General features: G+C 74.0%; 41 protein-coding genes. 23 read left to right on the top strand and 18 right to left on the bottom strand.

Going from position 1 to position 48,216, the window contains the following annotated elements:
- The first annotated feature begins 428 nt into the window (after window positions 1-428).
- Window positions 429-2,219, top strand: a complete 1,791-nt coding sequence (locus ACIOFR_RS36025; protein ID WP_401004061.1) for an IS1634 family transposase — start codon at window positions 429-431, stop codon at window positions 2,217-2,219.
- Window positions 2,220-2,250: 31 nt separating this feature from the next.
- Window positions 2,251-2,835, top strand: coding sequence for a DUF6368 family protein (locus ACIOFR_RS36020; RefSeq protein ID WP_401004059.1), 585 nt, complete (start codon window positions 2,251-2,253; stop codon window positions 2,833-2,835).
- Between the two features lie 200 nt (window positions 2,836-3,035).
- On the opposite strand, the gene ACIOFR_RS36015 is transcribed toward ACIOFR_RS36020, so the two are convergent.
- Window positions 3,036-3,887, bottom strand: coding sequence for a LysR family transcriptional regulator (locus ACIOFR_RS36015; protein WP_401004057.1), 852 nt, complete (start codon window positions 3,885-3,887; stop codon window positions 3,036-3,038).
- A 95-nt stretch (window positions 3,888-3,982) separates the two neighbouring features.
- On the opposite strand from ACIOFR_RS36015, the gene ACIOFR_RS36010 reads away from it, so the two are divergent.
- Window positions 3,983-4,714 (top strand): SDR family NAD(P)-dependent oxidoreductase, encoded by a 732-nt coding sequence (locus tag ACIOFR_RS36010; protein ID WP_401004055.1) that lies wholly within the window; start codon window positions 3,983-3,985, stop codon window positions 4,712-4,714.
- Between the two features lie 288 nt (window positions 4,715-5,002).
- Here ACIOFR_RS36010 and ACIOFR_RS36005 read toward each other — a convergent pair whose 3' ends face one another.
- Window positions 5,003-5,248, bottom strand: a complete 246-nt coding sequence (locus ACIOFR_RS36005; protein ID WP_401004053.1) for a DDE-type integrase/transposase/recombinase — start codon at window positions 5,246-5,248, stop codon at window positions 5,003-5,005.
- A 397-nt stretch (window positions 5,249-5,645) separates the two neighbouring features.
- On the opposite strand from ACIOFR_RS36005, the gene ACIOFR_RS36000 reads away from it, so the two are divergent.
- The 5 genes from ACIOFR_RS36000 (at window position 5,646) to cutA (ending at window position 8,802) form a co-directional block, all read left to right on the top strand.
- Entirely contained in the window at window positions 5,646-6,377 is a 732-nt protein-coding gene (locus tag ACIOFR_RS36000; protein ID WP_401004051.1) for a hypothetical protein, read from the top strand.
- Between the two features lie 238 nt (window positions 6,378-6,615).
- Window positions 6,616-7,140 (top strand): AAA family ATPase, encoded by a 525-nt coding sequence (locus ACIOFR_RS35995; protein WP_401004049.1) that lies wholly within the window; start codon window positions 6,616-6,618, stop codon window positions 7,138-7,140.
- Between the two features lie 102 nt (window positions 7,141-7,242).
- Window positions 7,243-7,782 carry a GNAT family N-acetyltransferase gene (locus ACIOFR_RS35990; RefSeq protein WP_401004047.1) on the top strand — a complete coding sequence of 180 codons (540 nt, stop codon included), beginning with the start codon at window positions 7,243-7,245 and terminating at the stop codon, window positions 7,780-7,782.
- Window positions 7,783-7,845: 63 nt separating this feature from the next.
- Window positions 7,846-8,367: a hypothetical protein gene (locus ACIOFR_RS35985; RefSeq protein ID WP_401004046.1), complete on the top strand. Its 522-nt coding sequence runs from the start codon at window positions 7,846-7,848 to the stop codon at window positions 8,365-8,367.
- An 84-nt stretch (window positions 8,368-8,451) separates the two neighbouring features.
- On the top strand, window positions 8,452-8,802 hold the full coding sequence (gene cutA / locus ACIOFR_RS35980; protein ID WP_401004044.1) for a divalent-cation tolerance protein CutA: 351 nt from the start codon (window positions 8,452-8,454) through the stop codon (window positions 8,800-8,802).
- A gap of 32 nt (window positions 8,803-8,834) precedes the next feature.
- On the opposite strand, the gene map is transcribed toward cutA, so the two are convergent.
- A complete protein-coding gene (map, locus tag ACIOFR_RS35975; RefSeq protein WP_401004042.1) occupies window positions 8,835-9,602 on the bottom strand; it encodes a type I methionyl aminopeptidase in 768 nt (255 codons plus the stop codon).
- 65 nt (window positions 9,603-9,667) lie between these two features.
- Here map and ACIOFR_RS35970 point away from each other — a divergent pair, with 65 nt between their 5' ends.
- Together ACIOFR_RS35970 and ACIOFR_RS35965 are read left to right on the top strand one after the other, a co-directional pair.
- Window positions 9,668-9,952, top strand: coding sequence for a helix-turn-helix domain-containing protein (locus ACIOFR_RS35970; protein ID WP_401004040.1), 285 nt, complete (start codon window positions 9,668-9,670; stop codon window positions 9,950-9,952).
- A 147-nt stretch (window positions 9,953-10,099) separates the two neighbouring features.
- The gene (locus ACIOFR_RS35965; RefSeq protein WP_401004038.1) at window positions 10,100-10,519 is read left to right on the top strand and encodes a PPOX class F420-dependent oxidoreductase; all 420 of its coding nucleotides are present in this window, start codon (window positions 10,100-10,102) and stop codon (window positions 10,517-10,519) included.
- 70 nt (window positions 10,520-10,589) lie between these two features.
- Here the strand turns inward: ACIOFR_RS35965 and ACIOFR_RS35960 are convergent, their stop codons facing one another.
- Entirely contained in the window at window positions 10,590-11,591 is a 1,002-nt protein-coding gene (locus ACIOFR_RS35960) for an Lrp/AsnC family transcriptional regulator (protein ID WP_401004036.1), read from the bottom strand.
- Window positions 11,592-11,749: 158 nt separating this feature from the next.
- Between ACIOFR_RS35960 and ACIOFR_RS35955 the strand changes: the two genes are divergently transcribed.
- Together ACIOFR_RS35955 and ACIOFR_RS35950 are read left to right on the top strand one after the other, a co-directional pair.
- Window positions 11,750-13,300, top strand: a complete 1,551-nt coding sequence (locus ACIOFR_RS35955; RefSeq protein WP_401004034.1) for a DHA2 family efflux MFS transporter permease subunit — start codon at window positions 11,750-11,752, stop codon at window positions 13,298-13,300.
- A gap of 137 nt (window positions 13,301-13,437) precedes the next feature.
- A complete protein-coding gene (locus tag ACIOFR_RS35950; protein WP_401004032.1) occupies window positions 13,438-14,529 on the top strand; it encodes a PP2C family protein-serine/threonine phosphatase in 1,092 nt (363 codons plus the stop codon).
- 55 nt (window positions 14,530-14,584) lie between these two features.
- Here the strand turns inward: ACIOFR_RS35950 and ACIOFR_RS35945 are convergent, their stop codons facing one another.
- Both ACIOFR_RS35945 and ACIOFR_RS35940 read right to left on the bottom strand, forming a co-directional pair.
- A complete protein-coding gene (locus ACIOFR_RS35945) occupies window positions 14,585-15,673 on the bottom strand; it encodes a phosphatase PAP2 family protein (protein ID WP_401004031.1) in 1,089 nt (362 codons plus the stop codon).
- A gap of 330 nt (window positions 15,674-16,003) precedes the next feature.
- The gene (locus tag ACIOFR_RS35940; RefSeq protein ID WP_401004063.1) at window positions 16,004-16,897 is read right to left on the bottom strand and encodes a Gfo/Idh/MocA family protein; all 894 of its coding nucleotides are present in this window, start codon (window positions 16,895-16,897) and stop codon (window positions 16,004-16,006) included.
- A gap of 199 nt (window positions 16,898-17,096) precedes the next feature.
- On the opposite strand from ACIOFR_RS35940, the gene ACIOFR_RS35935 reads away from it, so the two are divergent.
- Window positions 17,097-17,384, top strand: coding sequence for a DUF427 domain-containing protein (locus ACIOFR_RS35935; RefSeq protein WP_401004029.1), 288 nt, complete (start codon window positions 17,097-17,099; stop codon window positions 17,382-17,384).
- Window positions 17,385-17,395: 11 nt separating this feature from the next.
- Here ACIOFR_RS35935 and ACIOFR_RS35930 read toward each other — a convergent pair whose 3' ends face one another.
- The 7 genes from ACIOFR_RS35930 to ACIOFR_RS35900 all read right to left on the bottom strand — a co-directional run bounded on the left by ACIOFR_RS35930 (window position 17,396) and on the right by ACIOFR_RS35900 (window position 25,102).
- Window positions 17,396-18,313 (bottom strand): LysR family transcriptional regulator, encoded by a 918-nt coding sequence (locus ACIOFR_RS35930; RefSeq protein ID WP_401004027.1) that lies wholly within the window; start codon window positions 18,311-18,313, stop codon window positions 17,396-17,398.
- 28 nt (window positions 18,314-18,341) lie between these two features.
- Entirely contained in the window at window positions 18,342-18,791 is a 450-nt protein-coding gene (locus ACIOFR_RS35925) for a hypothetical protein (protein ID WP_401004025.1), read from the bottom strand.
- A gap of 131 nt (window positions 18,792-18,922) precedes the next feature.
- Window positions 18,923-20,539, bottom strand: coding sequence for an alpha/beta hydrolase (locus ACIOFR_RS35920; protein WP_401004023.1), 1,617 nt, complete (start codon window positions 20,537-20,539; stop codon window positions 18,923-18,925).
- Window positions 20,536-20,841: a hypothetical protein gene (locus ACIOFR_RS35915; RefSeq protein ID WP_401004021.1), complete on the bottom strand. Its 306-nt coding sequence runs from the start codon at window positions 20,839-20,841 to the stop codon at window positions 20,536-20,538. The genes ACIOFR_RS35920 and ACIOFR_RS35915 overlap by 4 nt, the downstream gene beginning before the upstream one ends.
- A gap of 169 nt (window positions 20,842-21,010) precedes the next feature.
- Entirely contained in the window at window positions 21,011-22,198 is a 1,188-nt protein-coding gene (locus ACIOFR_RS35910) for a glycine C-acetyltransferase (protein WP_401004019.1), read from the bottom strand.
- 104 nt (window positions 22,199-22,302) lie between these two features.
- Window positions 22,303-23,331, bottom strand: a complete 1,029-nt coding sequence (gene tdh, locus ACIOFR_RS35905) for an L-threonine 3-dehydrogenase (RefSeq protein ID WP_401004017.1) — start codon at window positions 23,329-23,331, stop codon at window positions 22,303-22,305.
- Window positions 23,332-23,575: 244 nt separating this feature from the next.
- A complete protein-coding gene (locus ACIOFR_RS35900; protein WP_401004016.1) occupies window positions 23,576-25,102 on the bottom strand; it encodes a PLP-dependent aminotransferase family protein in 1,527 nt (508 codons plus the stop codon).
- Window positions 25,103-25,189: 87 nt separating this feature from the next.
- Between ACIOFR_RS35900 and ACIOFR_RS35895 the strand changes: the two genes are divergently transcribed.
- The 6 genes from ACIOFR_RS35895 to ACIOFR_RS35870 all read left to right on the top strand — a co-directional run bounded on the left by ACIOFR_RS35895 (window position 25,190) and on the right by ACIOFR_RS35870 (window position 34,228).
- Window positions 25,190-26,113 carry a metallophosphoesterase gene (locus ACIOFR_RS35895; protein ID WP_401004014.1) on the top strand — a complete coding sequence of 308 codons (924 nt, stop codon included), beginning with the start codon at window positions 25,190-25,192 and terminating at the stop codon, window positions 26,111-26,113.
- Window positions 26,114-26,284: 171 nt separating this feature from the next.
- Window positions 26,285-27,325, top strand: coding sequence for a LacI family DNA-binding transcriptional regulator (locus ACIOFR_RS35890; protein ID WP_401004012.1), 1,041 nt, complete (start codon window positions 26,285-26,287; stop codon window positions 27,323-27,325).
- Between the two features lie 107 nt (window positions 27,326-27,432).
- A complete protein-coding gene (locus tag ACIOFR_RS35885) occupies window positions 27,433-28,677 on the top strand; it encodes a glycosyl hydrolase (protein WP_401004010.1) in 1,245 nt (414 codons plus the stop codon).
- Window positions 28,678-28,745: 68 nt separating this feature from the next.
- Window positions 28,746-32,936 carry an NEW3 domain-containing protein gene (locus ACIOFR_RS35880; RefSeq protein ID WP_401004008.1) on the top strand — a complete coding sequence of 1,397 codons (4,191 nt, stop codon included), beginning with the start codon at window positions 28,746-28,748 and terminating at the stop codon, window positions 32,934-32,936.
- Complete coding sequence (locus ACIOFR_RS35875) at window positions 32,933-33,670, top strand: hypothetical protein (protein WP_401004006.1); 738 nt, start codon at window positions 32,933-32,935, stop codon at window positions 33,668-33,670. Before ACIOFR_RS35880 ends, ACIOFR_RS35875 begins: the two co-directional genes overlap by 4 nt.
- A 195-nt stretch (window positions 33,671-33,865) precedes the next feature.
- Window positions 33,866-34,228, top strand: a complete 363-nt coding sequence (locus ACIOFR_RS35870; protein ID WP_401004004.1) for a DUF805 domain-containing protein — start codon at window positions 33,866-33,868, stop codon at window positions 34,226-34,228.
- A 74-nt stretch (window positions 34,229-34,302) separates the two neighbouring features.
- On the opposite strand, the gene ACIOFR_RS35865 is transcribed toward ACIOFR_RS35870, so the two are convergent.
- On the bottom strand, window positions 34,303-35,598 hold the full coding sequence (locus ACIOFR_RS35865) for an FAD-dependent monooxygenase (protein WP_401004002.1): 1,296 nt from the start codon (window positions 35,596-35,598) through the stop codon (window positions 34,303-34,305).
- Between the two features lie 190 nt (window positions 35,599-35,788).
- Here ACIOFR_RS35865 and ACIOFR_RS35860 point away from each other — a divergent pair, with 190 nt between their 5' ends.
- Entirely contained in the window at window positions 35,789-36,718 is a 930-nt protein-coding gene (locus ACIOFR_RS35860) for a TetR/AcrR family transcriptional regulator C-terminal domain-containing protein (protein ID WP_401004000.1), read from the top strand.
- A gap of 74 nt (window positions 36,719-36,792) precedes the next feature.
- Window positions 36,793-37,014 carry a hypothetical protein gene (locus ACIOFR_RS35855; RefSeq protein WP_401003998.1) on the top strand — a complete coding sequence of 74 codons (222 nt, stop codon included), beginning with the start codon at window positions 36,793-36,795 and terminating at the stop codon, window positions 37,012-37,014.
- Window positions 37,015-37,039: 25 nt separating this feature from the next.
- Here ACIOFR_RS35855 and ACIOFR_RS35850 read toward each other — a convergent pair whose 3' ends face one another.
- Window positions 37,040-38,107, bottom strand: coding sequence for an ATP-dependent DNA ligase (locus tag ACIOFR_RS35850; protein WP_401003996.1), 1,068 nt, complete (start codon window positions 38,105-38,107; stop codon window positions 37,040-37,042).
- Window positions 38,108-38,262: 155 nt separating this feature from the next.
- On the opposite strand from ACIOFR_RS35850, the gene ligD reads away from it, so the two are divergent.
- The gene (gene ligD / locus ACIOFR_RS35845; protein ID WP_401003994.1) at window positions 38,263-39,261 is read left to right on the top strand and encodes a non-homologous end-joining DNA ligase; all 999 of its coding nucleotides are present in this window, start codon (window positions 38,263-38,265) and stop codon (window positions 39,259-39,261) included.
- Window positions 39,262-39,348: 87 nt separating this feature from the next.
- Here the strand turns inward: ligD and ACIOFR_RS35840 are convergent, their stop codons facing one another.
- Complete coding sequence (locus ACIOFR_RS35840) at window positions 39,349-39,498, bottom strand: hypothetical protein (RefSeq protein WP_401003992.1); 150 nt, start codon at window positions 39,496-39,498, stop codon at window positions 39,349-39,351.
- A 221-nt stretch (window positions 39,499-39,719) separates the two neighbouring features.
- Between ACIOFR_RS35840 and ACIOFR_RS35835 the strand changes: the two genes are divergently transcribed.
- Entirely contained in the window at window positions 39,720-40,559 is an 840-nt protein-coding gene (locus ACIOFR_RS35835; protein ID WP_401003990.1) for an aminoglycoside phosphotransferase family protein, read from the top strand.
- Window positions 40,560-40,904: 345 nt separating this feature from the next.
- Here ACIOFR_RS35835 and ACIOFR_RS35830 read toward each other — a convergent pair whose 3' ends face one another.
- Window positions 40,905-44,390 (bottom strand): type I polyketide synthase, encoded by a 3,486-nt coding sequence (locus tag ACIOFR_RS35830; protein ID WP_401003988.1) that lies wholly within the window; start codon window positions 44,388-44,390, stop codon window positions 40,905-40,907.
- Between the two features lie 85 nt (window positions 44,391-44,475).
- A partial coding sequence (locus tag ACIOFR_RS35825) for an SDR family NAD(P)-dependent oxidoreductase (protein ID WP_401003986.1) occupies window positions 44,476-48,216 on the bottom strand: 3,741 nt, incomplete at its 5' end.

Genomic DNA, 48,216 nt, shown 5'->3' with positions numbered 1-48,216 from the left:
CGGGTCGACCACCCCACCGCGTCACTGACCGGACCGCCGCACCTGCTGGCCGCGACCCTGCTCGGCGACCTCGATCTGAGCGCCGCAGTACAGCAGGGCCTGCGGCTCAGCGGCGAACACGAGGCAGTACTGCGCATCCTGCCCCGCTGATCGACCGGCCGCTCGCGGGCCTGCGACCTCAAGCTCTACCGAGTCTGCGCCGGTCTCAAAACGGTCCATTCTGAGAAGATCCGGCTAGCGGTCCGAAGTCGCCGATCCGGACCGGATTCGTTCTCAAAACCCGTTCTCACGCAAACGTGTCGCTCCGAGGTTCTGAGAAATGTTTGTGCGAGCATCCCCCGGGTTCGACAGTCTGCGGGCACACGACCGGGTCTGATCGATTGTCTTCGCTGGTCAGCATGATCTGAGTGGTCTAGAGCAGATCTGGGGTGCGGACATGCGGGTTTGCTGATTCAGCTGCCGTGAGCTGGGGTTTTGTCGCATCCTGCGGGCATGTACGTGCGGAAGACCCAGCGCCGGAACCGGGACGGCAGTGTGGTGCGCTATGTGCAGTTGGCGACGAACCGGCGCGTCGGCGGCACGACACAGGCCGATGTGCTGCTCAACCTGGGCCGGGAGGACACGCTCGACCTGGACTCCCTGCGGCGGCTGGTCGACTCTCTCAACCGCTATCTCGGCGACGGGGACGCGGATGTGGCCGCGCCGCTGGGTCTGGAAGGCGGACCGCTGGCGGTGGAGTCCTCCCGGCCGATCGGGACGGTGTGGCTGCTGGATGGCCTGTGGAAGCTGCTGGGCGTCGACCAGGCGCTCGCAAAGGTGCTGGACGCGCGGCAGTTCCGACCGATGTGGAACGCGCCCTGTTCGCACTGGTCGCCAACCGAGCCGTCGCCCCGAGTTCCAAGCGGGCCGCCGCCGAGTGGGCCGGCAAGGACGCGGTGGTGCCCGGCATTGAGGAACTCGCCGAACAGCACGCCTACCGGGCCATGGACCTGCTGGTCGACGAACACACCCAAGCCGCGGTGCAGGAAGCGGTGTTCTTCGCCGCCGCGAACCTCCTCGACCTCGAAGTCGACCTGATCTTCCTCGACACCACCAGCACCTACTTCGAACGGGACGAGGCCGACGACACCGACGATGCCCTTCGCCGTTACGGGCACTCCAAGGACCACCGCAAGGACCTCCCGCAGATCGTGATCGGACTGGCCGTCACCCGCGAGGGCATCCCGGTGCGGATCTGGACCTGGCCCGGCAACACCAACGACCAGACGGTCATCACCCAGGTCAAGGCCGACCTGCGGGCCTGGCGGCTGGGACGGGTCGTGACTGTCACCGACCCCGGCTTCTCCGGCGAGTCCAACCTCGCCTGCCTCAAGAAGGCCGGCGGCCACTACATCACCGGCGTCAAGATGCGCGAGGGATCCACGAAGGCCACCGAAGCCCTCGCTCGGCAGGGCCGCTACCAGCAGGTCCGCGACAACCTGCGGGTCAAGGAGGTCCGCCTGGACTCCGCCCCGGGCCGGCGCTGGATCATCTGCCACAACCCCGCCGAAGCCGAACGCGACGCCCAGCGCCGCGAGGAGCAACTCGCCGCGATCACCGAAGAGCTGGCACGCATTGCCACCGCCCGGGCCCAGGACGCGAAGAAGACGAAGGACAAGGCCGCCAAGGCCGGTCTCAAGCGCGCCGTCCCACCGCCGGACACCGTGCACCGCAAGGCCGAGTGCGCGCTTCGCGACCACCCCTCGCTCGGCCGGTGGCTCAAGCAGTCCCCGACCGGCCGGCTCTCCATCGACCGCGCCAAGGTCAAGACCGAGGCGAACCTCGACGGCAAGTACCTCCTGGCCACCTCCGACCCGGACCTGACCGCCGAGGACGTCGCGCTCGGCTACAAGAACCTCCTGGAAGCCGAACGAGCCTTCCGCACCATGAAATCGACCTTGTATCTGCGACCGGTCTACCACCGCCTGGACGACCGGATCCGCGCTCACGTGCTGCTGTGCTGGCTGGCCCTGCTGCTGATCCGCGTGGCCGAACGCCGCACCGACACCACCTGGCGGACCATCAGAACAGAACTCCAGCGACTCCACCAGGTCACCCTCGCCGGGCCCGCCGGACGCCTCCAGCAGACCACCGACACCACCGAGGCCCAGGTCCGAATCTTCCGGGACTGCGGCGTCCCGATGCCACCAAAGATGAGCGGCCTCACACCCGCCGAATAGCCCCTGAACTGGGCAAACATCCGCCGGAGCCGTGGACACACGACCCCGGCGGGCCGTCACGCCCGAACCCGCAGGTCACCCCCGAAATCCGGCCCGGTTATGTGCCCACACACTGTCGAACTCGGGCGACCCGGTGGAGACCAAAGCCAGCGGCGACGTGGACCTCTGGGTGCGAGACGGTTCGGCCCTGGGCCTGCGGGCCTTCAATCCAAATGGCGTCGGCGTGTTTTTCCTGTCAGAGGACGAGGAGATGCCTGCCGAGGACGAGGACTACTCAGCTTTCGCCCGTCCACCGGTACAGGGGTTGGTAGTCGGCGCCGGCTGCTCGGGCTCGGTGAACCACGTGCTGCTCGGTCACCTGGCGCTCGCTCTCGCCCGCCGTCTCGATGCGCTGGTCGACTTCGACGGTCTCCTGAGTAGCCACCCTGCCGCGGGAGACGACGTGGGAAGCGAGGCGGTGCTGGCCCGGGCGAGGGTACTGGCATCAGCCTTTCCGGGAAAGCTCGCGGAGGTGTCCTATGACACCGGAGGCGGAGGGCGGCGGCTTCGGCATGTCGGCGACGTGGAATTCCTGCAGGCATGGCTGCAGCACCCCGACTTCCACTTGATCAAGTAGCGCCTCGACTCGGAGCTGCCGACAGCTTGCTTGCTGAACGATCATCAGCCGTCGGATACCTTGCCGATCTACCGACAGTTGCCGTGCTGACCTGTCGAGAGAGTCGCACGTCCAGTAGCACTGCCAGCGACAAGTAGCACACTGGGTCACACGGCTTGAGCCGGGACACGACAGGTGGAACCTGGCCGGGCGGATGGGAACTACCGGAGACGGGTCGCGGTCCGGACGAGGTCGGCGACGGCTCTGGACCGACTGTGCGGCGGCCAGGCGATCACGGTGGTGACCTTCGGCGCGTCCAGCACGGGCACGGCGGCGAGGTCACCGTGCAGTTGAGCCCGGCACGACTCCGGTGAGACCGCGCAAGCACGGCCGAGCGCGACGAGCTGCAACAACTGCGCGTGGTCGCGAACCTGCGGGCCGGGGCCGGGCGGGTAGGCGCCGTCGGGGTCGGGCCAGCGCGGCAGGGGCAGGCCGGGCAGCCCGGTGATGTCGGCCATGTGCACATGGGCCCGGACGGTGAGCGGATGCCCGGCCGGCAGGACCACCACCTGCCCCTCCGTGCTGAGCTCCTCGGTGTGGAGCCCGGCCGTCGAGTCGAACGGCCGGTGCAGCAGCGCCACGTCGGCCCGGCCCTCACGCAGGAGTCGTCCCTGCTCGGCCGGGCCGCACAGAATGACGTCGACGGGGACGGCGTCGGGTTCGGCGGCGTACGCGTCGAGCAGTCTCGCCAGCAGCTCGCTGGACGCGCTGGCCTTCGTGACCAGGACCAGGCCGGGACGGCCGGTCGCGGAAAGGGCCGCACGGCGGGTCCGGCGCTCGGCGGCGTCGACCGCGTCGAGGGCCGCCCGGCCCTCGGACAGCAGCACCGAACCCGCCTCGGTCAGCGTGACGCTGCGGCTGGTCCGATCCAGCAGCGCCGCCCCGAGCCGGCGTTCGAGCTGCTGGATCGCCCGTGACAGCGGCGGCTGTGCGATCCCGAGCCGCTGCGCGGCGCGCCCGAAGTGCAACTCTTCGGCGACGACGACGAAGTAGCGCAGTTCCCTGGTCTCCATCCGGCCACGGTACTCCGGATCAATACCTCGAAGGTATCGCTGCCCACCCAACCGGTCTTGGACCCCCGCCGGGGTCCGAGTGCAGCATGGTTCCCATGAGCGAACGAACGATTGCGCTGGTCACCGGCGCGAACAAGGGAATCGGCTACGAGATCGCCGCAGGCCTGGGCGCCCTCGGCTGGAGCATCGGCGTCGGCGCCCGCGACGATCAGCGCCGCAAGGCCGCGGTGGAGAGCCTGCGCGCGGCCGGCGTCGACGCGTTCGGCGTACCGCTGGACGTGACCGACGACGCGAGCGCGACAGCCGCCGCACGACTGATCGAGGAACAGACCGGGCGCCTCGACGTACTCGTCAACAACGCCGCCATCGCAGGCGGCATGCCCCAGGAGCCCACCCGCGTCGACCCCGCCACCATCCGCACGGTCGTGGAGACCAACGTCATCGGCGTCATCCGCGTCACCAACGCGATGATGCCGCTGCTGCGCCGCTCCGCCTCACCGCGGATCGTGAACATGTCCAGCAGCGTCGGCTCCCTGACCCGGCAGTCAGGGACCGCTGGTGAGCTGACCGCAGGTCCGGTGGCCGTGGCGTACTCGCCGTCGAAGACGTTCCTGAACGCCGTCACCCTCCAGTACGCCCGGGAGCTGAGCGGCACGAACATCCTGATCAACGCCGGCTGCCCCGGCTACGTCGCGACCGACCTCAACGGCTTCCGGGGCGTGCGCACCCCCGAACAGGGCGCGGCCATCGCCATCAAACTCGCGACCCTGCCCGACGACGGCCCGACGGGCCAGTTCTTCGATGACGCCGGCGTAGTGCCCTGGTGATGTGCCGGCGGTCGTCACCGCGGGGTGAGGCGGCCTCGCCCGCGCGTCTCGAACAGGTTCGTCGACCGTGGCGGCTGCCCCGGCCGACGCTTCAGCGCCCGAGGCAGCGCTCCGCACCGCCACTGGTTCCCGAGCTTGCTCTGCTTCGACGGACACCCTCGGTATGGCGGTCAGGCCGCCAGCACGCTCTCGTACTCGACGGAACGGTCCGGCCGACCGGGAGCCGGACACCGAACTCGGATGCCAGCTGGGCGAATTCACCATGGCAGCCGTGATCCGAGTGGAAGTTCACCGGCCGTTCGGGTGCCGCTGGTGGCAGGCGGCTCGCAGGGCGTCGGCGAGGAGTTCGGTCCGCAGGTGGTCGGCGGTGGCCCAGCCGACGACGCGGCGGGTGGCGGTGTCGATGACGGTGGCCAGGTAGCGCCAATCCCCCTCGGTCGGGACGTAGGTGATGTCACCGCACCAGCGCGCGTCGTGGGCGGCCGGGTCGGGCGTGAAGTCGCGCAGGACCAGGTCGGGACGCCTGGCGGCCACGGGAGACCTTGAGCGGCTCACACGCCCGTTCGACGTTGTGGCCTGCCTGCTTCTCGCCTCGATGAACGGGTGCACCGTCACCGGGTCTCCTGAGCGAAGAAAGCCGTGGCCCGGCGGAGGATGTTCACGTCCTCGCACAGGCGGCGGTTCTCCCTCCGCTGCCGGGCCCGTTCCTCCCACGCGTCACTGCTCAGCCCGTCCCGCTCGCCTGCCCTGCTTGATCCAGTCCCGCACTGCGGTCTCGGTCGGACCGAAGTCCTTCGCGACCGATTGGAGCGGGCACCCGTCTGCGCAGATGTCGATCTCGCGGCTGACCCGATCGACCAGGAACCGGCCAGGCCACCTGAACTGCGGCCCGTCGACACGGTTCGTCAGTGGTGTGTCATAGGGTCCGCTCATGATCGCGCGTCCCACTGGGCAGGCGGAGGGGCCGTACGACGCGGCCTTCTTGCCCCGCCAGCAGATGGTCCTCACCGCCGCCCACCAGCCGATTGATGAGCCGGTGGCCAAGTTCGGTGGTCAACCTGTCTGGTTGTCCGAACCGGCCTGGCCAGTGGACCCCACCTCCGGTGGGCCGCTGGTGTTTATTGGGCAGTTCCCCGTCCCCGGTCCCGAGCCACGGATGGCCTATCTCTTCCTCCACGAGAAAGGCATCATCATGGGTGGTCTCGACCCGGAGGCCGGCGACGCGGTGCTGCTGGTCCAGCCGGACGGTCGCATCCCGTCCTTCGCGGTCATCGGGCCGCCCGGCACGCGTGGGCGGACTCTGTGGCGCTGGGGCCCCGGCTACACCGAGGTCCCCGTCGAGTGGCGCATCGATCTGCAGCCGATACCGCCCGAAATCGACCGCTCGATCGATGAGCAGGCGGCCTTCGAGCGAAGCATGCGAAGCGATGACTACGACGCCGAGATGCCCGGCGGCGAGGACCTGCACGACTACTTCGGCGGTAGTGCTTGCTACCCCAACCACGAAGCGCGCGTCGACTCACCGTGGCAGTTTCTGTTCAAGATCAGCGACGGCGGCGGAGCCGAGGGCGATCCGTACTTCCTCAACTTCGGCCACGGGTACGGCTTCGCCTTCGTCAGCCCGGATCACCGCGAAGGCCGCTTCTTCTGGGAGTGTTCATGAGGTGGCAGCTCTGCTCTGCCCAGCGACTTCAAGACGTTCCTGGATGTCTACGGCAACGGGGTCATCTCCGGCGAACTCGTGGTCTTCCGCCGAGAGGCATCGAGCCCGTTGCGGGAGCGCACGACCAAGACCCATCAGTCAGTGGCCAACATGGTGGGGCCGGAGGCGGTAGCACCAGCCGTACCGGATGGGTGATGCGTCCCTCCCCGCGGCCGGCGCAGCACTAGCATCGGGTTCCATGATCGTATGGCTCAACGGCACCCACGGCGCAGGCAAGACGACGACCAGTGCACTCGTGCAGCAGCTGATCCCGGATTCCCGGGTGTTCGACGCCGAGAAGGTCGGCGAGACGCTCATGGACATCACGCCGGGGCTGCCCAGGACGGACAACTTCCAACACTGGCCGCCGTGGCGGCCACTCGTCGTCGAGACCGCCCGCCGCGTACTCGACTACACCGGCGGCACCCTGGTGATTCCCATGACCGTCCTGGTCGAGCAGTACTGGCGTGAGATCAGTACGGGCCTCGCCCACCATGCCATTCCGGTGAGGCACTTCGTCCTCCACGCCGACCAGGACACGCTCCGTGGGCGCATCGCGGGCGACACCGTGGTCGGCCCCAACTCCCCGTTCCGCCTCACCTACCTCGAGCCGTACGCCGAGGCGGCCCGCACGTGGCTGCACGGCGAGGCCGAGGTCGTCGACACCACGCACCTCACGCCCGCCCAGGCCGCCCTCCAGATCGCGGCGGCCGTCGGGAGTTGAGGTTCACCCGCCACGGGCCACCGTGGAACGGGGGTGCCGGAGCTGGCGGCAGGGCCGAAGTCGTTTGCCGGCTGCGGCGGGCGGTGGGTAGCGTCGCCGTTCGTGATGCCGACTCTGCGTACCGAGCGCCTGCTGCTGGAGCCCTACGTCCCCGAGGACGAGGAGGGGTTCGTCGCGCTGTTCCAGGACGGGCGGGTGTCGCGGTGGATGGGTGACGGTCCGGCTTCGGAGGAGGAGGACCGGGCGCTGTTCGGCCGGGTCTTCACGAAGGTCTACGCCCAGGACCTGTTCGCGGTCTGGGCGGTACGCAGGGACGGCCTGCTGGTCGGACACGCCGAGATCAAGCCGACCGACGTGGTCGGGGGCCACGAGATCGTCTACGCGTTGGCGCCGGAGGCCTGGGGCTCGGGTCTGGGGACGGAGGTGGCCGAGGCACTCGTGGCGTACGGCTTCGACGTGCTCGGGCTGTCCGAGGTGCACGCCACCGTGGCGGAGGCCAACGCCGCCTCGCTGGCGTTGCTGGGCCGGATCGGCTTCGCCCACGTCCGGGACCTCACCGAGGAGGACGGCAGCACCACACGCGTCCTGACCCGCCCCCGCCCCGCCGCCGGGCCGGACGGCGGCGGCGCCCGACACGTCTAGCTGTCGTTGCTGGAGCCAGGAGGCCTTGATCCGGGTCGGACGGCCCGTCGTAGGCTGCGCTCCATGAGTCTGTGGGATGTCCTGCCGGACGGCGAGCGGCAGCAGTGGGCCTTCGATCCGTTCGTGAGCGTGGGTCCACTGCGGTTTGGCATGAGTCCGGACGAGGCGTCTGCTGCACTCGGCGGAGTCCGCGCGACCGTGCGCCGGCACGACTCGCGTTGGAACATCGCGTGTCACACCTACCCCAGGGTGGGCCTGAAGCTCTACTTCGTGGCCGACGAGAGCCTGTGCGGGGTGTCCGTCGACGCCCTACGAGGACCGCAGGTCCTGGCGGACGGGACGGCAGTGGTCGGCAGGGTCCCTTCCGAGCTGGAGCAGTGGCTGTTCGACCGTGCCGAGAGTCGGGAGACCCGTACGGAGTTGTTCTACCTGCCCGGGGCGGAGGCGGGGTCGCTGACTCTTGGGGTGGTGCTGTGCCTGCAGCGGGCCGGGGATCGTCTGGTCACGCGCCCGGTCTTTCTGCCCGCCGACGCCATGGGCGACGTCTACCAGCACCTGCCGGGTGAGGCTTGGGCGATGTTCTGATCAGGCATCTTGCGCCTCACTGCAGGCAACTCGGGGAGGTCTGCCGGGACGGGCGGCCATCGTCCGGGGAGGTAGGGTCCGGGCATGACGAGCGATCCGGACGGCGGCGGTGGCAGCGGCGGCGGTGTGGTGGTCGTGACGACCACGTACGACGACGAGGCGAAGGCGCGGGCCCTGGCGGGTGCCGTGGTCCGGGAGCGGCTGGCGGCGTGTGCGCAGGTGTACCCCGTGCGGTCGGTCTTCCGGTGGGACGGTGAGGTGCGGGACTGCGCCGAGTGGCGCGTCGACTTCAAGACCCGCGCCGAACTGTTCGAGCGGCTGGCCGCGTTCATCGGCGGGCGGCACGGCTACGACGTTCCCGAGGTCGTCGCCGTTCCGGTGGCCGCCGGTTCCGCGGACTACCTGGCCTGGGTGGTGGGCGAGACCACCGGCTGAGACCCTTCCCGGGAGCGGGGCCGGGACCGGGGTCAGGGCAGGGTGAGGATGCGGGGGCCGGCCTCGGTGACGGCGATGGTGTGTTCGATGTGGGCGGCCCGGCTGCCGTCGATCGTGCGCAGCGTCCATCCGTCGGGGTCGGTGCGGTGGTCGTCGCGTCCGCCGGCCATCAGCATGGGTTCGATGGCGAGGGTGAGGCCGTGGCGGAGGGGGAGGCCGCGGCCGGGCCGGCCGCGGTTGGCGACGTGGGGGTCCTCGTGCATCCGGCGGCCGATGCCGTGGCCGCCGAAGTCGGCGGGCATGCCGCAGTCGGCCTTGCGGGCAACCGTGCCGATGGCGTGGGAGATGTCGCCGAGGCGGTGGCCGACGGTGGCGGCGGCGATGCCGGCGTCCAGGGCCTGCTGGGTGGCGGCGATGAGTTCGAGGTCGCCGGGGCGGGGGGTGCCGACGGTGAAGCTGATCGCGGCGTCGCCGGTCCAGCCGTCGAGTTCGGCTCCGCAGTCGATGCTGACCAGGTCGCCGTCGCGCAGCCGGTAGTCGGTGGGGATGCCGTGTGCGACGGCGTCGTTGACGGAGGCGCAGATCGCGGCGGGGAAGGGCGTGGGGGCGAAGGAGGGCCGGTAGCCCAGGAACGGCGAGCGCGCTCCGGCTCCGGCGAGTACGGTGCGGGCGGCTTCGTCGAGTTCGCGCAGGCGGACGCCCACGGATGCCGTCGTGCGGACGGCCGCGAGGGCCTGGGCCACGACGCGGCCGGCTTCCCGCATCGCCTCCAGTGCCGTGTCGGTCTTGATCTCCACCATGTGTCGTGACTCCCTGCGGTGCGGCGGCACTTCCCAATACTTATACCGGTATTAGTATCACAGGCATGGTGAGAGTTCCGCTGAGTCCGCAGGAGCGGCAGCGCGGTGAGCGCTTCGGGAGCCTGCTCCGTCAGGCCCGCGGCGACCGCAGCATGGTCGAGGTGGCGGCAGCCGCCGGGGTGTCCGCCGAGACGCTCCGCAAGATCGAGACCGGCCGGGCCCCGACCCCGGCCTTCTTCACCGTGGCGGCCCTGGCCCACGCCCTGGGCCTGTCCCTGGACGAGCTGGCCGCCGCCTGCGCGGAGGACACCGGGGCCGGCGAGGGCGGCCAGCGGGCCATGTCGGCGTGACCGGCGTGACCGGCGGGCCCGCGCCGTTCGGGAGTCCGTCACCCCGACCGCGGCCGGGGTGACGGGCGGCCTTGACCTCAAGTGCGGTTCACCTCCTACCGTCGTGACGGTCAAGCCTGTCCCCGTCCGGATCGGAGCACCGCAGCCATGACGTTCACCCCCGAGGAGCTCGACTACCTGGCCGGACAGCGCCTCGGCCGGCTGGCCACCGTCGGTCCGGACGGTTCGCCGCAGGCGCGGCCGGTCGGCTTCCGGCTGAACGAGGACGGCACCGTCGACATCGGCGGGCCGGCCATGGCCACCAGCCAGAAGTACCGCAACGTGGTCCGCGTCCCGCAGGTCTCCTTCCTGGTGGACGACATGACACCGGTCGACGCCCCGGATGCCGCGGCGCCCGGCTGGGGACGCGGGGTGGAGATCCGCGGCCGGGTGGAGCTGCTGACGGTGGAGGTCCCGCCGGTGGCGCCGGGGTTCTTCTCCCACGAGATCATCCGGGTGCACCCCGAGCGGATCATCAGCTGGAACCTGGCCGAGAAGGGCAGCGCCGGGCGCGACGTCACCCGCTGACCGCAGCGGGGGCCGTCCCCCCGGCCGGGGCAGCGGCCGGGGGGACGGCCGGGGGAACGGCCCCGACCCGTCAGACCGCCGGTGGGTCGACCAGCCGGGCGCCGTCCGTCAGCATCCCCGCGCGTTTGACCGTCCGGAGCACCGGCACCACCTCGACCTGCTGGACGGCCTTCAGTGCGCCGATCCGCTCGGTGAGGTAGCCGTAGAGCGCGTCGGTGTCGCGGCAGACCACCACCGCGAGCAGGTTGGCGGAGCCGGTGATGGCCGCCGCGAACGGCACCTCCGGGTGACCGGCGAACGCGGCGCCGGTGGCGGCCAGTTCCGCCGGCGGCACCGACACCAGCAGCGCGGCCTCGGCCTGGAAGCCGAGCAGGACCGGGGCGATCTCCACGTCGAAGTAGATCGCGCCGCCGTCCCGGAGCTGCTCCAGCCGGCGGCGCACGGCGGACTCCGACAGCGCGGTGGCGCGGGCCAGTTCGGGGTAGCCGGCCCGGCCGTCCCGGCCCAGGACGGCGAGCATCGCGAGCGCCGCCTCGTCGAGGTCGATCCGCGTGCCCGGGCCGAACACCCAGGGCCGTTCCAGGGCTCGGACCTGCTGTTCGGTCAGGATGTCCAGGCCCGCCCAGTGGCCGGGACCACCGATGAAGGTGCGCAGGATGCTGTGCGCGGAGATGCCGGTGACCCGCCGGGTGCCGGGCAGTTTCTGGAGCAGCAGGGCGTCCCGGTCGCCCCGGTTGCGGGCCCGGCTGATGCAGTGGATCTCGGTACCGCCGGAGTTGAGCGTCACCCAGGCGATGTCCGGCCGCCTGGCCAGCCCGTCGGCGACCTGGACGGCGGCGTCCGGGGTGCACTGCACCCGCAGCCAGGACTCGTACAGGCCGACCCGGTGGCCGACCGGCAGGCCGACCACCCGCAGCAGGCCGGCGGTGCGCAGCCGCCGGTAGCGCCGGATCACCGTCTGGTCGGAGACCTCCAGCACCTCGGCCAGCCGGCTGAACGGGGCCCGGCCGTCCATCATCAACGCCTGCACGAGGGCCTTGTCCAGGCCGTCCAGCTCCTCCACGTCATGCATGGTTTCCATCATTCCACGGCGCCTGGTGTCGGATTCCACCGCGACACCGGGTCCGGATAGGTGGATCCGTGATCGGGTGACAGGTTCTCCGGTGTGGAAGAGGGCGGTGGACGCCCCGCCGTGAGGACGGCGAGCACGACGAGGACGAGGAGAATCCGATGCGCAAATGGCTGCCGCTGATCGCGGTCTGCCTGGGAGCGTTCATGCTGCTGGTGGACGTCACCATCGTGACGGTCGCGCTCCCCGACATGGCCACCAGCCTGCACACCACCTTCGCCGACCTGCAGTGGGTGATAGACGGCTACGCGCTGGCGCTGGCCGCACTGCTGCTCGGTGCCGGATCGCTGGCCGACCTGGTCGGGCGGCGCCGGGTGTACGTCGCCGGGCTGGTGATGTTCGCGGTCGCCTCGCTGGCCTGCGGCCTGGCCTCCGGGCCCGGGCAGCTGATCGCCTTCCGGGCGCTGCAGGGCGTGGGCGGCGCGGCGATGTTCGCGACCACGATGGCGCTGCTCAGCCACGCCTACCAGGGCCGTGACCGGGGTGTCGCGTTCGGCGTCTGGGGGGCGGTGAACGGCGCCGCCGCGGCGGCCGGGCCGATCGTCGGAGGTCTGCTCACCGAGCACCTGGACTGGCGCTGGATCTTCTGGGTCAACCTGCCGGTGAGCGTGGTCGCCGTGGCGGTGACCCTGCGGGTGGTCAAGGAGTCCCGCAACCCGCACGCCGCCGGGGTCGACCTGCCGGGGACGGTGTCCTTCACGCTGGCGGCCGGCTCCGTCACGTACGCGCTGATCAAGACCGGGGACAACGGCTGGGGTTCCACCACCACGCTCGGCCTGTTCGGCTTCGGCGCGCTCGCCCTGCTGGCCTTCGTCCTGATCGAGGCCCGCAGCAGCCGGCCGATGCTGGACCTGCGGCTGTTCCGCAGCCCCTCCTTCGTCGGGATCATGATCGGCGGACTGCTGCTCTCCGCCGCCGCCTTCGCCTACCTGGTCTACGCCTCGCTGTGGCTGCAGTCGGTGCGCGGAATGGGCCCCGTGACGGCCGGTCTCGCGCTGGTGCCGATGAGCGTGCTGGCCTTCCTGACGGCCGGGATCGGCGGGCGGCGTCTGCACGGCGTCCCGCCGCGGCTGACCATCGGCGGCGGACTGCTGCTGATCGGTGCCGGCGCACTGCTCCAGGCCGTCATCGGCCCGGACTCCGGCTGGAGCGTGCTCGCGGCCGGTCTCGCCGTCAGCGGGGTCGGGGTCGGCCTGGCCACCCCGGCGATGGCCGCGGCCGCGATGGCCGCCGTGCCCCCGGCCCGGGCCGGCATGGCCGGCGGGGCGCTGAACACCGCCCGCCAGCTCGGCCACGCCCTGGGCATCGCCCTGCTGGGCGCCGTCTTCCAGGCGGGCCTCACCCGTTCGCTGGAGCACGGCACCGGCACCGGCACCGGCGACCCGCACGGCACGGCGCAGGCGCTCAGCGGCGGGCAGGCCGGCGCGGTGGTCGCCCGGGCGGCGGACGGTGCGCGCCCGGCAGTCGAGCACCTCGTCCGCACGGCCTTCGCGGACGGCCTGCGGGACACCTTCCTGGTGTCGGGGGCGTTCGGGCTGGCGGGCGGCGTCCTGGTCCTGCTGATGCTGCGCCGCCCGGCCGCACCCGCGGGCGCCCCCGCCGGTGACCCGGCCGCGACCCTGGTGGGCGACCCGACCGGGGCCCGGCACTGACCGCCACCCGCGCCGCACCGCGCCGCGCCGCACCGCGCCGCACCGCGCCGGCAGCCCCGGCCGCCCGCTCGTACGCCAGGCGGGCGGCCGGGGCGGTGGCGAGAATGGAGTGATGTCCCGCCTCGACTGGAGGCTCCATGGTGAGCGAGGACGACCCCCACCGCCGGCTCCCGCCGGCGGCCTCCCCCCGCTGGGGACGGCTGGTCGTCTGCGCCTACGTGCTGATCGCGCTCGCCCTGCTCGGCGACATCCTCACCGCGCCCGACGTCACCTTCTCCCCCCTCCTGGCCGCCGTGCCGGTGCTCGCGGGCACCGGCACCCGGCGGGCCTGGGTACCGCTGGCGGCGGGCTTCGCTGCCCTGGCCGGGGTCGCGGTGCTGGCCCTGCTGAACAGTCAGGTGGACTCCGTGGTGCACGCGACCTCCGCCGCGGCGGTCGCGGCGGTCACCGTCTCCAGCGCCGCCTCGGTCGCCCTGGTGGCGGACCGGGAACGGCGGCTGGCCGAGCTGCGCTCGGTGGCCGAGGCCGCCCAGCAGGCGCTGCTGCGGCCGGTCGAGCCGCGGGTCGGCGGGCTGGAGGTCGCCGTACGGTACGCGCCCGCCATGGCCGAGGCCCGGATCGGCGGGGACCTCTACGCGGTGGTCGACTCGCCGTTCGGGGTGCGGGTGCTGCTCGGTGACGTCCGGGGCAAGGGGCTCGGCGCGGTGGAGACCGCGGCGGACGTCATGGGGGTGTTCCGGGAGGCCGCCGTCTCGGAGGCCGACCTGTCGGCCGTCGCGGGCCGGCTGGACGCGGTGGTGGCACGGCGGCCCGGGGACGAGGAGTTCGTGACCGCCGTCCTGGTGTCCGTCCCCGCCGACGGCGCACCGGCCGGGGTGGTCAACTGCGGCCACCCACCGCCGCTGCTGCGTACCGGCCGACTGGTCAGCGAGGTGGATCCGCCCGCCTGGTCGCCGCCGCTGGCCCTGCTGGGGCTGACCGGCGGACGCTACCCGGTGCAGCAACTCCCGCTGGAGGCGGGCGACGTGCTGCTGCTCTACACGGACGGGGTGTCCGAGGCCCGCGACGCGTCCGGGACGTTCTACCCGGTGGCCGAGCGGCTCTCCGCGATGCCTCCCGCGGAGAGCCCGGAACCGCTGCTCGACCGGCTGCTCGGCGACGTCCGCGCGTACACCGTGCACGGGCTCACGGACGACGCGGCGATGCTCGCCCTGACCCGGGCGCCCTGACCAGACCCCGACGGCCCGACCCGGGCTCGCCGACCGTGGGGCCGGGGCGCGGCCGTCAGCGGCGCAGCGTGGCGCGGGCCGAGGCCGTCGAGCCCACCAGTGCGCCCGACGACCCGGGCCTGGCCGCCACCACGCCCGACACCCCCGCCGAGGCCGCCGTCCGCGCCCGGGCGACCCGCAGGGCCCGGCGGTCCAGCGCCCGGCCGAGCACGTACCAGACGGCGACCGCGTAGGCCCAGCCGGCCAGGATGTCCACGATGAAGTGCTCGGCGCCGTAGACCAGGGTGAAGGCCATCGCCAGCGGATAGGCGGCCAGCACCACCCTCGTCCAGCGGCCCGCGCCCCGCCAGAAGAACAGCGCCAGCAGCATCGGGTACGCGGCGTGCAGCGAGGGCATCGCCGCGACGTCGTTGGCGAACTGGCTGCCGTTCTCGAAGACCGACCCCGCCCGGGGCAGCCCGCTCTGGTTGAGCACGTCCGAGACGATCCGGGTGACCGCGGGCATGTGGCCCTCCTGGGCGGTCAGCCACGGCGGATCGGCGGGGTACAGCACGTACGTGGCGAAGCCCGCGAAGGTGACCGCGAGGTAGAGCGCGAGCAGCCGCTGGAACCCCCGGTAGCGGCGCTTCCAGAGCACCGCGAGCACCAGGAAGACCGCGAAGAAGTGGGACATGTAGACCAGCACGGCCAGGTAGTCGTACCAGTGCGCGTCGCCCGGCGTGTAGAGCCAGTGCTGGAGCCGGACCGTCCAGGTCGCCCCCGCGCCGAGGAACCTGTCGATGCCCAACTGCGGCTCGTAGCGGACCGGCCAGGGGGTGTGCGCGCCGTAGCCGCGCAGCAGCGAGTAGGCCCAGACCACCGCCATGACGGGCACCCAGTCCCGCAGGACCAGCAACCAGCCGTAGCGGCCGCCACTGTGCACCGACGCGGCCACCAGCGCCGCGATCAGCCAGCAGAACACCACGTCGTTGGCGTACGGCAGGCCGTAGTTCCACAGGTACCAGGCGAACGCGAGCGCGAACAGCGGCCAGGCCAGCAGGCGCGGGCGGAGGAACCGCCGTCCTGCCCGGTCCGCTCTGTCCGGCCCGTCCTGCGACGGATCGTTCCGGGTACCCGAATGTGCTGGTCGGAGCAGGTCGGTCATGGCGCCCGAAGCTAGCACCGCATTCTTTGAGGAGCCTCGGGAAACCTCGCGCCACACCCAGGAAACAATCAGGAGACGAACCGATGACGGTCGGGCACCGGAGGCGCTCGCCCCCGCCCGGTCCGGGGCACCGGTCGGGCGCCCAATCTCCAGCCGCTTGTGTTCCACCATGGGACCTGCGCTCGGGGGGGACGGACTCCTCCTCCGAGGCTAGCCCGGGCACGGCACCCCCGCCGCGCCGGGACGGCCGGCCGGGACGCCCCGTGGCCGGCCGGTCACCGCATCACCCGGACGAGTGAGGGCGCTCGGGGCCCGGGACGACCCGAACGGTCAGGCGGACTCGATCCGTTCGACGATCAGCTCGCACAGCTCGTGGGTGCGCAGCGCGTCCTGCGCCGACAGGGTCTTCCCGGCCCGGACGGCGTCCAGGAAGCCGGTCACGATCTGCTCGATGCCGCGCTGGCGCGCCACCGGCACCCAGTCCCCGCGGCGGCGGACGCTGGGCTGGCCCTTGTGGTCGATCACCTCCGACAGGTTGACGACCACCCGCTTGGCGTCACCGCCGGAGACCTCCAGCACCTCCTCGGTGGAGCCGCTGACCCGGTTCATGATCCCGAGTGCGGTGAAGCCCTCGCCCGCCAGCGTCAGCACCAGGTGCTCCACCAGGCCGCCGCGGGTGCGCGCGCGGACGTCCACGTGCTCGATCTCGCCGGGGACCAGGAAGCGCAGGGTGTCCACGACGTGGATGAAGTCGTCGAAGACGACGCTGCGGGCGGCCTCCGGTAGACCTTCCCGGTGCTTCTGCAGCACGATCAGGTCGCGCGGGCGCTCGGCCGCGAGCAGGTAGCCGGGGGCGTGCCGGCGGTTGAAACCCACCATCAGCGACCGCCCGCGGCGGTCGGCCAGGTCGACCAGGTGCCGGGCGCCGTCCAGGTGGTAGTCGAGCGGCTTGTCCACGTACACGTCGATCCCGGCGGTGAGCAGCTGCTCGACGATCGGCACGTGCTGGTCGGTGGCGGCGTGCACGAAGGCCGCCCGGATGCCGCTGCCGATCAGCTCGCCCAGGTCGGTGTACCGCTGCGGCAGCCGGTAGGTGTCGCCGATCCGGTCGAGCTTGGCGCGGTCGCGGGTCATCAGCCGCAGGTCGATCCCGGGCTGCGCGGCGAGCACCGGCAGGTAGGCCTTCTGGGCGATGTCGCCGAGGCCGATCACCCCGACCGCCAGGGGCGCGCTGTCGGGGTCGAGGTGGTGGTCGCTCATCGGGGCGCTCCTGCCGGGATGGGGTGGGCGGCCGGGCACGCTGACCAGGCCCGATCATCCGGCAGCATATGCCAGGCGCGTCGCCGATCAGTCAGGATGCGGCTGGAACTGCCGACTTGGCGGACCGCGCCCGGGAATCGCCGCCGGCCGCCACAATGGGGGGATGACGACTGCGCGTTGGAACGGCGAGATCCTGGCGGTCAGCGACCGCACCGTCCTGGTGGAGGGCAACCACTACTTCCCGCCCGACTCCGTCCGGACGGAGTTCCTGGACGCGTCCACCACCACGACGCACTGCTCCTGGAAGGGCGCGGCCTCGTACTACACCCTGCGGGTGGCGGGCGCGGAGAACCCGGACGCCGCCTGGTACTACCCCGACCCGAAGCCGGAGGCCGCCCACCTGGCCGGCCTGGTCGCCTTCTGGCGCGGCGTGGAGGTCGGCACGGACTGACCTGGCGGCGTTCAGGCGTCCGCCAGGCCCGCCGCGGCCTCGGTCAGCGCGGCCAGGACCGGCCGGATCAGCGGATGCTCCTGGGCGCCGCTGCGCACGGCCGCGAACACCCTGCGGGTGGCGAGAGCGCTGTCCACCGGCCGGACCGCCACCCGCGACAGGTCCGTCCCGCGCAGCGCCGAGCGCGGCACCAGCGCCACCCCCGCGCCCGCCGAGGCCAGCGCCACCACCGCCCGGAAGTCGTCCGAGGAGTGCACCAGCCGGGGCTGGAACCCGGCGTACTCGCAGGCGAGCAGCACCACGTCGTGGCAGGGGTTGCCCGGGTACGGCCCGATCCACGGCTCGGCGGCCAACTCGGCGACGGCGACCGGCCCGGTGCCCTGCGCCAGCGGATGGCCGAGCGGCAGCACCGCCTCGAACGGCTCCGCGTACAGCGGCACCCGGGTCAGCCGCAGGTCGTCCGCCCGCGGGGCGCCCCGGTACTCGACGGCCACCGCGATGTCGGCTCCGCCGTCGAGCAGCATAGGCAGGCTGGCGTCGCCCTCCGCGTCCAGCACCTTCAGCCGCACGCCGGGCGCGGAACCGGCCAGCACCGCGATCGCCGGCGCCAGGACCAGCGCGATCCCGGTCGCGAACGCCGCCACCGTCACCTCCCCGGCCGCCCCGTCCCGGTACGCCGCCAGATCGGCCTCGGCCCGCTCCAGCTGGGCGAGCACCGCGTCCGCGTGGGACAGCAGGATCTCCCCGGCGGCCGTCAGCCGCACCCCCCGGCCGTCGCGCGCGAGCAGGTCGTGCCCGGTCTCCAGCTCCAGCGCGGCCAGTTGCTGCGAGACGGCGGAAGGGGTCAGGAAGAGCGCGGCCGCGGCGGCCGTCACGGTCCGGTGGTCGGCCACGGCCCGCAGGGTCCGCAGCCGTCGTGCGTCGATCACCCGGCCATTGTGCCAGCGTGCGGGGGCGCTACGGCGCGGGCGGTGGGAGGAGGCAGGGAGTGGTGACCCGCAGGAGCAGGTGATCGGCGCCTCCCGCAGTCGACTCCACCGTGACGGTGTAGTCGCTCGGGTGCTCGGCGTCGAGGATCGTGTCGGGCCTGCCGTCGAGCAGTTCGCGGTACCCCGTGATGGTGAGGCCCTCCCGCTGGAGCACGGCGCGGACCTGTCGGACGACCTCCGGATGCCGGGCGAGCGGTACGGCGCTGTGGGCGGAGTACATCAGGAAGTACCGGTCGTCCGGGGCGTGCTCGCCGTTCCGTCCCGTGCAGGGGCTGAAGAACGGTCGGACGGTGGCGGGGTCGATCCGGATGCCCGCGCTCCCGGCCAGGTGCTCGGTCAGCTGTCGCGCCCAGGCCTCGGCCTCGCTCCTGGCCTTGACGGGGAGCGGGTCGTCCTTGCCCGGGCCGGTGGTGGACATGCACGCTCCAAGGGTGAGGGTGAGGGTGAGGGCTACGACCGCACCGGGCGCACGCGCGCCACGACGGCCCGTCGCCGCAGGGGAGTCGGGAGGCGGCTCGGGACGTCCTCGGGGAGGCCGCGGCACCGTCGTCAGCGCGGGATCTCCGGCACGAGCTTCGGTTCCCTGCCCGCGATGATCCGGCCCTGGCCGGCCAGGCTCTCGCTGCCGGGCTTCCAGTAGCCGCTGTGCCCGCTGGTGTCGATCGCCAGCCGGTGGGCCCCGAACTCCCTGGACTGCGGCTCCGCCCCGAGGACGGTGCCGGCGACGGCCTGGATCCCGTCGTCACGGGCCGTGCCGACCCAGACGTGGCCGGGGTCGATGCCGAGCTGGGCGGCGCTGTCGACTCCCATCCCGGGGCTGGCCAGGCTGATGATCTCGTCCGCCCCGAGCCCCCCGCCGCCGCGGGCCGCGGCGCCGACGGCGTAACTGCCGTAGCTGTGCCCGATCACCGTGAGGTGGCCGGGCGAGCCGTCCGGACGGGCCGCCCGGACGCCCTCCGTGAAGCGGCGCATGGGTTCGGCGGCCTGGTCGCCGCGGGCCGAGGTGGCCACGCTGCCGTTGCCCCACTCGGGGGTGTCGTACCCGAGCCACGAGATCACCGCGACCTTCTCCCCGGGGCCGGCCGAACCCTCCGCGGCGCTCTGCAGGCCCTTGATGTGGTCGATCTGCCCCGGGACGCCCGCGAGCACGGTGTTGGTGCCCGGGACGAAGACCGCGATGTGCCGGGCGTCGTCCGGGTTGCCGGTGGAGACGATGGCGCGGCCGTCCCCCTCGGGGTCGATGCCGAGCAGCAAGAGCCGGTGGGCCTCGTCCTCGCCGTCGTTCTCGTCGAGCCTGCGCCGGATCGCGGTCAGGGCGGCCTGGCGCTCGTTGTAGGCCTCGTCGGTGATCCCGAAGTCCGCGGGGTTCCCCTGCCGGAGGGCGTCGAGCCTCCGGTCGAGCACCAGACGGTTGGCCCGGTCGCGGACGGCGGCGGGCAGGCCGTCGAGCCGGCCGATCTCCTCGGGGTGCAGGGCGAGTTGGCTGCGCTGCTGGTCGGGGCTGAGGGACCGCCACCAGGCGGCCGACCGTCCGGGGTCGCTGCCGTCGGGGACGGACGGGTCGACCAGGCCGAGGCCGCCGAGGACGGCGGCGGTGTCGGTGGCGGTCTCGGCGCTGGCGCCGAACGCACGGGGGCGGGTGAGGATGTCCCCGTCGAGCTGCGCGAGGGCGCTGCGGCCCTGGTCGCTGGCCTCCCGGGCGGCCCGGAGTGCGGCGTCGATCCGTTCCTGGAACTCGCCGGCGCGGCGGGCGAGTTCACGGCGCGGGGCGGCGGCGTCGGGGTCGTGCCGTTCGGCCGGGTCGACGGGTGGGAGGCCGACGGTGCCGACGGCGGACACCGGCAGTCCCCACTCCCCCGCGCGGTGAACGGCGTTGAGGAGGTTGGTCTGCGCCTGCCGCATCCGGTCGGCGACGGTGTCCAGGGCGAGCGCCGCCGCCTCGGCCTCCACCCTGACGATGTCCAGTTCCTGTTCGGTGCGCTCCATGCTCAGGAACGCCGCCTCGGCGTCGCGCCCCTGCCAGCTGTGTCGCAGCGGGCCGTCGACCGTCGTGCGGTGCCGGTCGCCGGCGTCCTCGACGGCGTGCGCCAGCCCGCGCCAGGCCGTGGCCGCCGCCCGCACCGCGTCCGGGTCGAAGGCCACCAGCAGTCGGTAGAACTCGCTCACCGGCCCACCGGAGCCTTCCAGGCGTCGGCGATCCGGCGGTCGTTGACCTCGTGGTTGTGGGCCGTGGTCTCCAGGTTGGCCGCGGTGTCGTCGAGGCGGCGGCGGACCGCCGCGAGCGGGACGGCCCAGCCGTCGCCGAGCCGGTGCAATCCCTGGGCGAGCGACCAGCCGGCCAGCCGGCCGGCCGCCGCGGCACTGCCGACGAGGGCGGTGTCCACCGGTGCGGCGAGTTCCCGCCCGAGTGTCCTGGCCACCGCTGCCGAGGCCCTCAACTCCCCCGGCGCGACCTTGATTCCGCTCACTCCCGCCCCTCCCGCCGACACCGCTGCGTGCACCAACCTACACAGTCGGCGACGGAGCGTGTCCGGCCGGACACGATCGGGGCAATCGCGCGTCGGGAAGCTGACGGAGACGCCCGACGGACGGCGCGGGCGGGTGCCCGGCCGTCCGTCGGAGGGGAGTCGGGGTCGCTCAGGCCTCCAGGGCGGCCCGGGCGTCGATGAAGGCGGCGACGGCGCGCTCGACGTCCTCGGTGGAGTGGGCGGCGGAGAGCTGGACCCGGATCCGGGCGGCGCCGTGCGGGACCACCGGGTAGGAGAAGCCGATGACGTAGACGCCGCGCTCCAGCAGGAGTTCGGCGAGCCGGCCGGCCTTGGCCGCGTCGCCGATCATCACCGGGGCGATGGCGTGCTCGCCGGGGAGGATCTCGAAGCCGGCCTCGGTCATCCGGCGGCGGAACAGCTCGGTGTTGGCGGCCAGCCGCTCGCGCAGGTCGCCGGACTTCTCCAGCAGGTCGAGCACGGTGAGCGAGGCGGCCGCGATGACCGGGGCGAGCGAGTTGGAGAACAGGTACGGGCGGGAGCGCTGGCGCAGCAGGGCGACGATCTCGCGGCGGGCGGCGACGTAGCCGCCGGAGGCGCCGCCGAGGGCCTTGCCGAGGGTGCCGGTGATGATGTCGACGCGGTCCATCACGCCGTGCAGTTCGGGGGTGCCGCGGCCGTTGGCGCCGACGAAGCCGACGGCGTGCGAGTCGTCGACCATCACCATGGCGTCGTAGCGGTCGGCGAGGTCGCAGATCTCGCGCAGCGGGGCGATGTAGCCGTCCATCGAGAAGACGCCGTCGGTGACGATGAGCCGGCGGCGGGCGTCCTGGGTGTCCTTGAGCTGCTGCTCCAGGTCGGCGAGGTCGCGGTTGGCGTAGCGGTGGCGGCGGGCCTTGCAGAGCCGGATGCCGTCGATGATGCTGGCGTGGTTGAGCGCGTCGGAGATGACGGCGTCGCGCTCGTCGAGGAGGGTCTCGAAGACGCCGCCGTTGGCGTCGAAGCAGGAGGAGTACAGGATCGTGTCCTCCTGGCCGAGGAAGCCGGAGAGCCGCTCCTCCAGCTGCTTGTGGACGTCCTGGGTGCCGCAGATGAAGCGGACCGAGGCCATGCCGTAGCCCCAGCGGTCCAGGGCGTCCTTGGCGGCGGCGACCACGGCGGGGTGGTCGGCGAGGCCGAGGTAGTTGTTGGCGCAGAAGTTGAGGACCTCTCCGGAGCGGCCGGCGACGGCGACGGCGGCGCTCTGCGGGCTGCCGATCACACGCTCGGGCTTGAACAGGCCGGCCTCGCGGATCTCGTCGAGGGTGGTGACGAGGTCGTCGCGGACGTTGTCGAACACAGGGGCTCCTGGGGGTGTCGTCGAAGTGGCGCCGTCCGCCCGCCGGGAGGGCGGGACCACGACGACACGACCTGGCTGCGGGTCAGGGGACGGACGGTCCGGTCTCAGGCGGTCCAGTCGAGGATGACCTTGCCGCAGTTGCCGCCGGCGGCCTCGTCGAAGGCCGCGGCGAACTCGGTGGCGGGGTAGCGTCCGGTGATCACCGGGCTGAGGTCGAGGCCGCCCTCCAGCAGGACGGACATGGCGTACCAGGTCTCGAACATCTCGCGGCCGTAGATCCCCTTGATGGTGATCATCGAGGTGACGATCCGGGCCCAGTCGACGGGGAACTCGTCGGCGGGCAGGCCGAGCATGGCGATCCTGCCGCCGTGGGTCATGTTGGCGATCATCGACTGCATCGCCTCGGGACGGCCGGACATCTCCAGGCCGACGTCGAAGCCCTCGCGCAGGCCGAGCTTCTGCTGGCCCTCCTCGATGGTGTGCTCCGCGACGTTCAGCGCCAGCGTCACGCCGACCTCGCGGGCCAGGTCGAGACGGTACGGGGAGACGTCGGTGATCATCACGTTGCGCGCGCCGGCGTGCTTGGCGACGGCCGCGGCCATGATGCCGATCGGGCCGGCACCGGTGACCAGCACGTCCTCGCCGACCAGCGGGAAGGACAGCGCGGTGTGCACGGCGTTGCCGAACGGGTCGAAGATCGCGGCGACGTCCAGGTCGACCGGCACCCGGTGCACCCAGACGTTGGAGGCCGGCAGGGCCACGTACTCGGCGAAGGCGCCGTTGCGGTTGACCCCCAGGCCGACGGTGTTGCGGCACAGGTGGCGACGGCCGGCGAGACAGTTGCGGCACTTGCCGCAGACCAGGTGGCCCTCGCCGGAGACCAGGTCGCCGACGTTGATGTCGGCCACGGCGGCGCCGATCGCGGCGACCTCGCCGACGAACTCGTGGCCGAGCACGAGCGGGGTCTTGATGGTGTTCTGGGCCCAGCCGTCCCACTTGCGGATGTGCAGGTCGGTGCCGCAGATGCCGGTGCGCAGCACCTTGATCAGCACGTCGCCGGGGCCGATCTCGGGCTCGGGGACGTCCATCAGCCAGAGCCCGGGCTCGGCCTTCTGCTTGACGAGTGCCTTCACGGGGTAGCTCCTGACGCACGCGGGGACGGGCCTGGTGCAGCCAGGCCGAGACCGCCCGATCCGTGGCACGCGTGAGGGGCGCAGCCGACCGGGCATCGGTAATCTGCCTGGTCGGAGGGGGTCCGGTCCATCGAGGAATTCTTAACGGCGGCCACAGCAGGGCTTCACGATCGTGCCCGAGCTGGGGGCGCGCGGTATCGGTGGTGGCCCCGGGTCCACCCGTTCGGCTCAGCGGGGGCGCCGTTCACCTCGGTTCTCCGGGATCGGGCCGGGAGGCCGGAGCGGGGAGCGGCGCGGGGGACAGAGCGGGGGACAGAGCGGGGAACAGGGCTGGGAACAGGGCGTCCAGGGCGGCCGGGAAGGCGCGCTCGGAGGGGGCGGCGAAGCCGATCAGCAGGCCTCCGGGGCGGCCGGCCGGGTCGTGGTGGAGCTCGGCGAGACCCCGCAGGGCGACGCCCCGGCGGGCGCAGGCGGCCAGCACGGCCGGCTCGTCCGGTCCGTCGGCGGGGAGGGTGAGCAGGGTGTGCAGGCCCGCGGGGACGCCGTGGGCGGTGAGCACGGGCCCGGCGGTGAGCGGTGCGGCGGTGGTCGGCGCGGCGGCGGCGGTCGGTACGGCGGTCTCGGCGGCGGCCAGCCGGTCGAGGAGTAGTTCGCGGCGCCGTCGGTAACGGATCCGGGCGGCCCGGACGTGCCGCTCGTAGGCGTGGGTGGCGATCAGCTCGGCGAGGACGAGCTGACCGAGCGCCTCGGTGTACAGGTCGTCCGCCTCCTTCGCCCGGACGACCTCCGGCACCAGCGCGGGCGGCAGTACCAGCCAGGCCAGGCGGAGCGCGGGGGCGAGGGTCTTGGACGCGGTGCCGCAGTGGACGACGTGGTCGGGGGCCGCGCCCTGGAGCGCGCCGACCGGCCTGCGGTCGTAGCGGAACTCGCCGTCGTAGTCGTCCTCGACGACCGTGCCGCCGGTGGCCCGGGCCCAGCCGAGCAGCCGGTGGCGGCGGGCCGGGTGCAGCGGCACCCCGGTCGGGTACTGGTGCGAGGGGGTGAGCAGGACGGCGTCGGTCCGCCGGGTGAGCTCCTCGACGCGGGCGCCGTGGGCGTCGACGGGCAGGGAGGTGACCGTCAGCCCGGCCCGGCGGATCACGTCGCGGTGCAGGTTGTGCCCCGGGTCCTCGGTGGCGACGGTCGTGGCGCCGCGGGCCCGCAGCACGGCGGCGAGCAGGCCGAGGGACTGGTAGAAGCCGGACGTGATCACCACCCGGTCGGCGGTGGTGATCACGCCCCGGGTGCGGCCGAGGTGGTCGGCGAGCGCGGTGCGCAGCTCGATCCGGCCCTGCGGGTCCGCGGGGCCGAACACCTCCGGGCGGGCGCGGTCCAGGACCCGGCGGGTGGCGGCGAGCCAGGCCCGAGCGGGGAAGGCGCTCACGTCGGGCCGGCCGGCGCGCAGGTCGTGGCGGGGCTCCACGGAGTCCGCCGCGACCGGGACCGCGGGGCCGGGCCGGGCCGGCGGCAGGTCGGCGACGGTCGTCCCGGAACCGGGACGGGCCGTCAGGTAACCCTCTTCGACCAGCTGGTCGTAGGCGGCGGTCACGGTGCCCCGGGCGAGGCCGAGGTCCGCGGCGAGTCCGCGGGTGGAGGGCAGCAGGGTGCCGGCGGCCAGCCGGCCCGAGCGGACGGCCTCGCGCAGGGCGTTCTCCACCGCGCTCCGCCGCCCGCCGGCCGGGTCCAGGTCGAGGTGGAGGTCCGGGCGGGAACTGGACCAGGAAGACGGCACGGAACCGGATCTTAACGGTGGTCCGGTCGCGCTCGTAGGTTCGTCCCCGGGGCCTGGAGCCCGGACGTACGACGAAGGGATTCGGCAGTGATCGTGATCGCCCACCTCAGCGACCTCCACCTGGACGGTGGCGTGCGGGCCGAGGAACGCGCCCGGGCGGTGCTGGACCACCTGGAGGGGCTGCCGTTCGAGCTCGCCGCCCTGCTGGTCACCGGCGACGTCGCGGATCACGGGCTGCCGGCCGAGTACGAGCAGGCGCGGCGGCTGCTGGTGTCGCGGCACCCGGTGCTGGTCGGCCCGGGCAACCACGACGAGCGGGCCGCGTTCCGCACCGTGCTGCTGGGGCAGGCGGGTCCGGCGGGCTCGGCCGACGCGGCGGGTCCGGCGGGCTCGGCCGACGCGGCGGGTCCGGCGGGCTCGGCCGACGCCGCGGGTCCGGCGGGCTCGGCCGACGCCGCGGGTCCGGCGGGCTCGGCCGACGCCGCGGGTCCGGCGGGTCCGGTCAATCAGGTGCACCGGGGCGACGGGTTCGTGCTCGCGCTGTGCGACTCCTCGGTGCCCGGCCGGGACCACGGGCTGCTGGACGACCGGACGCTGGCCTGGCTGGAGGAGGAGGTCGCCGCCACACCCGCCGGGGTGCCGGTGCTGGTCGCCTTCCACCATCCGCCCGCGGCGCTGCACGAGCCGTTCATCGACGGCATCCGGCAGTTCGGCGAGGAGCGGCTCGCCGAACTGGCCCGGCGCCGGCCCTCGATCGCCGGGTTCCTGTGCGGTCACGCGCACACCCCGGCCGCGACCACCTTCGCCGGGCGGCCGCTGCTGGTCGCCCCCGGGGTCACCTCGACCCTGCGGCTGCCGTGGGAGCGGCGTGCCCACCGGGAGGACGTGGTGCACCTCGACCTGCCGCCGGCACTCGCCTTCCACGTGCTGTCCGCGGACGGTCGGCTGACCACGCACTTCCGGACGGTGCCGGTGCGACCCACACCCGGGGGATTCACTAAACCGGTCTAGTGTCCGGGGTGCCCGCGCGGGCTAGACTCCGGTGTCGGGACGCCGGCACCGGCGGCCCGCCCCAGACCGCCCCCGACCCACCCCGCGACCCGACCGCCGCGCCCGAACCCCGGCGGCCCGGCCTTCCGGCAGTGACCAGCGCCCGTGTGCACGGGCAGAGGAGCCGCGTCCGTGTCCAGACCGACGATCGCCGACATCGCCCGCCGGGCGGGGGTCTCCAAGGGCGCCGTCTCGTTCGCGCTGAACGGACGGCCCGGCGTCAGCGAGACCACCAGGGAGCGGATCCTGCGGGTCGCCGAGGAGATGAACTGGCGCCCGCACAGCGCGGCCCGCGCCCTCGGCGGTGCCAGGGCCGGGGCGGTCGGGCTGGTGCTCGCCCGGCCGGCCCGGACGATCGGCGTCGAGCCGTTCTTCGCCCAGCTGCTGTCCGGTCTGCAGGCCGGACTGTCGGCCCACGCCGTCGCGCTGCAACTGATGGTGGTGGAGGACACCGCCGCCGAGGTCGACGTCTACCGCAGGTGGGCCTCCGAGCACCGGGTGGACGGCTTCATCCTGGTCGACCTCCAGCTGCGCGACCCGCGGATCGAGGTACTGGAGGAGCTCGGCCTGCCCAGCGTGGTGCTGGGCGGCCCCGGCCGGCACGGAACGCTGCCGAGCGTCTGGGCCGACGACCGCGAGGCGATGCTGTCGATCGTCGACTACCTCGCGGCGCTCGGCCACCGCCGGATCGCCCACCTCGCCGGACTGCCCGCCTTCCAGCACACCCAGCGCCGGATCCGCGCGCTGCGGGACGCCTCGCGCCGGCTCGGCCTGGAGGAGGCGGTGTCGGTGCCCACCGACTTCAGCGACGCGGAGGGCGCCGCGGCCACCCGGACGCTGCTGGCCCGGGCCGGGCGGCCGACCGCGATCGTCTACGACAGCGACGTGATGGCGGTGGCCGGGCTGGGGGTGGCCGCCGAGATGGGTGTGTCGGTGCCCGGCGACCTGTCCATCGTCTCCTTCGACGACTCGGTGCTCGCCCGGATCGTCCACCCCGCGCTCACCGCCCTCTCCCGGGACACCTTCGCGCTCGGCGAGCAGGTCGCCGGCGTGCTGCTGCGCGCGGTCGCCGACCCTTCGTCCGCCGAGGACCTCAAGACGCCGACGCCGCGTCTCACCGTCCGGGAGAGCACCGCGCCGCCCGCTCTTGGCAGGCCCACTAAATCGGTTTAGGCTCCGATGGGCGAACGGTGAAGGAGCCGGCTCCGACCGGACCGCCGTACCGCGCCGTACGCACGTCGGGGCCCGCGCGGGCCCCGACCGGCCGCAGGAGGACGCGCGTGACGACGCAGCACCCGCCGGGCACCGACCGGCTCAGATTCGGCGCCGACCACGTGCCCTCCGCCGGCCGGCTGCGCAGTTGGCTGGACTTCTCCGCGGATGCCGCGCGCCGCGACTTCGAGGATCTGGCCGGCCTCGGCCTGGACCACGTCCGGGTCCTGCCGATCTGGCCCTGGATCCAGCCTAGCCGCTCCCTGATCCGCCGCAGGGGCATCGACGACCTGCTCGAACTGATCGACGTCGCCGCTGAGTTCGCGTTGGAGGTGGCAGTCGACCTGTGGCAGGGCCACCTCGCCAGCTTCGACCTCCTGCCGTCCTGGGTGCCCGCCCGGCACCAGTACGGCGTCCGCACCGACGCGCTGGTCCGCACCGGGCTGACCGCCTACGTGGAGCAGGTCTGCCGGGCCGTCGCCACCCGGGCGAACGTCTTCGCGGTCACCCTGGGCCCCGAGGCCGACCACCTCCGGCCGGCCGAACGGGTGGACCCGGCCGAACGGGACGACCGGGCCGAACAGGACGTCCGGACGGCCGAGTTGCTGGCGGCCGCACGGGCGGCGGCACCCCGCCTGCTGACCCTCTGCCCCCTGGACGGCGCGGCCCGCCACGGGCCCGGGCAGCCCGTCACGGGCGGACCGGGCGGCCCCGTCACCGTCCGCACCCGGGGGTACGGTCGCATCGGCGCGCGCGAGGACCCACTCGGCCCGGCCGCCACCTCACACGCCGACTACCTGGTGGAACTCGCCGCGGCCAGCTCGGCCGACCCGCTGCGCCCGGTGTGGCTGCAGGAGGTCGGCGTCCCGCGGCCGGAGGTCCCGGCGACCGAGGCCGCCGCCGTCCGTCTGACGATCGACCAGGTCGCGGCCAACCCCGCGCTCTGGGGAATCACCTGGCGGTGCTCGCACGACACCGACCGCCGCGCGGCCGGCTTCCCCGACGTGGAGGGCGAGCACGGTCTGTTCACCGTCGACCGCCGCCGCACCCCGGCGGCGTCCCAACTCGCCTCCCGCATCGCTGAGCTGCGCGCCCGGCGGGCACTCGCGGTCGACCGTCCCGCCCTGGTCTGCGACCTCGGCCCGGACACCCCGCCCGGGCACCGGACGGAGCTCGCCCCCGGTGGCGCCTTCCACGCCGAGTGGGTACGGCTGCGCCGGGCCGGGCCGCTCGCCGTCCTGCCGGCCCACCGCGCCGAGGACGGCGCCTACCTGGCCGCCCGGCGGATCGGCACCGTCCTCGCCCGCACCTGACCACCGTGCCCGATCGCTCGACCGTCACGCCCGACCGCCCGACCGCCCGACCGAGAGGAAGCCCGCCCGTGCCGGTCACCATCACCGCAGTCGAGAGCACCGACCTGTTCACCGGGTCCGAGGAGGCGCCCCGCCAGGTGCTGCGGGTGACCCTCGACGGCCCGCCCACCCCGATCACCGTCCGCGGGCCGGGCGTCGAGGGGGCGGCGACCGGCACGGGGGTGGTCGAGGTGCCGCTCACCGTCCGCGATCCGGTGGCCGGCACCGAGCGCCCGGTCACCGTCACCGCCGGCCCGGCCCGGGTGCGGGCCCGGGTCGAGGTGGCCGAGCCGGGCTGGACGATGTACCTGGTCTCGCACTTCCACTACGACCCGGTCTGGTGGAACACCCAGGCCGCGTACACCTCTCCGTGGGAGCTGCTATCCGGCGACGCCACCACCAGGCCGCTCTGGGAGCGCAACGGCTTCGCCCTGGTCGACACCCACCTCGACCTGGCGCTGCGCGACCCGGTCTACAAGTTCGTGCTGGCCGAGATCGACTACCTGAAGCCGTACTTCGACCAGCACCCCGAACGCCGGGCCCAGCTGCGCCGGTTGCTGGCGAGCGGGCAGGTCGAGCTGGTGGGCGGCACCTACAACGAGCCCAACACCAACCTGACCGGCGCCGAGACCACCATCCGCAACCTGGTCCACGGCATCGGCTACCAGCGCGACATCCTCGGCGGCGACCCGCAGACCGCCTGGCAGCTCGACGTGTTCGGCCACGACCCGCAGTTCCCCGGCTACCTGGCCGACGCGGGCCTGACCGGCAGTGCCTGGGCGCGCGGCCCGTTCCACCAGTGGGGGCCGATCCAGAGGAACTTCGGCGAGGCCAAGGACGACGCGACGCTGATGCAGTTCCCCAGCGAGTTCGAGTGGCTGTCGCCCTCCGGCCGCGGGGTGCTGACGCACTACATGGCGCACCACTACTCGGCCGGCTGGTGGCTGGACTCCTCGCCCGACCTCGCCACCGCCGAGCGGGCCGTGTACGAGCTGTACCGCAAGATCAAGCCGGTCGGCGCCACCAGGAACCTGCTGCTGCCGGTCGGCACCGACTACACGCCGCCGAACAAGTGGGTCACCGCCGTCCACCGCTCCTGGGCCGCCAAGTACGTGTGGCCCCGCTTCGTCTGCGGCACCCCGCGCGAGTTCCTCACCGCCGTCCGCGCCGAACTCGCCGCCACCGGGCGCCGTCCGAGCCCGCAGACCCGCGACATGAACCCGGTCTACACCGGCAAGGACGTCTCCTACATCGACACCAAGCAGGCCCAACGGGCCGCCGAGGTGGCCGCGGTGGACGCCGAGAAGCTGGCCACCCTGGCCGCGTTGCAGGGTCTGGGCCGCTACCCGGACGCGGCCCTCGACAAGGTGTGGCGCCAGCTCTCATACGGCGCCCACCACGACGCGATCACCGGATCCGAGTCGGACCAGGTCTACATCGACCTGCTCGGCGGCTGGCGCGAGGCGCACGACCTCGCCGCCGAGGTCCGCGACACCGCCCTGGACGCGCTGGTCGCCCGGATCGACACCACCGGCGAGGGCACCGCCGTCGTCGTCGCCAACACCCTCTCCTTCGAGCGGACGGCACTCACAGCCGTCCGTCTGCCGGAGGGCGTGCGGGGCGCCCGGGTCCTGGCCGACACCGGCGCCGAGGTGCCCAGTGGCGTCGACCGCGGCACCCTGTGGTTCCTCGCCGAGGACGTCCCCGCCCTCGGCTGGCGCAGCTGGCGGCTGCTCGACGCCCCGCCCGCGCCGCTGTGGTCCGCCGCCGACGGACTCACCGCCGAGAACGGCCGCTACCTGGTCACCGCCGACCCGGTCCGCGGCGGCGCGCTGACCTCCGTCCGGGACAAGGCGCACGGCCGCGAGCTGATCCGGGGCGGCCAGGTCGGCAACGAGCTGCGGGTGTACCAGGAGTACCCGCAGCACCCGGACTTCGGCGAGGGCCCGTGGCACCTCGTCCCGCGCGGCCCGGTCACCGGTGCCTCCGCGGCGCCCGCGACCGTCCGCCGCGAGACCGGTCCGCTCGGCGAGCGCCTGGTGGTCGCCGGCACGGTCGACGGCATCGGGTACGAGCAGACGGTGACCCTGTGGCAGGGCGTGGACCGGGTCGACTGCCGGACCAGGGTGGTGGACCACGCCGGGGCCGACCGGCTGCTGCGGCTGCGGTTCCCGGTCGACCTCCCCGGTGCCCTGCCCGTCAGCGAGGTGGCCGGCGCCGTGGTCGGGCGCGGCTTCGCGCTGCCCGACGTGGACGCCGCCGAGGCGCCGTGGACGCTCGACAACCCCGCCAACACCTGGTTCGGCCTCGGCTCCACCGCCCGGGTCTCGCTGACCGGTCCGGCCGGCGAGGTGCTCGGCGACCGGGCGCTGGGCGTCGCCGAGGTGGTGGTGCCCGACCAGGCGTCGGCCGCCGACGCCCGTGACCTGGTGGTCGCGCTCGCACGGGTCGGGGTGACCGCCACCACCGGCAGCGCCGACCGGGCCCGCTACGGCTGGCTGGACGTCGACTCCAACCTGCCCGACGTCCGGATCGTGCTCGGCGGCCCGGAGACCAACCCGGCCGCCCGGGAGGTGCTGGAGCGCGCCGGCGCCCAGTACGCGGCTGCGCTGGCCGCGTACGGCCGGGTCTGGGTGCCCGCGGACAAGCCGCTGCACGAGGTCTGGCAGCCCAACGCCGACCTGCGCGACCTGCGGGCGCTGCCCGCCCTGGTGGTCACCGACCCGGCCGGGCTGGCCGAGGACCTCGCGGACGCCGTCGTGCAGGCCGTCTGCCCGGGACAGCTGCCCGCCTCCGAGCGGCTCACGGACCACACCGTCGCGCTGCTCACCTACGGCCTGCCCGGCTTCGCGGTGGACCCGACCGGCGCGCTGCACCTGTCGCTGATGCGCTCCTGCACCGGTTGGCCGTCCGGTGTCTGGATCGACCCGCCGCGGCGCACCGTTCCGGACGGTTCGTCCTTCCAACTCCAGCACTGGACGCATGAGTTCTGCTACGCACTGGTGTCCGGCGACGGGGACTGGCGGGCGCTGACCCTCCCCGCCCAGGGCCAGGAGTTCAACCACCCGCTGCTCGCCCGCCCGGTCCCCGCCCACCCGGGGCCGCTGCCCGGCACCCGCGCCTGGCTGCGGGTCGAACCGGCCCGGGAAGTGCTGCTCGGCACGCTCAAACCGACCGGCAACCCGATCGCGCACGGCTCCGCCACCGCCTCCGACCCTGCCGACGGGGTCACCCTGCGGCTCGTCGAGTCGACCGGTCTCGGCCGCACCGCCACCCTCAGCGGCGCACTGCGGCTCACCGCACCGCACCGTGCCGACCTGCTGGAGCGACCGGTCGCCGCCCTGGGCGAGGGCGTCGAGCTGGCCGGCTCCGAGGTCACCACCGTCACGGGCCGCCCCGAGCGGGCACGCTCGGACGGGCTGCCGCTCGGGCCGACCGCCGAGGCCGCCCAGCCGGTGCACGCCCGCTACTGGCTGCACAACCGCGGCCCCGCGCCGATGGGCTACCTGCCGGTGTCGGTGGGCGTCTCCCCCGGCCTGCTGCGGACCGGCGGCGAGAGCGTCGAGCTGTCGGCGGTCCTCTCCTCGCACCTGCGGGACGCCGAGGTCGAGGGCGCCGCCGAGGTCCTGGCACCGGAGGGCTGGGCCGTGAGCGTGCGCCGCCGGCCGTACCGGCTGGCGGCGTCGGGGCAGTTGCGGTTCCCGGTCACCCTGACGCCGCCGGCCGGGGTCGAGCCCGGCCTGTACTTCGCCGCGGTCAGGACCGGGTACGGCGGGCAGGTGATCGAGGACGTGGCCACCGTCGCGGTCGGGGAGCTGCCCGCGCTGCTCCCGGCGCCCGGGGACGCCCCCGAGGACTGGACGGCCGCCCAGGGCACCACGTCCGCCGCCGCGCGGGAGACCGGGCTGACGGTGGCGGCCACGGCCGCGTCCGTGCGGATCCGGCCCGGCGGCCGGGCCGCGCTGCACCTGGTGCTCACCAACCGCACCCGCGGCGAGATCCGCGGCGAACTCCAGGTGGTCGCCCCCTGGGGGATCTGGGAGACGGTCGCCGCCCCGGTCCGCGGCTTCGCCGTGGCCGCCGGGGAGGAACGGACCGTCACCTTCGAGCTGGCGGCGCCGCCGGACGCCGAACCGGGCGCGTACTGGGCGCTCACCAAGGTGATGTGGTTCGGCCGCTGCCAGTACTCGCCGACCGTCGAGCTGGTGGTGGCGCCGTGAACGACGACACCCACGGAACCCACCACCACAGCGGGCCGCGCCCCGACGTCCTCGGCCTGCTCGACGGCCGGCCGCTCGCCCGCACGGAGCTCGACCGCCGGCTCGCGGCGCTGCGCGAGGGTCCGCGCTCGGCGGCGCTGCCGGTCGAGGGCAGCGCCGAGGACCGTCAGCTGACCCGCTGGGTCGCCCAGGTGGTCCTCACCGAGGAACTGTGTGCGGCCGAGGCCGCCGAACGCGGCCTGGACTGCGCGGACCCGGCCCCCGTCCGGCTGGACCAGCGGGCCGCCGTCGAGCTCGGCTCCATCACCGCCGCCGCGTACGAGGGCAGCGCGGCCGTCCGCGCCGTCTACCGGGCCGTCACCGCCGGTACCGAGGTGGCCCCCGAGCACCGCCGCGCCGACCCGCCGGAGCCGGCCGGCGAGGTCTGGCGGCTGGCCACCCCCGACGGCGAGTTCGAGGCCGATCCGGACAGCCTGCCGGCCACGCTGGCCGCGGCGCTGCGGACCGCCCCGACCGGCCGGCCGGTCGCGGCCGGTGGCTGGCGGGCCACCCTGCTCGGGCGGCACGCCGTGCGGGAGCACCCCGGCGACGCCGACGACCGGTTGCTGGACTCCGCCCGCCGGACGGCGTTCGCCCGCTGGCTCGACCACGCCCGGGCCGCCCGCCTCACCCTCGTCCCCGGGCTCGAACACCCCGGCGACCCCGCCCAGCCCGACAACCACCACCGGCACTGACGGATCCCGTCTTCTGACGGATCCTCAGAATTACTCGGTACACCGTGGAAATACCGCTCACCCGTACCCCAAGACGGGCAAAACGACCACCCCGCAATCACGATCACGCATCGCCCGGAAATCCGACTTGACCCCCCGTTCGGCGAAGCCGTAGGTTCGCCCCGCTCAGCAGCCATGAAAATAGGAGCGGCACCGGTGGACTGGTACCTCGCAGTACTCAAGAACTACGTCGGATTCAGCGGCCGCGCGCGCCGCAAGGAATACTGGATGTTCGCCCTCGTGAACATCGCCGCCGTGATCGTGCTGGCGATCGTCGACGGTGTCGCGGGCACCTCCGGTCTGCTCGGCGGCATCTACGCGGTGGCCGTGCTGCTCCCCGCGCTCGCCGCGGGCGTCCGCCGCCTGCACGACACCGGCCGTTCCGGCTGGTGGCTGCTGATCTCGCTGATCCCCGTGGTCGGCCCGATCATCCTGCTGGTCTTCCTGGCCACCGAGGGCCAGCCGAACGACAACCAGTACGGCCCGAACCCGAAGTCGGCGGACGCTGTCCTCGCCTGACGCCTCCGGTGAATTGCCGGGCCCTGCCGATTCGGCCGGGCCCGGCTTTTTCGCACTTCCGGACCGACGATTCGTCAGTTGCCGGGTGAATTCTTCGGGAGCGGATCGTGGGACGTGTTGTCCCGCCGTTCATTTTCCCATCCCCCCACCCGCGAAGTCGTCCCGCGGCCGGTCCCGAAACGATAGTCGGGGAGTTCGATGCCCCCCGCCTTGGCGAACTGCGCGGCCAGCAGGTTCCGCATCGGCCAGCGGTTCATCGAACGCATCGACGCCGCCCGCAGCCTGATCGCCAGTGCGCTGGACGGCGCGAAGCCCGCGGCGCCGCCGGGCGGCAGCTGCTGGGCCTGCCGGACGTACGGCTGCAGGACCTCGTCGTACCGCCGCAGGGCGGCCCGGTGGTCGCCGGCGGCCGCGGCCAGCTCCCCGGCCAGCACGTAGGCGCCGACCAGCGCCAGGCTGGTGCCCAGCCCGGTGAGCGGGGTGGGGCAGTAGCCGGCGTCCCCGAGCAGCACCGCCCGGCCGCGCGACCACCCGTCCAGTCGGACCTGACCCATCGAGTCGAAGAAGAAGTCGGAGCTGGTGCGCATCTGCGCCAGCAGGCGGGGCACCTGCCAGCCGGCCCCGGCGAACCGGCGCTCCACCAGGTCCATCTGGGCGGCGACGTCCCGGCGGTGGTGGTCGACGGGCGGCCCGCGGAAGCTCAGCCCCGCCTTGACCTCGCCGGGTGCGCGGCCGGGCCGGGCCGAGGCGACCAGCCCGCCGGGCGCGTTGTACATCCGGAACCAGCCGTCGAGGTCCTCCCCGCCGGTCCCGGTGAACCAGGCGGTGTGGACGCCCAGCGGCCGGACGAACTCCGGCTCCGGCCCGAAGGCGAGGGCCCGGACCACGGAGTGCAGCCCGTCCGCGCCGACCACCAGAGCGAACCGGCGCGGGGCGGCCTTCTCGAACGCGACGGCCACCCCCTCGCCGTCCTGCTCCAGCGCGCGGATGCTGTCGTCGAAGCGGTACTCGACCTCGGCGGCGGTCGCCTCGTACAGAATGCGGGCGAGATCGCCGCGGAGGATCTCGATCTCGGAGACGATGCCCTCCCCGCCGAAGCTGTCCGCGGGCATCCGGGCGGTGATCCGGCCCGCGGCGTCCATCAGGGCCAGGCCGCGCTGGTCGACGCTCGCCGCCCGGGCCCGGTCCATCAGGCCCATCCGCTCGACCACCGTCCGGCCGGCGCCGCGCAGGTCCACGGTCTGCCCGCCGGGCCGCGGCGCCGGCGCCCGCTCGACCACGGTGACGGCGAAGCCTGCCCTGCGTAGCCAGTACGCCAGGGCCGGGCCGGCGATACCGGCGCCGGAGATCAGTATGTCGGTGTTCCCCATGACGTCGAATGTACGGCGTACGCAAGTGGTCGGCAAGCCATAACCAGCGCACTGAGCAGCCGACTTGCCGGTCGGTGCACTAGTGCGGCGGCCGTCCCGCGCGGCGCTCCGGCCGCTGCGCCGGGCGATCACCGCTGCCCGGCGGCTAGAGTGGCGACTCCGAGGTGCACTAGTGCGGTGGAGGTGTCCGGTGGACCAGCGGGGAGGCTCGCGCCGGGAACGGATCGTCGCCGAGCTGCGGCAGCGGATCGACACCGGCGCGCTCGCGCCGGGCGACCGGGTGCCGTCGACCCGGGAGATCACCCGTCACTGGGGGGTGGCGATGGCCACCGCCACCAGGGTCCTCGACGAGCTCCGCCGGCAGGGGCTGGTCCACGCGGTGCCGGGCGTCGGCACCGTCGTCACCACCCCGCCGCCCGGACGCGCCGAACCGGCCCGCCGCAGACCCGCACCCGACCACGCCCTCACCCCGGAGCGGATCGTCGCCGCGGCCGTGGCCGTCGCCGACACCGAGGGAATGGCCGCGGTCTCGATGCGCCGGGTCGCCGGCAAACTCGGCGTCGCCACCATGTCGTTGTACCGGCACGTGGCGGACAAGGACGAGCTGCTGACCCGGATGATGGACACGGTCTGCTCCACGTGGTCCTTCCCCGAGCAGCCGCCGCGAGGCTGGCGGACCCGGCTCGAACTCGCCGCCGGCCTCCTCTGGGACACCTTCCGCCGCCATCCCTGGCTCGCACCCGCGATGTCGCTGACCCGCCCTCAGCCGCTGCCCGGCGCGGTGCCCCTGACCGAGTGGGTGCTCGCCTCGTTCGACGGCCTCGGCCTGGACCTGCACACCTGTTTCACCACCCACCTGGTGCTGCTCAACTACGTCCGCGGCACCGCCGTCAACCTGGAGTCGGAGGCCGAGGCCGAGGCGCTCACCGGCCTCGACAACGAGCAGTGGCTGGACACCCAGGAACCCGCCCTCCGGGCCCTGCTGGCCACCGGCCGGTTCCCCGGCCTCGCCCGGATCACCACCACCGGGTACGACTTCGACCTCGACCGGCTCTTCGAGTTCGGCCTGCAGCGCATCCTCGACGGCATCGCCGTGCTCGTCGAGGCGCAGCGGCCCTGAGCGGGAAAAACCGTTGCGCGCGAGACGCCGGCTTGCCAGGGTACGGGCGTCACGCAACCAGCCGAGAGGAACCCATGCCGTCACCGTCCGGATTCAGCTACGACCAGCGCCCCGACGGGACCGTCGTGGTGTGGCACCACGGCAGGGTCGCGGCGAAGCTGCGCGGCCCGCGCGCCGTGGAGTTCGTCGAGGAGGCCGAGTCGGGTGACGCCCAGCTGGTGATGGCCCGCTGGACGGGGCACTACAAGCACGGCAACGAGCGGACCGCCAGGCAGCACCCGCGCAACCGCCGCTGAGGCCCGCCCGCGCCGGCGGCCGCCGTCACCGGGTCGGCCCGAGCAGCTCCGCCAGGTCGTACGAGACCGGCTCCGCCAGCTGCTCGTACGTACAGCCGCGCGGCTCGCGGTCGGGCCGCCAGTGGCGGAACTGGGTGGTGTGGCGGAAGCGGCTGCCCTCCATGTGGTCGTAGGCCACCTCGCAGACCCGCTCGGGGCGCAGCGGCACCCAGGAGAGGTCCTTCTTGCCGGTCCAGCGGCTCTGCCCGCCGGGCAGCCGGGAGGAGGCCTGGGCGCTCTCGTCCGTCCAGGCGGCCCAGGGGTGGCCGGCGAAGGTCTCCATCCGGAGCTCCTGGAGCTCCTCGGCGAGTTCCCGGCGGCGGGCCATCGGGAACGAGGCGCAGACGCCGACGTGCTGGAGGTTCCCCTCCTCGTCGTAGAGGCCGAGCAGCAGGGAGCCGACCACCGGTCCGCTCTTGTGCTCGCGGTAGCCGGCGAGCACGCAGTCGGCGGTGCGCTGGTGCTTGACCTTGAACATGGTCCGCTCCCCCGGCCGGTAGGGCTGGTCGAGGGGCTTGGCGACGACACCGTCCAGCCCGGCGCCCTCGAACCGGGTGAACCAGGTGCGGGCGAGCTCCAGATCGGTGGTGGCGGGCGCCAGGTGCACCGGCGGGGCGGCGCCGGCCAGCGCCTCGACCAGGGCGGTCCGGCGGTCGGCGAGCGGAAGGCCGTCCAGGGCGCGGTCGCCGAGGGCGAGCAGGTCGAAGGCGAGGAAGGACGCCGGGGTGCGCCCGGCCAGGGTGCGGACCCGGGAGGCGGCGGGGTGGATGCGTTCGAGGAGCTCCTCGAAGCGCAGCCGGCCGTCGCGGGCGATCACGATCTCGCCGTCCACCACGCAGCGTTCCGGCAGCTCGCTCAGGCAGGCCTCGACCACCTCGGGGAAGTACCGGGTGAGCGGCTTGCCGGTGCGGCTGCCGAGCTCGACCTCGCCGCCGTCGCGGAAGACGAGCGCCCGGAAGCCGTCCCACTTGGCCTCGTACTGCATGCCGGGCGGGATCTCGGCGACCGACTTGGCCAGCATCGGCGACACGGGCGGCATCAGGGGTAGCTGCATGCTCCGATGGTGGCCGCCGGGCCGGGCCTCCGCGCGGCGGCGCCGCCCGGTCGGCGTACCGGACGCCCGGCCCCGGCCCGGCCGTGCGCGGCCTGCGTCCCGGCGGCCCAGCGTCCCGAGGTGCGATCCGGCCGGGACGGCCTAGCGTGGGCTGCATGGCAGGAGCTGTGGAGCTGGAGGTGGGCGGCCGGGCGGTGCGGCTGTCCAACCCGGACAAGGTGTACTACCCGGAGCGGGGCTACACCAAGCTGGACGTCGCCACCTACTACCTGGCCGTCGCGCCCGGGGTGCTGCGCGGCCTGCGCGACCGGCCGACCACCCTGCAGCGGTTCCCGGACGGCGTCGAGGGCGAGTTCTTCTACCAGAAACGCGCCCCGAAGGGACTGCCGGAGTGGCTGCCGACGGCCCGGATCGCCTTCCCGAGCGGCCGGACGGCGGACGAGATCTGCCCGAACGAGCCCGCCGCCGTCCTGTGGGCGGCCAATCTGGGGTGCCTGACCTTCCACCCCTGGCCGGTGCGCCGCGACGACACCGAGCACCCGGACGAGCTGCGCATCGACCTGGACCCGCAGCCCGGCACCGACTTCCACGACGCCGTCGCCGCCGCCCAGGAGCTGCGCGGCCTGCTGGAGGAGTACGGGCTGCGCGGCTGGCCCAAGACCTCCGGCGGGCGCGGGCTGCACGTGTACGTGCCGCTGGAGCCGCGATGGACCTTCACCGACTGCCGGCACGCCGTGATCGCGCTCGGCCGGGCGCTGGAACAGCGGATGCCCGGCAAGGTCACCACGGCCTGGTGGAAGGAGGAGCGCGGCGAGCGGATCTTCGTGGACTACAACCAGATGGCCCGCGACCGCACCATCGCCTCGCCGTACTCGCTGCGCCCCCGCCCGGAGGCCACCGCCTCCACCCCGCTGCGGTGGGAGGAGCTGGGCGAGGTGAAGCCGACCGACTTCGACCTGCGGACGGTGCCCGAACGGTTCGCGGACCTCGGTGACCTGCACGCCGACATGGCGGAGCACGCCTTCACCCTGGACCGGGTGCTGGAGCTGTACCACGAGCAGGACCAGGGCGACATGCCGTACCCGCCGGACCATCCGAAGATGCCGGGCGAGCCGGCCCGGGTGCAGCCGAGCCGGGCCCGGAAGGGCAGCTGACCCGTCGAGAGCCGTCAAAGGGTCCGGGCGGCGACGCGGGGTCGCCGCCCGGACCCTTTGGGACCCTTTTCGGAGCCTTTCGACGGGTCAGCCCAGGCGGTGGCGCGGCCGGCCGCCGGCCCGGGCCGCCCCGAGGCCACGGCGGCCGCGGTGCCGCGAACGCCGTTCCGGGCTGGACGCGGTGACGACCGCGGCGAGGACCATCGGAGCCAGCAGCAGGACCATGACGAGATTCATCGGTACCTCTCTTCTGTGCGCATCCGTGATCCACGTCTGCCCCCGAACCCGGCACGTATACGCAACGTCCCCTGGTCGGCCGAGCCGGCGGCCCCGGCTCCCGGTGCGGGCCGCCCGCGCCCGGAGCTGACGGCTCTGCCACAATCGACGGTGGACGACCGACCACGGGGAGGACCGGTGCACAGTCCCGGGCAGCTCCACCGCCGCGCAGGCGGTGCGCCGTGACCGCGGAGCGCGAGGCGCGGTTGGTCCGCCGGTTCGGGCCGCAGGCGCTCGGGTGGTACCGGGAACTCCCCTCACTCGTGGCGGAGTTGGCGTCCCGCTGGGGTGTGCGGGTGCTGGACGCCCACGGCGGCGGGACGGCCGTGGTGTACCGGTGCGTGAGCGAGTCCGACGGCGCAGCGGTGTGGCTGAAGCTGACACCCGACCCGCTGATCGCCCGACAGGAGGCCGCCGCGCTGCGGGCCTGGGCCGCGGTGCCGTCGGTGGTGGGACTGCTGGCCGACGCTCCGGCCGTCGGGGCGCTGCTCCTGGCGGGCGTCGAGCCGGGCACCTCACTGCGCGGCGGCCCGTGGCGGCCCGCCGAGGTGGCGCGGCTGCTGACCGGACTCCGGACGCCCGTGGAGCTGCCCGCCGACCTGCCGCGGCTCGCCGAACGGGCCGAGCTGATCCTCGACCTGGCCCGCCGGCGGGACGTACCCGTCCCCGAGCACTGCCGCCGGGCGGCCCGGGAACTGGCCGCCGACGGGCCGGTGGGGCTGGTCCACGGTGACCTGCACACCGCCAACGTGCTGGTCGGCGGGGACGGGCCGGTCGCGATCGACCCGAGGCCCTGCCTCGGCGACCCGGACTTCGACCTGGTCGACTGGGCCCTGGACGGCGTCACCGACCCGGCCGGACTGACCGCCCGGATCGAGGAGTTGACCGTGCTGGTCCCCGGCGCGGACGGCGACCGGCTGCTGGCCTGGTGCCGTGCGCTGGCCCCGCTGCTGCTGGCCCCCGGCCGCGACGACCCGCTGGCCCGCCACCTCGGCGCGGGCTCGCGACCGGTGGGCGGTTGAGCCGGGCCGCGGCCGGATGCCCGGGCCGTGGGAAGCCGGCAGCCCGGCGGCACACGGGTGGCTGAGGTCCACCAACCATCCCGAGCTCCGGGCGTTCCCGGGACGTTGCGCCGCGGTGGGACGTCGAGGTGGGACGTCGAGGTGGGACGTCGAGGTGTGGGACTCCGCGGTGGCCGACGGCATCGCGGGGCTGCTCCATCGGGACGAGCTCGCCGCGGTCCGCCGGGAGCGTCGTCAACCGGTCTGGTCACGACGCCGGGTCCCGCCCGGGAGCCGTTGGCCGGCGGGAGCGCCCGGGCCGTCGGGTGCCGCCGAGGCGGCGGCACCCGACGGCCCGGGGCCGGGTCAGGCGAGGCTGTCGTCGATGAAGGCGAACAGTTCCTCGTCGGAGGCCGCGTCCAGGGTTTCGGCGTCCACCAGGTCGGTGGCCGTGCCCGCGCCGGCGACGGTGGGGGCCGAGGTGTCGGCCCAGTGGGCGGCGAGGGCCTGGAGGCGCATCTGGACCCGGGCCCGGGTGACGCCGTCCGGGGTGGTCACCGCCATCGCGGCCTCCAGCCGGTCGATGCCGGCGAGGACGGCGAGGCCCGGGTCGGCGCCGTCCGGGGCGAGTTCGCGGCGGATGTGGGCGGCCAGGGCGCCCGGGGTCGGCTGGTCGTAGACCACCGACGCGGGCAGGACCAGCCCGGTGACCTCGGACAGGCGGTTGCGCATGTTCACCGCCGTGAGTGAGTCCAGGCCGAGGTCGCGGAACGCCTGGGCCGGGTCGACCTCCTCCGGGCCCGGGTAGCCGAGCACGGCCGCCACCTCGGACCGGACCAGGGCGAGCACGGTGCTGTCGCGCTCCGCCTCCGGGAGCGCGGCCAGCCGCTGCGCCAGGGTGGGGGCGTCCGCCGGGCTCTCCGGCACCGCGTCCGCCGCCGACCGCTCGGCGGGTGCCGGGCGCTGCGGGGCCTGCTCCCGGAACCACGCGGCCAGCGCGGGCAGCGCCGCGGCGAGCGGCTGGTCGCCGTCCAGTTGGACCAGTTCGGCCAGCGCCCGGAGGTCCTCCTGCTGGACGGCCGCCCAGAAGGCGGCGTCCACGCCGGAGCCGGCCGGCTCCTCCACGGCGGCCTCGGGCCAGTACCGGCGGCGCTGGAACGGGTAGGTGGGGAGGTCCACCCGGCGCGCTCCGGTGCCCGCGAAGTACGCCGGCCAGTCGACGGCCGCCCCGCGGGTCTGGGCGGCCCCGAGGGCGGCGATCACGGCCTGCGGCTCGGGGCGCCCCGCGCGCAGCGTCGGGACGAACGCGGCCCCGGCGGCGCTGTCCTGGCCCATCGCGGACAGCACACCGTCCGGACCCAACTCGACGAAGGTACGGACGCCCTCAGCCGCCAGGGTCTGCACGGCGTCGGCGAAACGGACGGCCTCGCGGACGTGCCGCACCCAGTACTCCGGGTCGGTCAGCTCGTCCGACACCAGCGCACCGGTGAGCGTGGAGACGATCGGGATCCGGGGCACCGAGAGGGTCAACTCCTCCGCCACCGTGCGGAACTCGTCCAGCATGCCGTCCATCAGCGGCGAGTGGAACGCATGGCTGACCGCGAGCCGCTTGGTCTTGCGGCCCTGCGCCTCCCAGTCGGCGGCCAGCTCCAGCACCGACCGCTCCTCGCCCGAAACCACGACGGCGGAAGGTCCGTTGACCGCCGCGATCCCGACCCCGTCGGTCAGCAGCGGCAGCACCTCACCCTCGGCGGCCTGGATCGCGACCATCGCGCCACCGCGCGGCAGCGCCTGCATCAGCCGGCCCCGGGCCGCGACCAGCCGCGCCGCGTCCCCGAGGGACAGCACGCCGGCGACGTGGGCGGCGGCCAGCTCGCCGATGGAGTGGCCGGCGAGGAAGTCCGGCCGCAGGCCCCAGGATTCGAGCAGCCGGAACAGCGCCACCTCGACGGCGAACAGCGCCGGCTGGGTGTACGCGGTCTCGTCGACCAGCTCGGCGTCCGCCATCGCCTCGCGCAGCGGACGCTCCAGGTGCCGGTCCAGCTCCGTACGGACGGCGTCGAAGGCCGCCGCGAACGCCGGAAACGTCTCGGCCAACTCCGTTCCCATGGCGACGCGTTGGCTTCCCTGGCCGGTGAACAGGAAGGCCAGCCGGCCTTCGGTGACCGTGCCGCGCACGAGCTGCGCGGAGGAGGTCCCCTCGGCCAGGGCGTCCAGCGCGGCCGCCAGCTCGGCGTCGTCGGCGGCGACCACCACGGCCCGGTGGTCCAGTGCCGCCCGGGTGGTGGCGAGCGAGTGGGCGAGGTCCAGCGGCGCCGGGCGGTCCTGGGCCGCGAGCAGCTCGCGCAGTTGGACGGCCCGGGCGCGCAGTGCCGCCTCGTTCTTGCCGGAGAGCAGCCACGGGAGCGGGCCGGGGCCGGCCGTCGCGGCCGGGACGGGCGCGTCGGTGTCCTGCGGGCCGTCCTCGGCGGGGGCCTGTTCGAGGACGGCGTGCGCGTTGGTGCCGCTGATGCCGAACGAGGAGACGGCCGCGCGGCGCGGGCGGCCGGTCTTCGGCCACGGGCGGTTCTCGGTGAGCAGTTCGACCGCGCCGGCCGTCCAGTCGACGTGCGGCGAGGGCTCGTCCACGTGGAGGGTCCGCGGGAGGACGCCGTGCTGCATCGCCAACACCATCTTGATCACACCGGCGACACCGGCCGCCGCCTGGGTGTGGCCGATGTTCGACTTCACCGAGCCGAGGTAGGCCGGCCGGCCACCGGCGCGGTCGCGCCCGTACGCGGCGAGCAGGGCCTGCGCCTCGATCGGGTCGCCGAGGGTGGTCCCGGTGCCGTGGCCCTCGACGGCGTCGATCTGGTCGGGCGTCAGCCGGGCGGCGGCCAGTGCCTGCTGGATGACCCGGCGCTGCGCGGGGCCGTTGGGCGCGGTGAGACCGTTCGAGGCGCCGTCCTGGTTGACCGCGCTGCCGGGGACGAGCGCCAGCACGCGGTGCCCGTTGCGGCGCGCGTCGGACAGCCGCTCGACCAGCAGCATGCCGACACCCTCGGCCATGTTGGTGCCGTCCGCCGCACCGGCGAAGGACTTGCAGCGGCCGTCGGCGGCCAGCCCGCGCTGGCGGCTGAACTCGATCAGCGTGCCGGGGTTGGGCATCACGGTGATGCCGCCGGCCACCGCGAGGGTGCAGTCCCCGGTGCGCAGCGCCTGGGCGGCGAGGTGCAGGGCGACCAGCGAGGAGGAGCAGGCGGTGTCGACGGTGACCGCGGGCCCCTCCAGGCCGAAGGCGTACGAGAGCCGGCCGGACATCACGCTGGCGGTGTTGCCGGTGCCCAGGTGGCCCTCGAAGCTCTCCGCGGCCCGCACCAGGACCGGCACGTAGTCCTGGCCGTTGGTGCCGACGAACACGCCGGTCCGGCTGCCCGCCAGGGACAGCGGGTCGATGCCGGCCCGCTCGAAGACCTCCCAGGTGGTCTCCAGCAGCAGGCGCTGCTGCGGGTCCATGGCGGTCGCCTCGCGCGGCGAGATGCCGAACAGCGCGGCGTCGAAACGCCCCGCGTCGTGCAGGAAGCCGCCCTCGCGGGTGTAGGCGGTGCCCTCGGCGTCGGGGTCGTCGCTGTAGAGGGCGTCGGTGTCCCAGCCCCGGTCGCCGGGGAAGCCGGAGATCGCGTCGCCGCCGGTGGACACCAGCCGCCACAGGTCCTCGGGAGTGTCGACGCCGCCGGGGAAACGGCAGCTCATCCCGACGATCGCGACCGGCTCACGGGCCTGCTCGTCGAGGTCGCGCAGCCGGGTGTGGGCCTCGTCGAGCTCCTTCAGGACGCGCTTGAGGTATTCGCGGAGCTTGTCTTCATTCGCCATCGGGGAGTCGCCCATTCGGAGAGTCGGGGTGCGGGCCGGGGCCTGTCCGCCAGGCCCCTCGGGGGTCGGAGTGGTGCACGTGCGCTCAGCCCCGGCCGAACTTCTTGTCGATGTAGTCGAAGATCTCGTCGTCGGAGGCGTCGTCGATGACCGCCGCGGCCGTGCCGCCCGGGGTCCTGACCTCGTTCCAGGCGGCGAGCAGGCCCTGCAGCCGGCCGGCGATCCGGCCGTGCGCCGCTTCGTCGGGGACGAGGGCGGACACCTCGTCCAGCGCCAGCGAGGCGAGTGCGGCCTCCAGGCGGTCGAGCTCCTCCAGCAGCTGCGGGGCCCGGTCCGGGGCCTCGGGGACGAGCTCGGTGCGCAGCTGCTCGGCGAGCAGCGCGGGCGTCGGGTAGTCGAACACCAGGGTCGCGGAGAGCCGCAGCCCGGTGGCGGCCCCCAGGCGGTTGCGCAGCTCCACGGCGGTCAGCGAGTCGAAGCCCAGCTCGCGGAAGGCCTGGCCGGCCCCGACCAGGTCGGCCGAGGTGTAGCCGAGCACGGCCGTGACGTGGCTGCGCACCAGGTCCAGCAGCAGCCGGTTCTGCTCGGCCGGGGCCAGCCCGGCGAGCCGCTCGGCGATCGAACCGGACGCGTCCCCCGCGCCCGCCCCGGCGGCGCCCGGCCGGGCCGCCGTCCGGCGGACCGGGACCCGGACCAGGCCGTGGAAGAGCGTCGGCAGGGCGCCGGGGGTGACGGCCAGGGCGCGCAGGGCGCCCAGCTCCAGGCGGATCGGCACCAGGACCGGCTCGTCGGGCACCGTCAGCGCGGCGTCCAGCAGGGCCAGCCCCTGGTCGGCGGTCATCGGCAGGACACCACCGCGCGCCGACCTGGCGATGTCGACCTCGGTCAGCCGCCCGGCCATCCCGCGTTCCTCGGCCCACAGGCCCCAGGCCAGCGACACCGCGGGCAGTCCCAGCGCGCGGCGGTGCCGGGCCAGGGCGTCCTGGAAGACGTTGGCAGCACCGTAGTTGGCCAGGCCCGCGCCGCCGAAGGTGCCGGCGGCGGCCGAGAACAGGACGAAGGCGGCCAGGTCCAGGTCGGCGGTCAGCTCGTGCAGATGGACCGCCGCGTCCACCTTGGGACGCAGCACCCGGTCGATCCGCTCGGCGGTGAGCTGCCCGATCACTCCGTCGTCCAGGACGGCGGCGGTGTGCACGACGGCCGTGAGCGGGTGCCCGGCCGGGACGGCCTCCAGGAGGGCGGCCAGCGCCTCCCGGTCCGTCACGTCGCAGGCGACCAGCTCCGCATGGGCGCCCAGGCCGGTGAGGGTGCGCAAGAGCTCGTCCGCGCCGTCGGCGGCCGGGCCGCGGCGGCTGGTGAGCAGCAGCCGCCGCACGCCGTACTCGGTCACCAGGTGCCGGGCGACCAGCGCGCCGAGACCGCCGGTGGCGCCGGTGAGCAGCACCGTGCCGTCGGGGTCCAGCGCGCGCGGCGCCGGGGCGCCGTCGGCGGCCCGCGCGACCCGGGCCAACCGGGGCACCCGGACGGCGCCGGCGCGCAGCGCGTACTCGTCCTCGCCGGCGGCCAGGACGGCCGGCAGCAGACGGCGGGACTCATCGTGATCGTCGAGGTCGACGAGGACCAGACGGTCGGCGTGCTCGGCCTGCGCCGCCCGCACCAGGCCCCAGACGGGAGCCTGCGCGAGGTCCTGTGCCGGCTCGGCGGCGGCGGGGTGGGTGGGCGTGTGCGGGTCGGTCGCGGACACCGCGCCGCGGGTCAGCAGGACGAGCCTGGCGGCGCTCAGCCGGTCCTCGGCCAGCCAGCCCCGGACCAGGTCGAACGCCCGGTGGGTGGTGGCGTGGACGTCGCCGATCAGGCCGGTGCCGGTGCCCTCCGCGGAGCACGCCGCCAGAACGGTGCCCGGGACCGGATGCCCCGCCTCGACGGCGGCCAGCAGCTCCGCCAGATCGGTGTACGTGTCGACGGCCAGGCCGGAGTGCTCCAGCGCCGGGCCGACCTTGAAGTCGTCCGCGCCCAGGACGGCCCAGCCTCCCGCCGTCCCGGCACCCGCCGGATCATGGGCAGGGGCGGACACCGGGAAGGCCGTCCACTCCACCCGGTAGAGCGAGTCGTGGTGGACGCTCGGTCCGCCCGGCTCGGCCGAGACGGCCCGCAGGACGAGCGAGTCGACGGAGGCCACCGGCGCGCCGGTGCCGTCGGCGACGGTGAGCACCACCGCGTCCGGGCCCGCCGGGGCCATCCGCAGCCGCAGCGAGCCGGCGCCGGCGGCGTGCAGCGTGAAGCCGTTCCAGACGAACGGGCGGCGGCCGACGGGCTCGTCGGATGCCTCCGGTGCGTCCGGTGCGCCGGAGGCGTCGGAGACGCCGGACACCTCGGACCGGTCGGAGCTGTGGCGGGCGGCCAGGCCCAGGGCCTGGAGTCCCGCGTCGAGCAGCGCCGGGTGCAACCCGTAGGCGCCTGCCTCGGAACGCAGCTCGTCGGGCAGCACCACCTCGGCGAAGACCTCGTCCCCGCGCCTCCAGACCCGCTCCAACCCCTGGAAAGCCGGGCCGTACGTCAGGCCGGCCGACGCCAGCTGCTCGTAGTGACCAGCCGTCGACACCTCGACCGCGCCGGCCGGGGGCCAGACCTCGTCGAGCGGACGCGCCTCGGCCGCGGCGACGGCCAGCAGACCGCTCGCGTGCCGGGTCCACGGCCGCCCGTCGTCGCCGGCGTCCCCGGGGCGCCCGTACAGGGCCAGCGACCGTCGACCGTCGGAGGACGGCGCACCGACCACCAGCTGCACCTGGACGCCGCCGCCCTCGGACAGCACCAGCGGCACCTCAAGGGTCAACTCCTCGACCAGGGCACAGCCGACCTGGTCCCCCGCCCGCACGGCCAGCTCGGCGAAGGCCGTACCCGGCAGCAGCACCGTGTCGCCCACCGCGTGCTCGGCGAGCCAGGGCTGCGTACGGAACGACAGCAGACCGGTGAAGAGGAAGCCGCCCGAGTCGGGCAGTTCCAGCGCCGCGCCGAGCAACGGGTGCTCGGCGGGGGCGAGCCCCGCCGAGGCCACGTCCGCCACCCCGCCGACGGCCGGCTCGACCCAGTAGCGTTCGCGCTGGAAGGCGTAGGTCGGCAGCTCCACCGCACGACCGCCGCGGTCGGCCAGCAGCCCCGGCCAGTCGATCCGCAGACCGCGCACGTGCGCCTCCGCGAACGACGCGAACAGCCGCTCCACACCGCCCTCCTGGCGGCGCAGCGTCCCGAAGGCCGCCACCTCACGGCCGGCCGCCTCGGCGGCGTCCTGCACCGCCATCGCCAGCACCGGATGAGCACTGACCTCGACGAACGTACCGAAACCGTCCGCGAGGAGAGTGTCGACCGCCTCCGCGAACCGCACCGTGGTGCGGAGGTTGGTGTACCAGTACTCGGCGTCCATCCCCGAACCGTCGGTGAGCTCACCGGTCACGGTCGAGAACAACGGCACCCGAGCGGAACACGGCCTCACCTCCGCGAGAACCTCCAACAATTCGGCACGGATCGACTCCACCTGCGCGGAATGCGACGCGTAGTCCACCGGGATCCGGCGAGCACGAACACCGTCCGCCTCGCAGGCGGTCAACAGCTCGTCCAGCGCCACCGGTTCACCCGAGACGACCACCGACGACGGGCCGTTCACCGCCGCCACCGAGATCCGCTCCTCACCCCACACCGCGAGCCGCTCACGCACCCCGTCCACCGGCAGGGCGACCGACACCATCCCACCCAGCCCCGCCAGACCACCCGCGATCGCGCGACTGCGCAACGCCACCACCCGCGCACCGTCCTCCAACGACAGCGCACC

The sequence above is a fragment of the Kitasatospora sp. NPDC088346 genome, assembly GCF_044740765.1.
Taxonomy (GTDB): domain Bacteria; phylum Actinomycetota; class Actinomycetes; order Streptomycetales; family Streptomycetaceae; genus Kitasatospora.
Note: the sequence above shows the minus strand (reverse complement) of the source record. Positions and strands in the feature narration are given on the sequence as shown.

Excerpts from the sequence above, each read along its gene's own strand:
- map (WP_401004042.1), bottom strand. The coding sequence starts at position 9,602 with ATGGTGGAGATCAAGACCGACACGGCACTGGAGGCGATGCGGGAAGCC.
- ACIOFR_RS36015 (WP_401004057.1), bottom strand. The coding sequence starts at position 3,887 with ATGGAGACCAGGGAACTGCGCTACTTCGTCGTCGTCGCCGAAGAGTTG.
- ACIOFR_RS35840 (WP_401003992.1), bottom strand. The coding sequence starts at position 39,498 with ATGAATCTCGTCATGGTCCTGCTGCTGGCTCCGATGGTCCTCGCCGCG.
- ACIOFR_RS35830 (WP_401003988.1), bottom strand. The coding sequence starts at position 44,390 with ATGGCGAATGAAGACAAGCTCCGCGAATACCTCAAGCGCGTCCTGAAG.
- ACIOFR_RS35985 (WP_401004046.1), top strand. The coding sequence starts at position 7,846 with ATGAGTCTGTGGGATGTCCTGCCGGACGGCGAGCGGCAGCAGTGGGCC.
- ACIOFR_RS35960 (WP_401004036.1), bottom strand. The coding sequence starts at position 11,591 with ATGCATGACGTGGAGGAGCTGGACGGCCTGGACAAGGCCCTCGTGCAG.
- ligD (WP_401003994.1), top strand. The coding sequence starts at position 38,263 with ATGGCAGGAGCTGTGGAGCTGGAGGTGGGCGGCCGGGCGGTGCGGCTG.
- ACIOFR_RS35865 (WP_401004002.1), bottom strand. The coding sequence starts at position 35,598 with ATGGGGAACACCGACATACTGATCTCCGGCGCCGGTATCGCCGGCCCG.
- ACIOFR_RS35955 (WP_401004034.1), top strand. The coding sequence starts at position 11,750 with ATGCGCAAATGGCTGCCGCTGATCGCGGTCTGCCTGGGAGCGTTCATG.
- cutA (WP_401004044.1), top strand. The coding sequence starts at position 8,452 with ATGACGAGCGATCCGGACGGCGGCGGTGGCAGCGGCGGCGGTGTGGTG.
- ACIOFR_RS35950 (WP_401004032.1), top strand. The coding sequence starts at position 13,438 with ATGGTGAGCGAGGACGACCCCCACCGCCGGCTCCCGCCGGCGGCCTCC.
- ACIOFR_RS35965 (WP_401004038.1), top strand. The coding sequence starts at position 10,100 with ATGACGTTCACCCCCGAGGAGCTCGACTACCTGGCCGGACAGCGCCTC.
- ACIOFR_RS35850 (WP_401003996.1), bottom strand. The coding sequence starts at position 38,107 with ATGCAGCTACCCCTGATGCCGCCCGTGTCGCCGATGCTGGCCAAGTCG.
- ACIOFR_RS35855 (WP_401003998.1), top strand. The coding sequence starts at position 36,793 with ATGCCGTCACCGTCCGGATTCAGCTACGACCAGCGCCCCGACGGGACC.
- ACIOFR_RS35970 (WP_401004040.1), top strand. The coding sequence starts at position 9,668 with ATGGTGAGAGTTCCGCTGAGTCCGCAGGAGCGGCAGCGCGGTGAGCGC.
- ACIOFR_RS35925 (WP_401004025.1), bottom strand. The coding sequence starts at position 18,791 with ATGTCCACCACCGGCCCGGGCAAGGACGACCCGCTCCCCGTCAAGGCC.
- ACIOFR_RS36000 (WP_401004051.1), top strand. The coding sequence starts at position 5,646 with ATGATCGCGCGTCCCACTGGGCAGGCGGAGGGGCCGTACGACGCGGCC.
- ACIOFR_RS35945 (WP_401004031.1), bottom strand. The coding sequence starts at position 15,673 with ATGACCGACCTGCTCCGACCAGCACATTCGGGTACCCGGAACGATCCG.
- ACIOFR_RS35995 (WP_401004049.1), top strand. The coding sequence starts at position 6,616 with ATGATCGTATGGCTCAACGGCACCCACGGCGCAGGCAAGACGACGACC.
- ACIOFR_RS35935 (WP_401004029.1), top strand. The coding sequence starts at position 17,097 with ATGACGACTGCGCGTTGGAACGGCGAGATCCTGGCGGTCAGCGACCGC.
- ACIOFR_RS36010 (WP_401004055.1), top strand. The coding sequence starts at position 3,983 with ATGAGCGAACGAACGATTGCGCTGGTCACCGGCGCGAACAAGGGAATC.